The following is a 49,225-nucleotide window of genomic DNA, read 5'->3' as shown; positions in this document are numbered from 1 at the left end:
GTCGCGAGTTCGAGTCTCGTCATCCGCTCCAGCACATGTAGTGTGTGAGGCGGTATCGCCACGGTGGAATGGCCGAGTGGTGAGGCAACGGTCTGCAAAACCGTGCACACGGGTTCGATTCCCGTTTCCACCTCAAGAGCAGGCGCCCAACTCTGGGTGCCGTGAGCGCGTTTAGCTCAGCGGGAGAGCGCTTCCCTGACACGGAAGAGGTCACTGGTTCAATCCCAGTATCGCGCACAGGGTTTCCACTAGGAGCCCACGACGAGCGAGAGCTCGTCACGCGGATGTAGCGCAGTTGGTAGCGCATCACCTTGCCAAGGTGAGGGTCGCGAGTTCGAGTCTCGTCATCCGCTCCACATCGAGTGCCCCTCCAAATTGGAGGGGCACTTTTAGTTTTCTGTCTCCCGGATTTTAAGGGGGGTTGAGGATTAAGGGGGGTGAGGGGGCTCTTCCCCGTCAGCGAGAGAACTTCCAGTCAGCTGTTTATGATGTTTCTCACAGTCTTGTCGTCTCAAGGAAGTAGACATCATGAAAGCCTTTTCTCCACCTTCGTCTTCCCCGCAGGGCCTGTTACGCGGGGTCTTTGCTATTCTCGCAGCGCTACTCATCGCGTTTCTCACCGTCGTTGCGGTGCCAGCGTCTGCGCAGAATCCGACCGGGGTGTCGTCCAGCACAGCTCCGAGCTCCGAGGCCGCTACCACGAATAACCCGGAGTCCGGCCCCGATGGGGACGCCGCAGATCCCGAGAGCGGCGCGACGATGCTTGTTCTCGATTCTTCTGGCTCGATGAATGCGCAAGACGCTGGCGGGCAGACCCGCCTCGACGCCGCGAAGGACGCAACGAAGAAGTTCGTCTCTGAGCTTGGTGGGACTATCCCACTAGGTCTTGTTACTTACGGCGGCACGGTCGACGAAGCACCAGAGAATCAGGAAGCAGGGTGCCAAGACATCCACGTGGTCAGTGGCCCCAAAGAGGATGTAGGGGATTCTTTCACTGGCCCGATCGATGCGCTCCATGCAAAGGGCTACACCCCGATTGGTGATTCCCTGAAGAAGGCCGCCGAGGAATTGGGTGGCCAGCACGGCACCATTGTGCTTGTCTCTGATGGAATCGATACCTGTGCGCCGCCGCCAGTATGTGAGGTGGCCAAAGAGCTTCACGAGCAGGGCGTCGATCTGGTCATCAACACCATTGGTTTTAACGTCGATGAGGAGGCCCGAAAGGAGCTCTCCTGTATTGCAGATGCCGCTGGCGGCGAGTATCTCGACGCCGATGATGCAGACTCATTGGCAGCGATGATCAAGAAGGCAGCAGGGCGCGCCGCGGACATCTATCAATCCGATGTCGAACAGATTGAAGGCAGCGAAGACATCAGCCAACCAACGCAGCTTCCACGCTGGGAGTCTGGTGAGGACTTCATCTTCCGCGCGGAGTTGGATGCCCCACCGAACGGCGGCGAGGAATCTCGCTCCGATTTCCATGCTGAGTCATGGTCGATCCCCGTCAAGCCGGGTGAGCGCTATGTGGCGACGATGTACAAGACACTTGAAGGTGCAGTGGGAACACCGAACGACCTGTATTTGAAGACATTTTTCGGCGATGGTGCAGAACCGCCAACGGGTACGCATGGTGGCGACGAAGGCTCAGATGATTGCACAGCTGACTGGGAAAGTGCGAACACCGGCACTGTATCTGAGGCCTTGGCAAACGCTAGCGCTTATACCTACGAAATCGGTTCCAAGAATTGCCAGGGCGACTTGGTCTTGACGGCGATGCGCGCAGGCCAGTACAAGGCCGATGAACCTTTCGACGTGGAGATTCTGCTTCACCGTGTTGACCCAGTATCCAACATTGACGAGCTTGTTAGTGGTCTTAGCAGCGAGCTGGACGGCGAACTCCATGCCAACGCCAACGATGCTGAACAGATGGCTCCCGGAAACTGGTTTGACAATGCCACGGAGCTTTGCAGCGGTCAGGCCATCGAAACCGACATTGTTCAGGGCGAAGCGCACGTCTACAAGGTCCCCATGAAGGAAGGACAGCAGTTGGCTGCCGCAATTAGAGCTGGAGAGGCTTCGGATAAGAAGGCTCTCCAGTACTCAGGCCTCGATGTGTCTATCCTCAATCCAGTTCGTGAGAAAGCTGGAGAGCATGAGTCTTTGATCTGGCCCGATGAGGGGGACGAGGGATCGGTCTCGGCAGCAAACCCTATTGCTTTCACTAACCGCTTCAGCTCGGATTCTGCACCCTCTTATGGCAACGCGAACTGGTTGGAGGGTGACTACTACATCGTGGTGACACTGGATGCAGGTAAAGGGAATAATCTAGCGGATAGTGAAGGCAATTTCACTGACAAACGTGCCACCATGAAATATTACCTCACGTCCAAGGTGTTGGGGGAGCCAATCCAAGGGCCCATTTATGAGCCTGTCAAGGACAAGACTGAGGCACCGAAGAGTGATGGTGACGAAGGAAATGTGGACCAAGCAGCAAGGGCCGATGAGGATAAAGGCCTCGGCCTTGGCGCTCTCGGTTATTTCCTAGCTGCGGCCTTGGGCATCATCGCTGTTGCCGTAATCATCCTGGTAGTTATCCTTCTGCGCGGACGTAGCCACTAGAAGTCTTATAAGAAACACGACCTTGCTGCTGGAGAGGACTGGGAACTTTTCCGCCGCGTGCAACGACTACTTGGTAACCCCGCACAATCCGTGCGGGGTAAGGATTGGCTCGAGGATCCCTCCCGGCGATAGGATGAGGGAACCTTCAACCAAAAGTTTCATCAGACCATCAAGGAGTAATCCGGGAAATGCAGCTGCGTCAGGTCACTACGGGAATTGCCGCTGGGGCCGCGGGCCTTGCGATTGGGTTGTCCGCGCCGCTAGCGGTGGCACATGACTCAGTCATTGGCGGAAACGTGGTGGGTGACGCACCGCTGGAAGAGTTTCCGCGTGAAATCACACTAGAGTTCTCTGGTATTCCCCGGGATGACTTCAATACTTTTGCCGTGAGCGATAAGTCAAGCGGCGAGGTGCTCTTTGACGCCACCCCAACCATTGATGGCCGCAATCTCACCGTTGAGGTTCCTCAGGACATCGAACCTGGCGATGGTGAATACCAGGTAGGTTTCCGCATTACCTCCTCCGATGGCCACTCCACGCTCGGTTCCGTGCCGTTTAGCGTGGGTTCTGGGGCCGGCGGACATGAGGCTGCAGATGCTTCTGATGATGGTGCCAAGGAAGGCGAAGAGGCGCAGGAGTCTCAGGATCCGCTGAGCTCCTTGCCCACCGCGGCCACATGGATCATTGGCGTAGGAGCAGTTCTCGTCGTCGGCGCAGCGCTCTTTGCCTTCGGAGCAAAGACCCGCCGCGCTGGTGGAAAAGGCTCAGAAGGCTAAACACCACCAGCCGCTGATGAGACGAGAGTCAATCCGCACTTTCCTTAACTACTGTTACTGCAGAAAGGCATGTCCCATGCTGAATACCCGTTCTTTCCTCCGTGTCTCCGTGGCGGCTCTCGCAGCAGGCAGCCTGACCTTGGCGGCTTGCTCCCCGAGCGAAGAGGATTCCGCCGCGGCTCCGTCGAGCGCTGCAGCTAGTGCTGAGAATGGCGCCGAGAAGGACAAGGACGCAGAGACCAGTACTTCGGCTTCTTCCTCCGCTGAGTCTGGCGTAACGTTCGAGGATGCTGTTGTGCGCGCCATGGAGGAGGACTCCGATATGACCGCTATCTTCGGCACTCTCCACAACAACACGGACAAGGATATCAACGTGCTTGGCTTCAGCTCTTCGGTGAAGGCGAAGCACTATGAGATCCATGAGGTTGTCGATGGCGTCATGCAGGAGAAGGAGGGCGGCTTCGATATCCCTGCCGGCGAATCCATTGAGCTCGCGCCGGGCGGTTTCCACTTCATGTTGATGGGCGTGACCGAGCCTGTTATGGCCGGTGAGACTGCCACCCTCACGCTGGAGCTTGCCGACGGTTCCTCCGTCGAGCTCGGCGATATCCCGGTGCGCACCATTGGTGCCGGCGACGAAGACTACGGCGATATGGACCACGGATCCATGGACCATGCAGAGCACATGGACCACTCGGAGTCCGCAGACATGTCTGACATGAAGAAGGAAGAGCACGCGCACTAGAAACTAGCGTGCTCTGGGCCAAAGTAGGCAAGAAATCGGTTCTCACGAGATAGGGAGAAATCAAGGATGAACGGGTTCGCGGAACCTGTCAGCCGGCGTGGATTACTCGCCGGAAGTGCTGTGGCGGCAAGCGCGGTAGCGCTTGCAAGCTGTGCGAAAGGGGATGAACCTGGACAGGCATCTGCGGATGCCTCCCGCGCAGCGCAGGCTGGTGACGCTGGGAGCACTGGGCCGGAGCGCCGCGAGGAAACCATGGGCGGCGATATCGTCGCCTTCGACGGCAAGCACCAGGCGGGCATCCAAACCCCGGTCCAGGCGCATGTGGAGCTGGTGGGCTTCAATCTGAAAAAGGGGACTACTGCACGCGGGGCGACCGCGCTCATGCGCCTATGGACGGAAGACGCCCGCCGCCTGTGCACCGGTGAGAACCCGCTGGGTAGCCTCGAGCCCGAATTGTCTACCACCCCAGCAAACCTCACCGTCACGTGCGGTTGGGGAGAGGGATTCTTCGACACGGTGGACGTCGCCAAGCCCAGCTGGCTGCGCGATATCCAGGCTTTTGACCATGATGACCTCCGCCCGGAATGGGGCCAGACAGATATCGTCCTGCAGATCTGCAGCGATGACCCTTTCACTGCCGCCTTCGTATTGCGGCATATGACCCGCGCGGGCAAAGATTACGCCGATGTTGCGTGGATCCAACAGGGATTCAGCCATGCCTATGGCTCCGCACCGAAGGGTATGACTCCGCGCAACCTCTTTGGGCAAAAGGACGGAACGGTCAATCCCCGAAGCGATGAAGACTTCAACGAACAGGTGTGGATCGAAGACGGCCCCTTCGCCGGCGGCAGCGCCATGGTGGTACGCCGCATTCACATGAACCTGGACACATGGGAGCAGCTTGATCGCGCGGCACGTGAGAACTCGACTGGGCGCACGCTCGATACCGGAGCTCCTATAGGCGCTAAGGACGAGTTCGACCCGGTGGATCTGGATGCCCGCAACGAGTTTGGGCTCAAAGCCATTGATGAAAACTCGCATGTCGCCAGAGCGCATCCGCCGGCAGAGCATCCAGAACAAAAGCTTTTGCGTCGCCCGTATAACTACAACCTGCCGCCGACTCCGGAGACCACCCAGCGCGGTGAACTTAGCAACGCGGGATTGATCTTCATCTGCTACCAGAAGGACCCGACGACGCAGTTCGAGCCTATTCAAGCGCGCCTTGATGAAGCGGATCGCCTCAATGAGTGGATTCGCCACATTGGTTCGGCCGTGTATTACATGCCGGCCGGAACTGAAGGCGAAACCTTCTGGGGCGAATCGCTCATACGCAGTTAAGAGGGGTAGACTAAGCCGCTGTAACTTTCTCGTTGAGTGCTGCTCGGCCAGGTATGTCGAGCGGCGCGTGAGCGCAAAGGAGCGCACCAAGTCATGGCGGAAATGATTCCAGCAGTCCCGGTGAACTACGAACCAATCACGGTCCCCGCCGGTACTGCCGTGGGAGCAGCGATGCGCGAGCATGAGCTGCCCAACAAGGGCCCGGAAGCTGTCGTCGTCGTCCGCGGCGCCGATGGAACCCTCTACGACCTTTCCCACACCCCGGACACGGACGCCGAGTTCACCCCGGTTGCTGCCTGCGAGGAAGACGGCCGCGCCGTTATCCGCCACTCCTGCGGACACGTCATGGCCCAGGCAGTGCAGGCGGAATTCCCCGGCACCAAGCTGGGCATTGGCCCGGCCATCGAGAATGGCTTCTACTTCGACTTCCAGACCGCTGAGCCCTTCACCCCGGAGGACCTCAAGGCCATTGAGAAGCGTATGAAGAAGATCATCAAGGGCGGCCAGCGCTTCGAGCGCCACGTCTACGCCACCACCGAAGAAGCTGAAGCGGCATTGGCCAACGAGCCCTTCAAGCTGGAGCTGGTCCAGGACAAGGGCAACGTGGATCCAGATTCCGATGAGGCCGCCGAGGTGGGCGCCGGAGATCTGACCCACTATGACAACGTAAACCCCCGCACCGGCGAGGTGGAGTGGTTTGACCTTTGCCGCGGCCCGCACGTGCCGACCACCAAGTACATCCCGGCTTTCACCCTGACGCGATCCTCTGCTGCCTACTGGCGCGGCGACCAGTCCAAGGCTGGCCTGCAGCGCATTTATGGCACCGCCTTCGAATCCAAGGAGGCCCTGGAGTCCTACAAGACCATGGTCGAAGAGGCCGAAAAGCGTGATCACCGCCGCCTGGGTGCTGAGCTGGACCTGTTCTCCTTCCCGGATGAGATTGGTTCCGGCTTTCCCGTCTTCCACCCGAATGGCGCCACCGTGCGCATGGAGATGGAGGAGCACTCCCGCCGTCGCCACATCGCGGACGGCTACTCCTTCGTGTCCACCCCGCACCTGACCAAGGGAGACCTGTTCAAGAAGTCCGGCCACCTCGACTTCTACGCGGATGGCATGTTTCCGCCGATGCAGCTCGACGGTGAGTGGGATGAGGACGGCAACTGCACTAAGCAGCCTCAGGATTACTATGCCAAGCCGATGAACTGCCCGATGCACAACCTCATCTTCGCTTCTCGTGGTCGTTCCTACCGTGAGTTGCCGCTGCGCCTCTTCGAGTTCGGCACGGTCTACCGCTACGAGAAGTCGGGCGTTATCCACGGCCTGACCCGCGCCCGCGGCTTTACCCAGGATGATTCGCACATTTACTGCACCCCGGAGCAGCTCGAAGACGAGCTGACCAAGGTTCTGGAGTTCATCATTTCCTTGCTCAAGGACTACGGTCTGGATGACTTTTACCTGGAGCTATCCACCAAGGACCCCAACAAGTACGTTGGCTCGGATGAGATTTGGGAGCGCTCGACGGCTATCTTGCAGTCGGTGGCGGAGAAGTCCGGCCTCGAGCTGGTCCCGGACCCAGCAGGCGCGGCCTTCTACGGCCCGAAGATTTCCGTTCAGGCGCGCGATGCCATCGGCCGTACCTGGCAGATGTCCACTGTGCAGCTGGACTTCAACCTGCCGGAGCGCTTTGAACTGGAGTACACGGCGTCGGATGGTTCCAAGCAGCGCCCGATCATGATTCACCGCGCACTTTTCGGTTCCATCGAGCGTTTCTTCGGCGTGCTACTGGAGCACTACGCGGGTGCATTCCCGGCGTGGCTGGCACCTCACCAGGTGGTGGGCATCCCGGTCGCCGATACCTTCGCCCCGCACCTCGAGGAAGTCTGTGCACAGCTGCGCGCACGCGGCCTGCGCGCTGACGTGGATACCTCTGATGACCGCATGCAGAAGAAGATCCGCAACCACACCACGGGCAAGGTTCCATTCATGCTGTTGGCCGGTGAGCGTGACGTGGATGCCAACGCGGTGTCCTTCCGCTTCCTCGACGGCACCCAGGTCAACGGTGTGCCCGTAGAGACAGCAATCAACGTGATTGAAGCATGGGTTCGTGAGCGCAACAACGAACAACCGACTAAGGACACTATCGCTGAACGCGTCTAGGCGGATGCATCTAGGTAGAGGTTAGAAAAGGAGAACACACAGAGTGGGAGAGTACGTCGATACCGGCCTGGGAACCCCCGACCGCTTAGAGCGCCTGTGGGCGCCGTACCGCATGAGCTACATCAAGCGTGAGGGCGGCGCCGGCGACGTGCCCAAGGAAGCCCATAATCCGTTCGTGGAGATTCCACAGATGTCGGACGAGGACGGGCTCATCGTTGCGCGTGGCGAGTTTGTCTACTGTGTTCTCAACCTCTACCCCTATAACGCCGGGCACATGATGGTGATCCCATACCGTCAGGAATCAGAGCTGGAAAACCTCACCGAGGAAGAATCTCGCGAGCTTTTTCAGTTTGCCCAAGCCGCCATCCGCGTCCTAAAGAAGGTCTCCGGCCCCGATGCCGTCAACGCTGGCTTTAACTTGGGGCGCGCCTCGGGCGGCTCGGTGGGGCAGCACCTGCACATGCACATCGTTCCGCGCTGGAGCGGGGACTCAAATTTCATGACTATTGTGGACGGCGTCAAAGTGCTGCCGCAGCTCCTCAAAGACACCCGGTCCCTGTTGGCGCAGGGGTGGGCGGAGCTCGCCGCCGAGGGAATCATTTCAGGAGAAGCGCATGCTTAGTGTTCATGGGCGCAAACCCGCCGCCGTGGTTGTGGTCCCAGTGGCCAAACTCTTCCTGAAGATGGGGCTCACACCCAATGTCGTCACCGTCGTGGGCACAATCGTCACCATTGCTATTTCGGTTATCCTGATCCCGCTTGATCACCTCTTTGCGGCGGCGCTGCTGTCGGGACTCTTTGCTGCCTTCGACATGCTCGACGGCACCATGGCGCGCCTGACCACCGGCGGATCCAACTTCGGCGCGACTCTCGACGCCTCCTGCGATCGCATCACTGACGGTGCTTTGTTCGCAGCGATCGCCTATTGGATGGTGTACGTCGATAACGCCCACCCTCTCAACTTCGCCGCCTGCATGGTGGTGCTCGTGAGCTCCCAGGTCATTTCTTATGTCAAGGCGCGCGGCGAAGCCTCCGGTTTTAAGATGGTCGGCGGACTCGTCGAACGCCCCGAGCGCCTCATCTTGGGCCTCGGCGGCGTGGGGCTGGAAGGCTTGGGCGTGCCTTATGCACTCGAGGTTGCCCTGTGGCTGCTGGCCGTGGGCTCTGTCTTCACCATTTACCAGCGCATGCGCCAAGCAGCGCGTCAGGACACCAAGGCGCGTTTCAAGAAGGAACTGAAGCACATTTAGTCTGACACTCTCTTCTACCGGAAGGTACCGCGCCCTCAGCCCACACAGAAAGGCTCCCGAACCGTGGCTCTACTGGACCGTGACCGGCTGACCGCCGCCGCATACATCGCGTGCTGGAAGGTTGTGCGCTTCCTTCCCCAGCCGCTGGCAGCCTGGCTGTTCGAACGCGGCGCGGATCTGGCAAGTGACAACGGCCAAGGCATGGAACAGCTGCGCCAGAACCTGAGCCGGGTCGTGGGGGCGGAAAACGTCACGCGGGAGTTGGTGCGGGATTCGATGCGCTCCTATATGCGCTACTGGCTCGAGGCTTTCCGTCTGCCTGCTATCCATTCGGATCCGGATCTGCAGAGGCATCTATTGGCAGGTCTGCGAGGCAAGGAACATGCTGATGCCTCCGTGGCTTCCGGGCGCGGGGTGATTTTTGCGCTTCCGCACTCCGGTAATTGGGACATGGCGGGTGTCTTCTGCGTGGGGCACTATGGCGGCTTCACTACGGTGGCTGAGCGCTTGAAGCCAGAGGTGCTTTTTGACGCCTTCGTGGACTACCGCGAGAGCCTTGGCTTTACTGTCCTGCCACTGACCGGTGGCAGTTCTTCTCCTTACCCGCGTCTGAAGGACACTCTGGAACGCGGTGGGGTGGTGTGTTTGTTGTCTGAGCGGGACCTCACGCGCACCGGTGTGACGGTAGACTTCATGGGCGAAGAGGCTAACGTTGCCGCCGGCCCCGCCCAGCTGGCCATCGAGACAGGAGCTGCACTCCATGTCGTGCACTCGTGGTTTGACGGTAAGGATTGGGGGCTATCGGTCAGCCCCGAGGTGGAGGTCACTGACCTGCAGGAGACATGCCAGCGCCTTGCGGATGGCTTTGCGGAGAACATCAGGGCACATCCAGAAGACTGGCACATGTTGCAGCCGCATTGGAACGCCGATGTGGAGCGGCGGCGAGCCGCTCGCCAGAAGAAGTAGAAAGGCAGAACACAGATCATGCGCATAGGCATCATCTGCCCTTATTCCTTCGACGAACCCGGTGGAGTTCAGGCTCATATCCTTGACTTGGCGACTGTCTTCATTGAGCAAGGACACCACGTGGAAGTACTCGGGCCCGCAGCGGCGAGCACGCAGGTTCCCAGCTTTGTTCGCAAAGGTGGCTGGGCGGTGCCGATTACCTATAACGGATCCGTGGCTCGTCTCTCTATTGGCCCGCACGTGCGCCGCAATATTAAGCGTTTCATCCGCGAGGGAAATTTCGACATCCTCCATATCCATGAACCCAACTCCCCAAGTTATTCCATGGCTGCTCTGGCAGTGGTGCGCGGGCCCATCGTAGCGACGTACCATGCTTCGGCCTCGAGCTCTCTGGCATTGACCCTGGCTAAGCCTTTCCTCCGTCCGTATCTGGAAAAGGTTCGGGGAGGTATTGCGGTTTCAGAGATGGCTCGGCGCTGGCAGGTTGAGCAGTTGGGAGGGGACCCTGTGCTCATCCCTAATGGGGTCGACACCTCTGTCTATGCGCGCGAGCGTGCCCGCGCCGAGCATAAAGAGAATGATTCAGAGATTGAGATTGTGTTCTTGGGCCGGCTCGATGAGCCGCGAAAAGGCTTGGACATTCTTCTTGAGGCTCTCACGCTACTCCCGCAGCCGGTCCGGGTGACGGTTATGGGCGGGGGACACCCGCGACGCGTTCCGGGGGTTGACTTCGTGGGGCGTGTCAGTGATGCCGAGAAGGCGGCTATTTTGGGGCGCGCTGATATTTATGTGGCTCCCAATACAGGCGGCGAGAGCTTCGGCATTGTTCTTGTTGAGGCAATGGCCGCTGGATGCGCAGTGGTGGCTTCAGATCTGGAAGCCTTCGCCGCGGTGTGCAACGCAGACTCGGAGAAACCCGCAGGCGCCTTATTTAAGAACGGTGATGCGACGGACTTAGCGCGGGTGTTGCAGGATTTAGTGATCAATGCGGACAAGCGGCAGGCCTTGATTAGGGCGGGGGTAGAGCGTGCCCGCGAATACGACTGGGATCATGTGGCCGCAGCCGTCATGCAGGTATACGAGACCGTGGCGGATGGCACAAAGGTCCGGGTGTCATAAATGGCTATCGAGATAGTTATCATCCTCGCTGTGCTCCTCGTACTAGGTATGTGGGCGCTGTACACGGCGCAGCGGCTCAACTCGCTCCACATTCGCACGGACGCAGCCTTGGCGCAGCTCGAAGCCACTCTGGATCGCCGCGCAGCAGTGATAAGTGCCTTGGCTCCTGAGCTTGAGGCTATCGCGGCGCGCGCAGAGTCAACGGAGCTTGTGCAAGGGCATTTCGATGAACGAGCCGCCCGGGAACGGGAGCTTTCGGCGGCTATTGCGCAGCGCTTTGAGTCACGCCCGCCCGTGCTTGCCGACGCCGAAGGTCGCATCCACCTAGCGCATCGCTTCTACAACGAGGCAGTCAGCGATACCCGCGCGCTGCGCCTGCGGCCAGCCGTCAAGCTGCTGCGTCTGGGAGGAACCGCGAAATTGCCGGAGTACTTTGAGCTCAGTCAGATCGACGTGTGATTCACCCGCCCTGTCACGCCCGCGCCTGATTCGCTCTTGCCACACGGTACTCAAGCAGGTGCCAGTAGACGGCACATGCGGTCATTGCCAGGATGAGCAGATTGCGCAACAGGAGCGCGTAGACCGGGTTGGGGTTTTCGCCCACAAAGAACCAGATGTAGTTATACCCATAGGGGTAGATGACGGTTCCCAAGGCCGCCGTTCCTACAGCGAGCACCGCCATGATGGCGCGTACCCCTTTAATGTCAGCGGCCACCTTCCGTGGGGTGGTGGCCGCCGTGGAAGTAGGGGAGCGAAGTGCCACCGCTAGTATCGGCCCAAGCCACACGATGTATTGCGGGGAGAAGACCTTATTTGTCGCGATGAGAAGGAGGATCGCCGCGATGAAGAAGACGAGGGAGGAGTGCGGGCTCCAATTCCCGCGCAGAAAGTGCACGAGTGCCACTCCCACGATCCACAAGAGGGCCGCTCCCATGGCGATGCTGCTCAGCGCAATCGCTGTGTCGACGCCCGGGCCGGTGATCTCAAAGCTTTTCGAGGCCGCGTATCCCATCGTCCACACATCAGGCTGGTGATTAGCTTGGTAGACGAACCAGGTGGCGGCCAGAGATTCGATCTGGAGGCCGCGCTCTCCTTGATAAGTCAACGGGGATAGAACTCTGTCCACGCTGGTCATTGCTGCCACGCCGATGCACAGGGCAACGAGACTTCCAAAGAACGCGACTAGTCGCTGCCACGTAGCGCGGGAGGTTGCGCGCCCGACGAGTCCGGCAGCGAGGACACCGGGCCACAGCTTTGCTGCGGTGGCCCAAGCCAACAGAACTGAGGCAAGCCGCGGGCGGGTAGCCAGAAGTGCGCCCGCACCGGCAACTAGTAAGGCGGGGTAGAGATCGAGCCGCCAGGTAAATACATGTCCCGCCGCGGTGCCGAAGAATACCCAGAACCACCCAGCGCTATATGCCCCTGGGGTGGAACGGTGATGGTGCAGGAGGAGGGCGAGGAAAGTGGCGTCGGCAAGCAGCATCATTGCCGTAAAACCGATGGCGTAGCGCTCAAAGTCGTAGCCAGTAAGCCACGCAAGCAGAACGCTGGGCCAGGTGCCGACTTGGGGATATTCCGTCATGTCGCTGGGGTTAGTGCCGTAGACGCCCTCGAGGTAATACCGAACGTCCCCGAGCGGACCCTTCTCGTTGAGGAGTAGGTAGATAAGGAAAAGGCGTGCCAGCACCCACCCAAGCCAGATGCTTGGGGCCTTAGCGATTATTTTCAATGGCGGACTCGACGTCGACGGGTGGCCCCACCATGAGCAGAACGCTGAATACTACGGCAACGACGAGCAGCGCGATGAGCGCGGTGCGCACCGGGTGGCGAATGGCCTGTGCCAAGATCGTGTCGAAGACACCGTGCGGCTCTGAGTCATCGGCATTGCTAAACCGCCAGGGGCCGGCGACGAGTCCGCGCCGCGATACCCACACTGCAAAGGGCAAGGCCGCGAAGGGGATTACGGTTACGACTAACCCCAGAATTCCCACGCCGAGTGACCACCGGTTATTGATCCATACCAGCGCCGTCATGAGCAGGAAACAGAGGAAGCCAAAGCCGTGGATACCTCCCGCGATGGGGGTGAGTGCTTCGGTCGTGCCGGAGTACTTGAGGATCATGGAGAAGATCAGCAGGCCCCACGTGAACATTTCCAGGTACGCGGCCACACGGTGCACGCTGTGCGGGGTGGTTGAAGTCATGCGGAATATAGTACGCAACTTCCGAGAGTGGATCAGCACGTGAGTAGGATGGTCGGGGTTAGTGTGGCGAGCGCCATAACAGAAAGGAAAGAGGAGAGAACATGGCATCGGTGGCCCAGGCGGTCGATATCGAGCGGATCGGTGAAGACGAGTTCCGCGGCCCCGTGGTTCCCTCGCTCATTACGCGCACCTTCGGCGGACAAACCATGGCGCAGGCGCTGCGGGCAGCGCAGCTTACTGTCGATGAGAAGCTAGCGCACTCCATGCACTGCTACTTCGTGGGCCCGGGCGATTCCAGCGCTCCCACCACCATCCAGGTCGAGCGGATTAGGGACGGCCGTTCTTTTGCGCACCGTCACGTGCGAGTCTTTCAGGATGATCGCTTGATCTTCATGCTCAGTGCCGGTTTCCACGCGACCGGGGATATCGGTCCTGAGCATCAGGCCGACATGCCGCAGGTGCCGCCACCGGAGATCATTAAGGACTCGCCTTACTCCACCCGTATCATTTTGAAGGAGTGGGAAGACTGGGATGTGCGGCTCGTTCCGGACGCGGACCGCGATGCTGTCGCTGCCGAAACCACTGGGGCAGGGTTTAGAAATATTTGGTTCCGCAACACCGGTGACCTGCTTGGTGCTACCTCTGACCAATCCCTCCACCAGGTAGCGTTGTTGTATATGTCTGACATGACGTTGATCCGCACGGCGCTTCTTCCGCACCAAGGCGAAAGGATTCAGCTAGCCAGCTTGGATCATGCGCTGTGGTTCTTGCGGCCAGTGCGGGTGGATGAGTGGATGCTGTTTTCGCAGTCCAGCCCGTCAGCGCAATCCGGTACGGGACTTGCCCAGGGAAAGATTTTCAACCAGCGCGGCGAGCTACTGGCCGTGGCGATGCAGGAGGGGCTGACGCGCACCTTGCATCCGGATAGTGATGGCTCCAGCGCCAATGGCAATTGGCAAAACGTCTAGGATGCAGGCGGGGCACGGCCCCCTGTGCTGGTGGAGGCTCGGTGAGGCCGTATAATTACAACAGTTTCCACACAAGTCTTTTAAGCCACATCGAAAGGGATGACATGGCAGGCCACTCTAAATGGGCAACAACGAAGCACAAGAAGGCGGCGAACGATGCCAAGCGTGGCAAGGAATTTGCCAAGCTGATCAAGAATATCGAGGTGGCAGCACGCACCGGCGGCGGTGACCCCGCAGCCAACCCCACCCTTGATGACATGATCAAGAAGGCTAAGAAGGCCTCCGTTCCCAACGACAACATTGAGCGCGCCCGCAAGCGCGGTTCCGGCGAAGAGGCCGGTGGTGCCGATTGGGAAACCGTGATGTACGAGGGCTATGGCCCGAACGGCGTGGCCATGCTCATCGAGTGCCTGACGGATAACCGTAACCGTGCGGCGACGGACGTCCGTACTGCGATGTCTAAGAATGGCGGCAACCTCGGCGAGTCCGGTTCCGTGGCATATATGTTCTCCCGCACCGGTCTGGTTATGGTGGAGAAGGGCGAACTCAGTGAAGATGACATCCTTCTCGCCGTCCTCGAGGCCGGCGCCGAAGAGGTCAATGACAACGGCGAGAAGTTCGAGATCACCTGCGCACCGGGCGATGTTCCTGCCGTGCGCGAGGCGCTCGTTGCTGCCGATATCGAGGTCGATGACACCGATACCGACTTCCGTGCTTCCGTTGAGGTGCCGCTGCAGGCAGATGATGCCCGCAAGATCTTCCGCCTCATCGATGCTCTCGAGGATTCGGATGATGTCCAGAACGTTTATACCAACATGGACTTAAGCGAAGAGGTCCTCGCCGAGCTGGACGAGGACTAAGAAGGCTAGTCGAGCTCGAGGCCTTCCATGCCATGAGCAGTCACCGTCTCTGACAATGGTGCGCGGCCCGGGGCAGTCTTGAACACGGGGCTGGACTGGTCTGCTACGCCGAAAGTTAGGGCGGTGACGAGTTTGTAATCCTCGTCCACGCCCAGGAACTCACGGACGGTTGGGGCGAGCAGCGAAATCATGCCCTGCGGGACGCCGTGATAGCCGTGCGCCTGGAGCGAGAGCAAAAAATTCTCCGCATAGGTGCCTTGGTCAAAAGCGGCACGGATGCGGTCACCCATCGGGGGAATGAAAAGCAGCGCGGTGTGCGGGGCACCGAAGAAGCGAAGGTTTTCACGGATAAATTCCGTGCGGGCTTCTTTATCTTCACGCGCAATGCCGAGGAGCCCATACATTTTGGCTGCCAGTTGCTGAGAGCGCTGCGGGTGAACGCCTTGACCGTAATCAATCGTGAAGTCTGGGTTGATGCCGTTCTTATCGAATTCGGATATGAGAGCAGCGCTTAGTTCTTGCAGTGCCGTACCGCCGACGAGGTGCACATTCCATGGTTGGGTATTGGAATTGGAGGGGGCGGATCGGGCGTCGATAAGCACCTGCTTTATGACATCAGCGGGGAGCGGCTCCGGAAGGAATGCGCGCGGTGAATGGCGGGAACGGATAAACTCTGAATAGTCATTAGGATGTTGAGACATGCGCGCCACTCTACGCCGCGCAGTAGGAGAGGCGAGTAAGCGGCTTGGGGGACTGCCTAGACTAGAACACATGTGTGTACACTGTTCCTAGATAAACAAGCGCTTCACAAGGGCGCGTGCAACAAGGGCGAGGAGGCGGCCGTGAACTTGGAGGGGTTGCGCGTCATGGGTATTGATCCCGGTCTGACGCGTTGCGGTCTGTCAGTTGTCCAAGCCGGTCGTGGGCGTGGGGTCATTCCCATCGCCGTAGGGGTCGTCCGCACCCCCAGCGACAAGGACTTAGGGGAGCGCCTGAAGCGACTATCGGTGGCGGTCCGGGAATGGATGGATGACTATAAGCCGGATGTCGTGGCCCTCGAGCGCGTATTCGAACGCGGTCAAGTCTCAACCGTGATGCAGACCGCGCACGCGGTTGGGGTATTGGTCCTTGCCGCAGCAGAGCGGGATATTCCGGTGCACATGTACACCCCTTCCGAAGTCAAGAAGGCAATTTCAGGTAATGGACGCGCTGATAAGAAGCAGATGACCGCCATGATTACTCGAATCTTGGGGCTCAGTGAGGCGCCTAAGCCGGCCGACGCTGCGGATGCCCTAGCCCTAGCCGTGTGTCACTGCTGGCGTGCGCCAGCCCTGGCATGGATGACCGGCGGTGATGCGAGCGCTGGCGTCGGGGCCGGGGCACGAACGAGCGGAGTACGCGGCACCTCGCCGCGTACCGCATCCGTCTCCCGGGCGGCGAAGACGACCTCCTAAGCTAACTGGCACAACCACTCACACCAAGGAACCCTATTAATGATTGCATCTTTGCGCGGAACCGTCCTAGACATCCAGCTTGATCATGCCGTGCTGGAATGCGCTGGCGTGGGCTATAAGGTCCTGGCCACCCCGGCCATGCTGGGAACCCTACAGCGTGGCGAGGAAGCGCGGATCATGACCACGCTCGTGGTAAAGGAAGACTCGATGACGCTGTACGGCTTCACCAGTCAGGATGACCGCGATATGTTCCACGTCCTCCAAACGGTTTCTGGGCTGGGGCCAAAACTGGCTCTAGCTGCTCTGTCCGTGTTTAGCGCGGGCGATTTGGCACAGGCGATTGCGGGGGAGGAGGCCGCACGCTTGCAGAAAATCCCGGGAGTGGGCAAACGCGTCGCACAGCGGTTGATTCTGGAGCTCAAAGATAAGGTCAAGGCTTTCGCCCCGGCAGAAGGCGCGGATCTCTCGGCTGCTGCCCCGGCTGCCGCCGGGCCGGTGGTTGAGGATGTCGTTGAGGCTCTTATTGGGTTGGGCTTTACTGATAAAATGGCCCGCCCCGTGGTGGAATCCGTGGCGGCAGAGCAACCCGATGCGGCGACGCCGGTGGTGCTGCGCGCAGCGCTGAGCCAGCTTGGCGCCAAGAAGTAGGGGAGAGTGGGTGACATGTCAGACGTAGAACGCACTGAATTTAAGCTTCCGGAGGGGATGGATTTAAGCTTGCCCCCGCAGCGTAACCAGGATGTGGACGCCACAGAGCAACAGGGCGAGCACGATATTGAGCGCTCGCTGCGCCCGAAGTCCCTCGATGAATTCATTGGCCAACCCAAGGTGCGCGAGCAGCTATCGCTCGTGCTCAATGGCGCGAAAAACCGTGGTGTCACCCCGGACCACGTATTGCTCTCCGGCCCGCCTGGGCTGGGCAAGACCACCATGGCGATGATCATCGCCCAAGAGCTGGGAAGCTCCTTGCGTATGACCTCGGGCCCAGCGCTGGAGAGGGCCGGGGATCTAGCGGCGATGTTGTCGAATCTGATGGAGGGGGATGTGCTCTTCATCGATGAAATTCACCGCATCGCCCGCCCAGCTGAGGAAATGCTCTACATGGCAATGGAGGATTTCCGCATCGATGTCATCGTGGGCAAAGGCCCAGGAGCGACGTCCATCCCGCTGGAAATCCCGCCTTTTACACTGGTAGGAGCGACAACTCGTGCGGGCATGCTGACTGGTCCGTTGCGTGATCGCTTCGGTTTCACCGCGCAGATGGAGTATTACGGTACTGAGGATCTCACCCGGGTAATTAGCCGTGCAGCGCGGATTCTGGAGGTGGACATCGATCAGGATGCCGCGGTAGAGATTGGTTCCCGCTCGCGTGGCACTCCGCGTATTGCCAACCGGCTTTTGCGCCGAGTCCGAGACTATGCCGAAGTCAACGGGGATGGACATATTAATGTTGCAGCTGCCCAGGCAGCGCTGCGGGTCTTCGACGTCGATGAGCGCGGATTGGACCGTCTTGACCGCGCGGTGCTCGGGGCTTTGATCAAAGGCCACGGCGGTGGCCCCGTAGGAGTGAATACCCTAGCCATCGCGGTGGGCGAGGAACCATCGACGGTGGAGGAGGTCTGTGAGCCCTATCTCGTGCGTGCCGGCATGATCTCACGAACCGGCCGCGGCCGTGTGGCAACAGCCGCCGCATGGCAACACCTAGGACTGGAGGCGCCCGAGGGAGCGGTTGGCGGGACCCTTTTTTAATTGGCCCGGAGGTAGGGCGGTCTGGCACACTGGCCTTTTATGAACGGAACTCAACTTCTTCTTCTCCTTGTTCTCGCCATCCTCGTCATCTTGCCGAGCTTCATGTCGATGCGAGCGCAGCGCAAGCGCCAGGCGCAGATGCAAAAGCTCCAATCCTCGCTGAAGGCGGGACAGGAAGTGATTACTGCCGGCGGCCTCCACGGCACCGTCGTCGCAACCCGCGGCGAGCAGGTTGATCTGCAGGTGAAGGACGGCACGGTGATGACTTTCGACACGATGGCCATCGTTCGCTCCGCTGACGCAGCCGGCGCAAACACTGATGCGCCAGTGGAGACGGAGGACGAGAACGACGAGCGCTTCCCGAAACTCTAAGATTGCGTTGCGCTCGTCACAGTGCGGGCGCGTACCTTAAGTCTGTTAAGGAAAACAACAGTCCATGACGTACCATGGTGGACTGTGCTTTAGTCATGGAGGCACCGCGGCGCCCAGTGCGTGCGCGGCGGTTGCTGCCATGACCTATGATTTTTAGCCCTGTTCCTCACAACACAGGAGATCTTTGTGTCCGCTTCGAAACGTGGTGGCGTTAGCAGCCGTCAACGGCAATGGCCCAAGCGTGCGATGGCGTTTTTCGCGCTCATTGTCATCGTGGTTTATGCGCTGATATTTTTGACCGGTGATAAGTCACCAACACCCAAGCTCGGCATTGACCTGCAGGGCGGAACCCGCGTAACCCTGGTGCCGCAGGGCGAAGACCCCACCCAGGAACAGCTGCAGCAGGCGCGCACCATCCTCGAGCAGCGCGTGAATGGCATGGGCGTGTCCGGTTCTGAGGTCGTCATCAGTGGCTCCAGCTTGGTCATTACCGTCCCCGGTGAAGATGCCTCCCAGGCGCAGGCCGTGGGCCAAACCTCCCAGCTGTTGTTCCGCCCAGTGGGCGAGCAGCCGATGCCAGACATGGGCAAGCTTGAGAAGACCATGACGGATATGGCTAACCGGTGGGTTAAGTACGGGGTGGTAACTCCGGAGCATGCTGATCAGTCGCTGGCCTCCATCCATGAGGCACTCAACCAGAGTGCCGACGCCGCCCAGGGCGGCGATCAGAAGGACGAGGAGAAGGATGACAAGTCACCGGCTCCGACTGTGAGCGAAAAGCCGCTTCCGGACCCAGCGAACTCCCTTGAGGAAACTGAGCGCCGCGACAAGGTTACTGAGGTTCTGCTCAAGGACCGCCAGTCCGAAGACCCCACCGTGCAGACCGCAGCCTTGGGACTGATGACCTGTGATGCGGAATCCGATCCGCTGGCAGGTACCGACGACCCTGCAAAGCCCTTGGTGGCTTGTGATTACTCGAATCAGCAGCCCTATATTCTTAACCCGGCTCCGCTGCTGGACGGCATTGAAGATCCGAACGGAACTCGCCTGACCGGTAACGAGATTGATAACAACGCCCCGATTCAAGGCGGGCTCAATTCCCAGACTGGTCAGATGGAGATTAACTTCGCCTTCAAGACCGGCGATGGCCCCAATGGTTCGCAAACCTGGGCTACCCTGACCCAGGAGTACCTCCAGAAGCAGGTGGCTATCACCCTCGACTCCGCCGTTATTTCCGCGCCGGTAATCCAAGGCCCGACCCCGGTTGGTTCTGCCACTTCCATCACCGGTGACTTCACGCAGGAGGAGGCCCAGAACTTGGCCAATAACCTGCGTTATGGTGCGCTCCCACTGTCCTTTACCGGCGCTAACGGCGAGCCGGGGGGCACGGTAGAAACCGTTCCGCCATCGCTGGGCAAGGCAGCTCTTGAGGCAGCGCTCATCGCGGGCATCGTGGGCCTCATCCTGGTTTCGCTGTATTCCATCTACTACTTCCGTGCCCTGTCTTCGGTGGCTCTGTTGGTCCTCATCGCTACCTGCGTTCTGCTTTATGGCGCACTGGTTCTGCTGGGCCGGTGGATCGGTTACTCGCTTGATCTTTCCGGCATGGCGGGCTTGGTCATCGGTATTGGTGCCACCGCTGACTCCTTCGTCGTCTACTACGAGCGTATGAAGGATGAGCTCTTGAGCGGACGTACCTTCCGCTCCGCCACCCGCACTGGTTGGGAGCGTTCGCGAGCAACGATTGTCACAGGTAAGGCCGTGACTCTCATCGGCTCCGTCGTGGTCTACTTCTTGTCCATTGGCGCCGTCAAGGGCTTTGCCTTCACCATGGGCCTCACCACCATCTTCGACCTCGTCGTATCCTTCCTGATCATGGCACCGCTCATGCAGCTTCTTGGTAGCCGCCCAGCCTTTGCCAAGCCGTCGATGAACGGCCTGGGCGGTATTTACAACCTTGTGGAGGAGCGCCGTGAACGCGGCTTTTATGCCAAACCGGCCAAGAAACCCGTCGCTACTGCTACGGATGAGGAGAAGTAACCATGGCTGTCGAAACTACTAGCCGCAAGATTTCCCGTTTTGACCGTCTCTATGTGGACGGCAGTGGATTTGACTTCGTGGGCCGGGCTAAGACCTGGTACACCATCGCCGGCGTGCTGCTTATTGCCTCGATCCTGGCTATCGTACTTCGCGGCTTCAATCTGTCCCTTGATTTCGAGGGCGGCACGAAACTCAACATGCCTGCAGGCGATCTTTCTACTGAACAGGTAGAAGAAACCTTCACGGAAGCCACCGGTGTCACTCCGGAGCTGGTGCAGATTGTGGGCGCCGGTTCTTCGGAGACTCTGGAGATCACCTCCGAGCGCCTGTCGCAAGATGAGGTTAACCAAGCCCGCCAGGCTATCTTTGAGACCTACCAAGTCAAGGATGACAACGGCAAGCCGAGCCCGGATGCAATTGGCTCCTCGACGGTGTCGGAATCCTGGGGCTCGTCGATCACCCAACGCATGGTTATTGCCATGGCGGTCTTCCTCGTGCTGGCCACCATCTATGTGGCGGTCCGCCTGCAGCGCGATATGGCTTTTGCCGCTATCCTCGCGCTCATCTTTGACGGTGTCTTCATCGCGGGCATCTACGCGCTCTTCGGATTCGAGGTGTCCCCGGCAGTCATCATCGGTCTGCTGACAGTCCTGACCTTCTCCCTCTACGATTCCGTCATTGTCTTCGACAAGGTGGATGAGAATACAACGGGGCTGGAAGGCCAACGCAAGAAGACCTACGCCGAGCTCACTAACTTGGCTGTCAACCAGACCGTGATGCGTTCCATCTCCACCTCGGTGATTTCGGCCTTGCCTATCATCGCGCTGTTCATCGTCGCCGTGTGGTTAATGGGCATTGGTACTTTGCGCGATCTGGCATTGGTTCAGTTCATTGGCGTTATTGAAGGTGTCTTTTCCTCCATCTTCCTGGCCACCACGTTGCTGGTGACCTTGTCGAATCAGCGCAAGAGCGTTAAGAAGCACAATGAGGTGGTCGCTGCCTACCGCGCCGAGGGGTGGACTGCAGAAGCAGAGGATGAGGATGCGCCGAAGGCAACACGCACCGTGGCATCCCCGGCCGCAGCTTCTGCACCAGCCGCAACACAGACCGAATCCGGGCCGCGTAGCGACGAGTCCGGTGGGGCGTCCTGGCGCCCTGGGCGCTAAGCCGTGCGTAGTCCATCATTCGCGGCGCTGTGTGCCGCGGTAGCTCTTACTGTGACCGCATGCGGGGCACAGGAAGGCGGCCTTGGCAAAGACACCCCGCCATCGCGTTTTGCGGTGCTGGCCGACGCCCCCATTGCCACCAGCAATGCAGCCACGGCGTGGGGGGATGCGGTGGGGGCGGCCCAGCTGGCTAGCCGTGTTTTCCCGGCGCTCTACGTACCGGGCCCGGCGGGGCAGATGGTCCCTAATTCAGATCTCGCCGATGCCGAGTTCTTTGCTGCCGAGGGTGAGGACGCTGGGGCGCACGTGGACTTCACGCTCACTGAGCAAGCACGTTTTGCTGACGGTGAAGCCGTGACCTGTGATGATTACCTTTTGGCCTTCACCGCCGGGCAGTTGAGCGAGATTTTCGGTTCCCACCTTCCCCTGATGGAGGAAGTGACAGAAGTGGAATGCGCGCCCCACAGCAAGAAATTCACCGTATGGTTTACACCTGATGCCGGCTCGCGGTGGCGGTATTTGTTTGGGCCGGGTTCGGTTGTCCCAGCACACGTGTTAGCTAAGCGGGCTGATATGAACCTCGAAGAACTCAATGCAGCTCTACACTCTCAGGATGTAGCTACTTTGCAGCCGGTAGCAGAGGCGTGGCGCTATGGTTTCTCTACGGAGCCTGGGCGCTTTGACCCGGAGTTACAGGTTTCCTTCGGTCCTTATCAAATCGAGCGCGTTGAGGATGACGGTGCCATTGTGCTCACCGCCAACGATAACTATTACGGCGATAAGCCGACCCTGCGCGAGTTCCTCATGCTTCCGAGAAGCGCAGACGCTGCCGCGCTTGTCGCCTCAGATGAGCTCCGCGTTGCCGAGGCTGCCACCGCGTCACCGTCGTGGTTCGACCGGGATGTAGAAGGCAAGCCAGTAGAGGTGACGTCTTCGGCAGGAAGCCTGACAGACACCTTAGTATTCTCCGAGGCTGGGACCTTTTCTCAGCCGTGGGCACGCGCTGCCTTTGCGGCCTGTGTGGATGCACAGCACTTGGCGCAGGTTTCGTCGAAGGAATCTGGCGTGGACGTCCCCGCTGTCACCGTCCGTACCGTGCGCAATGATGATCCGGTCGCGGCGCAGATGTCTTCGCTGACAACCGTTCCTGTAGACAATGCAACGGCATCCGGTCTGTCCGGCTACACCATCGGAGTGGGTTACCTCGGGCCTAACCCGCGTTATAAGGCGATGGTGGAGGAGCTCCGCGCGGCGTGCGAACCTGCGGGGATCATGGTGGAGGACCGTTCCGGCGAGCGGGTTTCCCGTGCGCAATTGGCCGCGGATCCTGCAACTGGGCTGCCGGAGATAGATGTCTACCTCGGTGCCGTGGACCCGATGCGTGAGCATTCCGCGCCGTCCTCTAGCGTGAAGCACGCGGCGGCGCTGCGGAAGCTGGAGCAGGAATTGTGGGAGGAGCTGCCCTCTATTCCCATCGCCGCGCAGCCTCGCACATTCATTGTCGACCGCGCTGTCACCGGCGTGGTGCCCTACACTGGCCTTGCGGGTATCGGGTGGAACCTCGACCGTTGGAGCTATAACCCCACAACAGCAACTGAAACAAAGGAAGAGTCGTGAGCGAGATTTACGTCGCAGCAGCACAAGCCTTGAAGGATAAGGTGCGCCTTGTCCAGGATTTCCCAGAGGAGGGAATTCTTTTCGAGGATCTGACCCCGGTGTTGGCTGACGCAGATTCCTTCACCGCCGTTGTCGATGGCTTAGCAGAGGCCTGCAACGAGTTCGGCGCAGACATGATCGGCGGCCTCGATGCACGCGGTTTCCTGCTTGGTTCAGCCGTAGCCTACAAGCTGGGACTAGGAATCTTGGCTATCCGCAAGAAGGGCAAGCTCCCACCGCCCGTCTTGACCCAGGAGTACGAGCTGGAATACGGCACTGCAGCACTGGAAATCCCCAGTAGCGGCATTGATATTGAGGGCAAGCGCATCGTGCTTGTCGACGACGTCCTCGCCACCGGCGGCACACTCCACGGCGCCACCTTGCTCTTGGAATCCGCTGGAGCTGAAGTCGTGGGCAACGTCGTGGTCCTAGAGGTCCAAGGACTTGAGGGCCGCGAGCGCCTGCAAGGTTCTCCGCTGATTGTGCTCAACCAGATGGGGACAAAGGACTAAGGTTGTATGCCTAAGCTACTTCGCGGAGGCAGACATGACGACTGAAAAGCAGGACAAGACTGCATGGCGGCCAGGCAGTGTGCGCGGCATGTCCGCGCGATTGGCCCGCTCCCTGACAGGTGGTCGCGTAAAGATCAATCCGGCTCTGGACCCGTTGATGTCGATCCACCGGGAATTTCACCCGAAGGCGGATGCGGAGCTGCTCAACAATGCCTACACCACGGCACAGCGTCTGCACGAAGGCGTTTTCCGCAAATCCGGCGAACCTTATATCACGCACCCGTTGGCGGTAGCGACAATTGCCGCTGAGATTGGTATGGACACCACGACTGTCGCGGCGGCTTTGCTCCACGACACAGTGGAAGATACTGACTATTCGCTGGAGGACCTCACCCGTGACTTTGGTCCCGAAGTGGCCCGGTTGGTCGACGGCGTAACGAAGCTTGACAAGGTCGCCCTCGGTGCCGCCGCGGAGGCAGAGACAATCCGCAAGATGATCGTGGCCATGGCCACCGACCCGCGCGTGCTCGTTATCAAGGTGTGCGACCGCCTGCACAACATGCGGACCATGCGCTTCCTGCCGCCCGAAAAGCAGGCGAAGAAGGCACGCCAGACTCTCGATGTCATTGCGCCACTGGCTCACCGCCTAGGAATGGCCAGCGTCAAATGGGAGCTTGAGGATTTGGCCTTCGCCATCCTGTACCCAAAGAAGTACGACGAAATCGTGCGCATGGTGGCGGATCGTGCTCCCTCACGCGATCGAGCGCTGAAGGAAATCAAGGCCCAGGTAGGCCAGGCTCTCAAGGCTAATGGTATTGAGGCCGAGGTCATGGGGCGCCCGAAGCACTACTGGTCGATTTACCAGAAGATGATCGTGCGCGGCCGCGACTTCGCGGAGATTTTTGACCTCGTGGGAATCCGCATCCTCGTCGATGACATCAATTCCTGCTACGCGGCCATTGGCGTGGTGCACTCGCTGTATCAAGCTCTTCCAGGGCGCTTCAAGGATTATATTTCCTCTCCGCGATTCGGGGTATACCAGTCACTGCACACCACCGTGATTGGGGCCGGCGGTTCCACCCTTGAGGTGCAGGTGCGCACGCACGAGATGCACTATAACGCGGAGTTCGGCGTGGCCGCCCACTGGCGTTATAAGGAAACTAAGGGCAAGAACTCGGGCCACCAAGAAGAAGTGGACCAGATGGCGTGGATGCGTCAGCTGCTGGATTGGCAGAAGGAAGCTGCAGATCCCAACGAGTTCTTGGATTCGCTGCGCTATGACCTGACAGCCAAGCAGATTTTTGCCTTTACCCCCAAGGGTGACGTGGTCAATCTGCCCGCGGGGTCCACCCCTGTGGACTTCGCCTATGCGGTGCATACCGAGGTCGGCCACAGGTGCATCGGCGCAAAGGTCAACGGCAAGCTCGTGGCTCTAGAATCGGAGCTGAAGTCCGGCGATAAGGTCGAGATTTTTACCTCAAAGGATCCGAATGCTGGCCCCTCGCGGGATTGGCAGGAATTCCTCGTATCGCCTCGGGCGAAGACGAAGGTGCGGCAGTGGTTTGCCAAAGAACGCCGTGAAGAGCACCTCGAGGCCGGGCGCGATGCCTTGGCTGCTGAGGTGCAGCGCGGCGGCTTGCCCATGCACCGCCTGTTTACCGCCAGCTCCATGAAGCAGGTGGCTGAGCAGCTGCACTATCCCGATGTGGATGCACTCTATACCGCTATTGGCGCGGGCCACGTGTCGGCACAGCACGTTGCCAACCAGCTCATGGCCCTGTTCGGGGACCAAGACGATGCCGTCGATGCCTTGGCTTCGCGTACCCCACTGAGCGAATTGGAGAACTCCCGTGCTCAGCACACGAAGGATTCCGCAACTGGTACCGGCATCTTGGTGGAGGGCAGCCCAGACGTCATGGCCAAGTTGGCGAAGTGCTGCCAGCCGGTGCCTGGTGACGCCATCTTTGGTTTCGTCACCCGCGGCGGTGGCGTGTCTGTCCATCGAGCGGACTGCACCAATGCCGAAAAGTTGAAGTCCGAGCCGGAGCGCATGATGCAGGTGGAGTGGGCCGGCGGGCCGAAGTCCTCCGGTGCATTCGCCGCAACCTTGCAATTGGAGGCCATCGACCGCCAAGGCCTGCTTTTTGAGCTCACGCGAATTTTCAGCGAGCAGAGCCTCAATGTGCTGTCGATGACATCCAATCGCGGTGATGATCACATCGCGACCGTGCGCTTTTCCTTCTCGGTTTCCGATACCAAGCAACTGGGGCAGCTCATGACAACGTTGCGCAACACGGAGGGTGTCTTCGACGTTTATCGCGTCACCGCCTAACCCGCCACCCCTGATTCGGGGGTGCGTGGCTGAACTCAAGGTTGCGCCTGGGTGAAACCGTAGAAGATCCTACGTAAACCCGCTGGTGGTGGTCTCAGCATGCGCTGCGCCATTGTGATGTATGCGTTATAAACACGTGGACAAGATTCCTCTCATTCTCAGGAGAACCACGTGAACTTCCGTCGCTTTGGCCAGCTGTTGGCCGCCACCACCGTTACCGCCGTTGCTATCTCCGGCGCACCTGCCTTCGCCGCCGAGGCTGATCAAGTGACCTTCTCCGTCACTAACTTCACCGACTTCCACGGCCACCTTGAGCTGGCTGAGGAGTTCGACAAGGACACTAAGGAATTGAGCGGCTACACCGAGATGGGTGCTGCTCGCATGGCTGCGCTCATCAAGGCCGTCAACAAGGATCAGGAGTACGCCCTGACCTCCGCCGGTGATAACGTTGGCGGCTCCGCCTTCGTGTCTGCAATTTCTGAAGACAAGTACACCAACGAGGCCCTCAATACCATGAACCTCGATGTCACGGCTGTGGGCAACCACGAGTTCGACAAGGGCACCGATGACCTGATGGGCCGTATCAAGGACCAGTCCAACTTCCCGATCCTGGGCGCCAACGTCACCAAGGATGGCAAGCCCCTGCTCGATGCTTCCTTCGTCAAGGAGGTAGACGGTGTGAAGGTCGGCTTCGTTGGCACCGTTACCACCAACACCAAGTACAAGGTGTCCGCCGCCTCCATCCCAGGTGTCGAGTTCTCCGACCCCGTCGAGGCCACCAATAAGGAAGCCAGCCGCCTGAAGGAATCCGGCGAGGCCGAGGTTGTAGTGGCGCTCATGCACGAGGATGCTCAGCAGTTCGCGCAGGGCTTCAACAAGGATGTGGATATCCTCTTTGGCGGTGATACTCATGTCAAGACCCAGGGCGAGGTTGCTCGTGAGGACGCACTGCCGCTGTACTGGGCACAGGGCTACGAGTACGGCAAGGTGCTTAACGACGCCGACATCACCTACGACAAGGCCGAGAAGAAGATCACCAAGATTGATCTCAAGCAGTACGACGTGGCCGACGCAGATGTCTTCGCTCAGCTGCAGGGCCTCGAAGACGACCCCGAGGTAGCTAAGGTTGTCGAGGAAGCAAAGAAGGTAGCGGAGATTGAGGGTGCCAAGACTGCTGGTACCACCGAGAAGGCCATGTACCGCGGTTCTGATGAGGGCAAGGACACCGGTACCAACCGCGGTGTGGAGTCGACCCTCAACAACTTTATTGCCGATGGCCAGCGCTATGCTCTATCTAAGCAGACGGACAAGGACATCGAAATCGGTGTCATGAACGCAGGCGGTGTGCGCGCCGACCTCAAGCAAGGTGATGTTTCCTACCAGGACATCTTTGCCGTTCAGCCATTCGGTAATTACGTGATCACCGCGGAGGTTAGCGGCGCAGACTTCATTACCGCGTTGGAGAACCAGTGGAAGCCTGGCCAGTCCCGCCCGCGCCTGGCTCTGGGCCTGTCCAACAACGTCACCGTTGTCTACGACCAGAAGGCTGAGCAGGGCAAGCGCGTTAAGTCTGTCACCATTAACGGTGAACCGATTGACCCGGAGAAGAACTACAGCATTGCTCTGTCCTCCTTCCTTGCCTCCAGCGAGACGGAGGCCGGCGGCGATGGCTTCTTCGAGCCCGGTTCCATCAAGAACCGCAATGACGTTGGCTACATGGACACCCAGGCGATGATTGACTACATCGCTTCCGGCGAGTCCAAGGTTCGCACCGGCCAGGGCCAGATTGGTGCCCACGTGTCTGGTGACCTGAAGCCGGGGGAGGAGATCACAGTCGACCTTTCCTCCCTGAACTACTCCAACGCAGAAGAGCCACAGGCTAAGAAGGTCACCGTTGCACTGGGTGACGCTAAGGCCGAGGCAGACATTGACAACGCAGCACAGCCCGGTGACGAGCAGTTCGGTGAGCGCGGCCGCGCGACCGTCAAGCTCACACTCCCGGAGGAGCTGGCGGGTGATGAGAAGCTGCTCATCACTACCGATGCTGGTACTGAAGCAGTTCTGCCGCTGTTCCTAGACGGCAATGACGGCTCTCAGGACGGCGGTTCTGCCAAGGACGTAGGGTCCTCTATCGGCTTGGGCGTGGGAATCTTTGCCGCAATCGCGGCTGCTATCGCAGCCGTCATTGGTGCCATTAACATGCCGGTAGCAGCCCTCCCAGCTCCGGTACAGCAGTTAATTGAGCAGCTGCGCAAGCAGTTCAACATCTAGTCACTTCTGATGTACAGGCCCGCACTACGGTGCGGGCTTTAGCTTTTTCTTCCGGAAGGTAGGGTAGTAGGGTGTGGATACACTGAGGCTTTTTGGACGCGAGGCAATGTATCAGCTCGGCATTGAGCTTCACCGCATCCCCCTGGTGATGCTCGCAACGCTGGGTATCTATCTGGCCTTCATGGTCCTGGTCAAGCTTTTCGGCAGCCGTGTTCTGACGTCCATCACTGCCTCTGACGCCGTCATCATCATTATGTTTGGTGCGGTCTCTGGCCGCGTCATCGTGGGAAACCCGCCGACGCTCGCCGCCGGCATCATTGGACTTTTCACCCTGATGCTTTTGGAGGCCGCATTCGGTACCTTCCGCCAACTGGTGACGTGGTCACGGTTCATCGACCGCAAGCCAGTCTTGCTCGTGTACAAGGGGCAGCTGCAAGAAGACAATATGAGTTTCGCCCACATTACCGAGAGAGACGTCAATTCCGCAGTGCGCAAAGCTGGCCTGGGCCGGCGCAGCGATGTGCAGCTGATGATTTTGGAGCCAACCGGCCAAATTTCCGTCATCCGTCGAGGCCAGCTTGTTGATGCCTCCGTGTTCAAGGACGTCCTCGGCGCCGAGCGCATCGAGGAAGTGGATGAACCGGACTAGCCTGTATGTTCTGGCTTCTTGAGAAATTGAGTGCTTAAGAAGCCGCATCGACCCTATCGGGGGCGCCGTATCTGGTGGGACGGAAAACCAAAAACTCCTCCTGCGCGGAGTGCGCAAGAGGAGTGTACGGAGCCAGTGGCTTACTTGGTGCCGGCGAGCTTGTCGCCGAGACGCATAGCGTCATCCATGGCGCCGATGATGGAGGTGACGACCTTGATCCACTCGCGGATCTCCTTTGGGCTGATGTTGCCCTCATCGTCGGAGGAGAGAGCGAAGAAAGCCTTGGAGGAGCTGTCATCCTCAACCGGGGCTGCGGAAGCAACTGCGGTACCGGAGAAAGCGATGGTTGCAGCGGTGGCAGCAGCAACGATGGACTTATGGGAGAAGAACTTCATGGTGTGGTCCTAATCTGATTCGAATGTGAACGGAAAGTCTGAGCTATTCGGTCTGACTTACTTAGCGAAGTTCTTGTTGTAGAAAGCGAAGACGGTGCCCAGAGCGCCGATGATGGCGGTGAAGACAGCGATCCAGTCGCGGATCTCGCGCGGGCTCATGTCGGAGATGGAGGAACCCTCGGAGTCGTTGGAGGAAGAGGAAGAAGACTCCTCGTCCTTGTTCCCGTCCTTGCCGTTGTCGCCGGTGTTGGTGTTGTTCTTGCCCTCAGACTCAGGAGCGTCCTTGCCGGCGTCCTCGTTGGTGTTGGTGTCGTTGGTGGTGTCGTTTACCGCGGCGGTGTCATCGTTGGTGGTCTCAGCGGTAGCAACGGTCACGCCGGACAGGGAAACGGTAGCGGCGGTAGCGGCAGCAACAAGTGCCTTACGGGAGAAGAGCTTCATTCTCGTTCCTTAGGTATCTCGGGAATTTCAAAGACCTCACAGATGCTACTGAGGCACTACGCGTTTTGCAAGGGTTCTACCATTCGAATAGCGAGTCTGAAGGTCTGCTGACTGTCGCATGTGAGCTGGGTTTATCACGATATGACACCTTTGGGCGAAGAATGCTTTGCTAAATGAACAGCTCAAGGCTAAGAAATTCTTAGACCGTGATGGATGGTGAGGGACGGGAAAGGAAAAGCCCCGCTCACTGAACGTGTGCGAGGCTGATCACCGTAAAGGGGGTAAAACTTAGCTTTCGATGGTGGCCTTGGTGATGCGAACCTCTTCAGCAGGTTCACCATCGGATTGTCCATCCTTGACGCCCTTAGCGGCAATGGCGTCGATGGTCTTCTGGCCCTTCTCCGTCAGGTTGCCAAAGTAGGTATAGGCAGGCGGAAGCTGCGAGTCCTTGTAGTTAATGAAGAACTGGGAACCATTGGTGTCTTCACCGGCGTTAGCCATGGCGATGGAACCCTTCGGGTACAGAGCCGGCTGGGCCATTGCGGTGTCGTCAGCTTCATCGGTGGGGTATTCATTAGCAAACTGGAAGCCAGGTCCGCCGGAACCCTTGCCGGTGGGATCACCACACTGCAGGACGAAGATGCCGCCATCAGTCATGCGATGGCACACGGTGTCGTCGTAGTACTTTGCCGAAATCATGTCCGTAATCGCGTTGACGGTGCACGGAGCTAGGGAGCGATCAAGAGTCATTTCAATATCGCCTTGCTTGGTGGCGAAGTTGACGGTCACCTCTCCCTTGGCAGGAATGTCCTTGCCCTGCGGGGTGGGGACCTCACGGGAAGCGTCGCCAGTCTCGTTGTACTCGCAGGTGATGGTCTCACCAAGGGACTTAGCGCGCTTGCCGCTCAAAGCCTCGGCAGTGGGGGCTTCGGTGGTGGTGTTCGCAGCCGAGCTTTCCTCAGCTTGAATCTGCTCTTCCTCCGACGAGCGTGTGGACAGGAACCAAATACCGCCAACGAGGGCGATAATGACCACGGCCGCCATGAGAACAACGCCTAGCGGTCGGCTCTTTTGTTTGCGGTCACGGGACTTCAGCTCGCGATCGAGCTGATTGAGCGCATCATCCAAGCGCTGGCTGTTAGTAGACACCTATGTTTCCTTCACTGTGGTGGTTCACAAACTTTCGACCCACTCATCCTAACCGCACCGTTGTTCACCGTGGCGAGCCGCCCCGCGGGTCAGTACGCTTGGGTGCCATGGCTACAACGAATTTTCAGAATGAACCCGTCGAAACCAACGCAGAGCTTCCCAAGGTTGGTGACGCCCTGCCGGACTTCACCCTCGTGGGAACCGACTTGGCAGAGCTGACTAATGCTGACTTCGCAGGCAAGCGCCTGGTGGTGTCCTGCTTCCCATCCGTGGACACCGGCGTGTGTGCGGCACAGCTGCGCAAGTTCAACGAAGAGGCAGCTGGTCTAGAGAACACTGTTGTCCTGTCCATCTCCCGCGACCTGCCTTTCGCGCAGGAGCGTTTCTGCGCTGCAGAAGGCATCGAGAACGTCGTCAGCGCTTCTGATTTCCGCTCTGATTTTGCCGATAAGCTCGGTCTCGTCCTGGAAGGCTCCCCGCTCAAGGGCCTATTCGCCCGCGCGGTCATCGTCACCGACGCCGAGCACAAGGTGACCTACACCGAGCTGGTTCCGGAGGTCACGACCGAGCCGGACTACGACGCAGCTTTGGCAGCTCTCAAGTAATGAGCGCTCCCGAAATCTACGGTTTCGCCGCTGGGCCCTATAAAACCAACACCTATGTGGTGGCTAACGGTTCCCGGGCGTTCATCGTGGACCCAGGGATGCATACGCGCGAGAAGCTTGAGCAGCTCGCGCGTGAGAAGTCCTTGGAGTTTGAAGCCGTCGTGCTCACCCACGGCCACATTGATCACACGCGCGACGCTGCCGAGTTTGACCTACCGGTCTACATCCACCCGGACGACGCGTTCATGCTGGTGGATGGCTCCGGTGTGTCCCCCGAGTCGCAGATGCTCTTTGCTGCCGCCTCCATGAAGCAGGTAGCGGACCGCCGCGACTTGATCGATGGAGAAACGTTGAGTCTTGTCGGCCTTGAATTTGATGTGCTCCATGCACCGGGCCATTCCCCGGGATGCGTCATCCTCGTGGCTGAGGGGATTGCCCTGACGGGCGACGTGCTATTTAAAGGCTCCATTGGACGCACCGACTTGCCACACTCCGACCACGCCGCGATGCAGCGTTCACTGCGCGGTCCGGTGTGGGGTCTTGATGACTCCCTTGCTATCTTGCCGGGCCACGGCCCGACGACGACCATGCGTCGTGAACGCGCGACTAATCCGTTTCTACGCGCAGCAGGGGATGTACTCTAAAGGGCGTGAGTGATAAGAAGCAGTTCAAAGCCCTGTCCGCGCCTAAGGGTGTGCCGGACTACGTCCCGCCGCAATCGGCCATCTTTGCCAAGGTCCGTGAGGCCTTCGTACATCAGGCACACCTGTCCGGCTTCCAGCACATCGAACTCCCCGTCTTTGAGGACACATCGCTCTTCGCCCGCGGCGTAGGGGAGTCCACGGACGTGGTGTCGAAGGAGATGTATACCTTCGCCGATCGTGGTGATCGTTCCGTGACGCTGCGACCAGAGGGCACCGCGGGTGTCATGCGCGCGGTCATTGAACACAACCTTGACCGCGGTCAGCTTCCGGTGAAGCTCAACTATTTCGGCCCCTTCTTCCGCTACGAGCGCCCGCAGGCGGGCCGTTACCGTCAGCTGCAGCAGGTCGGTGTGGAGGCCATCGGCGTGGATGATCCGGCGCTGGATGCCGAGATTATTGCCTTGGCGGATCGCTCCTACCGCAGCCTAGGCCTGAGCCAATTCCGCCTTGAGTTGACCAGCTTGGGTGACCACGACTGCCGCCCGGCCTACCGCGAGAAGCTGCAGGAGTTCCTGTTCAAGCTGGATCTAGACGAGGACACTAAGGCCCGCGCGGAGCTCAATCCCCTGCGCGTGCTCGATGACAAGCGCCCAGAGGTCCAGGAGCAGCTTGTTGATGCTCCCTTGATGCTTGACCACCTCAATGCCGAGTGCCGCGAGCACTTTGAAACGGTCACCGGCCTGCTCGATGACATGGGCGTGCCCTACACCATCAACCCGCGCATGGTCCGCGGCCTCGACTATTACACAAAGACCTGTTTCGAATTCGTCCACGATGGCCTTGGCGCGCAGTCCGGCATCGGTGGCGGCGGCCGCTATGACGGCCTCATGGCCCAGCTTGGTGGGCAGGAACTGTCCGGAATCGGCTATGGCCTTGGCGTAGACCGCACCATTCTGGCCCTCGAGGCTGAGGGAGTCGAGCTCGAGGGTGTCGACGAGCGCGTGGCCGTCTACGGTGTGGCCTTGGGAGCTGCGGCGAAGCAGAAGATGGTCAGCATCATCAATGACCTGCGCAAGGCCGGCATTGCTGCCGATATGTCCTTCGGCGACCGTGGCCTTAAGGGAGCGATGAAGGGCGCTGATCGTGCCAACGCCCGCTTCGCACTCGTCCTCGGTGACCAAGAGCTAGAGGCCGGCTCCGTGGCGCTCAAGGACCTGCGCGCGCACGAGCAGCGCGACGTCCCTGTGAGGGACATCGTCAACCAGCTCCGTCAGCTGGTTTAGCACTCCACCTGGGAGACGGTAAAGCCCATCGTCTTCGCTAGGCCGCCGAGCGAGGTCTCCTTGTACTTGGAGAGCATGTCGCGTCCGGTTTCGGCCATGGTGCGGACCGCGTTGTCGAGGGTGACGTGGTGCGTTCCCTCACCCATGCGCGCTAGGCGAGCGGCGTTAATGGATTTGACGGCGCCAATAGCGTTGCGCTCGATACAGGGGATCTGCACCAGGCCGCCAACAGGGTCGCAGGTCAGGCCGAGGTTATGCTCAAGCGCGATCTCGGCGGCGTTTTCCACCTGCTCCGGGGTTGCACCGAGCAGCTCAGCCATACCGGCCGCCGCCATGGAGGAAGCGGAGCCCACCTCACCCTGGCAGCCCACCTCGGCGCCGGAGATGGAGGCATTGGACTTGATGATGATGCCAACGGCACCCGCAGTGAGCAGGTAGCGGCGGGCATCGGCGCGCGTGAAGTCCGCCATAAAGTCGCGGGCATAATGGAGCACGGCCGGGATGATCCCACAGGCGCCATTCGTCGGTGCAGTAATGACGCGGCCGCCGGCGGCATTCTGCTCGTTGACGGCGAGCGCGTAGAGGTTTACCCATTCCATTGCGGAAAAGCCACAAGACTCGTCGTCCTGCTTGGCCAACAACTGTTGGTACATCTGCGGCGCACGGCGGTTGACACGGAGGCCACCAGGCAAGATTCCCTTGGTGGAAATTCCCTCGGTCACGCATTCGCGCATGATGTCCCACACAAGGTCGAGGTGTTGGTAGACGTAGTCGAGCCCGCCTTCTTCGCGGTGCAGGACTGCCTCATTGGCGGCGACGATTTCCCAAATGGCCATGTCGTTGGCCGCGCACAGGTGAAGCAGGTGCTCACCCGATTGGAACTCATAAGGAACGGCGTCCTCGGCGGTCGCCGCAGCGACACCGGCCGGAACTCCAGTGTCGGTTTCGAGCTGGGCGTTGTACTCCTCGCGGGACAGAATGAAGCCGCCGCCGACGGAGAAGTACTCCGTGTTCTCGGCGAGGATGGAGCCGTCTTCGTCCCAGGCAGTGAAAATCAGGCAGTTCGGGTGTTCTGGCACCGGCTCGTTGTTGAACTCAATGCTGTACTGCACCTTACCTGCAGGGCCTGAGATGGAGCCCTCGCTGGGGATGAAGGCATCAGCGCGCGGCTCGGCGTCGAGCGGCACCGACAGCGGGTCCCAACCAGCAAGGCCCAAAATTACGGCGCGATCCGTAGCGTGGCCGCGGCCGGTAGCAGAGAGCGAGCCGCGCAGTACGACGTGGACCTTTGCAGGGTGTTCATCCAGTGTCTCGAGGAAAGCCTTGGCGGCGCGCATGGGGCCGACGGTATGAGAGGAGGAAGGGCCGATGCCGATGGAGAAGATATCGGTCACGCTAATTGTCATGTGGGGTCAAACCTCCTTAGAAGCGTTAAATAAGTTACGCCTTACGATAGTACCGAGAGGCCTCCATAGCTGCTTAGTCCGGTTGGCCGTCGTGGCGGGAGAGGAGTTCGCGGAAACCTGCAGGATCCGAATCCAGTATGTCTTCGGAACTGTCCTGGGGCGTTTCCTGCGTTTCGCTGAGGGTGCCCGTAAGCCCAGCGACCCGGTCGAGCGGGCGCACCATGAGATCCGCTAACTCCCTAGCGGCACGCTCGATGCGCCTTTCATTACGCGCGCCCTCCGCGGTGCCATAATCCTCCGTGGCTTGGAAGACGCCGGTGGGGACCACCGTGGCGTGCAGGTAATTGAGTAGAGGCCGCAGGGCATAGTCCAGGACCAGCGCATGCCGGCTGGAGCCGCCCGTGGCCGCGATAAGGGTAGGAAGCCCCTCCAAGGAATGCGGCTCCAAGGTGTCGAAGAACATCTTGAACAGGCCCGAGTAGCTTCCTTGGAACACGGGACTGACTGCGATGAGACCGTCGGCATTCAGCACGGCGGACTGTGCCGCCTTCAGACGAGGCGTGGGCGAGACCCAGTTGGTCATGGCCTCGGCCAGCTCGCCCGCGAGTTCGCGTAGCTCCACGACGGTGATGTCCACGCCTTCACCCCGGGCGGTGACATGGGCGGTGGTGGCGGATGAGAGGGCGTCACCAAGCGCGCGCGTCGACGACGGCAAGGACAGCCCAGCCGTAACAACCACCAGTGAGCGCATTTATTTCTCCTCTCCAGGGCTGACCAGCGCGTGTGGGGGATAGGAGCCAAGCGTGGCGTGCGTCGGTGGGTCAGAAGGTACATGATCTGGGCGGCGTTCCTCAAAGCGGCGGCGCAGTTCCGGCACGACCTGGGTGCCGAGGATTTCTATCTGCTCCAGCACCACCTCTTGCGGCAGTCCGGCGTGGTCGATGAGGAAAAGCTGGCGTTGATAGTCACCAACCCAATCAGCAAACTGCAGCGTGCGCTCCACCACTTGCTCCACGGTGCCTACCGTTAAGGGGGTTTGAGCCGTGAATTCTTCCAGGGAAGGACCGTGGCCGTAGACCGGAGCGTTATCGAAGTAGGGGCGGAAGAAATCCTTCGCCTCCTGCTCTGTAGACCCGATGAAAACGTGCCCACCGAGGCCCACGATGGCCTGATCGGCACGGCCGTGCCCATAGGATTCATAGCGGTTGCGGTAGAGGTTCACCATCTTCGCGGTGTGTTCCTTGTTCCAGAAGATGTTGTTATGGAAGAAGCCATCGCCATAATAGGCAGCCTGTTCGGCAATCTGCGGGGAGCGGATGGAGCCGTGCCAGACAAAGGGCGGGATACTGTCGAGCGGCGCCGGTGTGGCGGTGAATCCCTGGAGAGGGGTACGGAACTTTCCTTGCCAGGACACGACGGGCTCACGCCAGAGGCGGCGCAGCAAGTGATAGTTTTCCACCGCGAGGGGGATGCCCTCGCGGATGTCCTTGCCAAACCACGGGTAGACCGGGCCAGTGTTACCGCGGCCCAGCATTAGGTCGATGCGCCCGTCGGCGAGGTGCTGGAGAAAGGCGTAGTCCTCCGCGAGGCGGACGGGGTCGTTGGTAGTGATCAGCGTGGTGGCAGTGGAGAGTTGAAGGTTCTTTGTCTGTGCCGCGATATAGGCCAGGTGAGTGGTGGGTGCCGATGGGACGAAAGGTGGGTTGTGGTGCTCGCCGGTGGCGAAAATATCGAGCCCTACCTCCTCCGCCTTGAGCGCGATTTCCGTTATCGCGCGGATGCGCTCGGCCTCGGTGGGGGTGCGGCCGGTGGTGGGGTCTTGCGTGACGTCACCAATGCTGAAAACTCCGAATTGCATGCCAATCTCCCGTCTGTGACGTGTCAGCAATAATGTACCAGGAGATTATTCCCATTCGAGGGCGTCGACCAACACTGCGAGATCCCCCGGTGTCGCGATAGCCAGCGGACGCTGCGAAGCCTTTCCATGCTCGGTGAGGAGGACTGCGCTGGCACGGACGCCATCTACGGTGGCCTCTGTGAGAGCATCGATAACCTCTTGCGCGCTGGCTGTGCGGGGCAGAAACTCGGCGCGGTCCTTCTTCTCGGCGAATTCCAGAACGGCGCTAATCGACGCCGCATTGACCACGCCATCGTCTCCCAAATCAGCCGCAATCCACCGGGCGATGACGTTGGTCGTCAGCAGCGCCTGGTAAGTCCCCGAATCATAGATAGGGATCTGCGAATAGCCGGTCTGGTTAATGAGCCGTAAGGCCTCCATGATTGGGGTTTCGGGGGCAAGAATGGTTACGTCACGGTCAGAAAGAAGGGACTGCGCTGTAGGCGGATCCGTGAGAAGGCGCTGCAGGTTTTCCAGCTGCGTGACGACCTGTGGGTGTGGGGTAGCGATGGGTGCGCCGTCGAAGTAGCGGCCATGGGCAATGGCATTGCGCAGGTTACCAAAGTCCTTCAGCTGTTCCGCTTGGCGCTTGCCCAACAGATGTTTGTCGTGTGCGCGATCAACAATCCACCAGAAAGAATCTGAATTCTTCGCCCCAATTGCCTGGCGGAGAAATTGTTCAATGTCGTTGAAGGCGGAAAAGAATCTGGCCAGGGAGTTATCGCTCATGAAGCCCCAGTGTACGGATTTGGCAGTGCGTGCTGTGTCCGGTCGCTAAAACACAATCACCGCGAGGACCCCGGTTGTTGGGGCACTCGCGGCGATAGGGCACTATGTGCTGTGCGCGTGTGATGCGCTGAAGCTTTAGAAGGCGACGCGCAGGATAGAAACCGTCACGGCTGCGATGGCTGCCGCTGCCGGGAGGGTGATAACCCACGCGAGGGCGATCGGCTTCATCAGCTTCCAGTTGGCGGCGCGGTTTACGATGCCGACACCCAGGACAGCGCCGATGAGGATGTGGGTCGAGGAGACCGGCAGGCCCAAGAGGGACGCTGCCATGACGACGGCAGCGGCGGCCAGTTCAGCGGCGAAACCGGAGGAGGGGTGCATCTGAGTCAGGCCCGAACCGACCGTCTGGATAACGAAGCGGCCGATGAACCAGAGGCCAGAAATCAGGGCGATACCCATGGCCACCATGACCGGGAGAGGGACAGTGACTTCATCGGAAATCTGGTTCGTCCGCAGGACGTCGAAGACGGCGGCGAAGGGGCCAATAGCGTTAGCGATATCGTTCGAGCCATGCGAGAACGCGAAGGCCGAAGCAGTAAAGACCTGCATCCACGAGAAGAGAAGGAAGGTCGAGCGTGACAGGGACTTCTTCTTCAGGGAGCGGGCGAAGATAAACACAGCCATCCAGACCACGGCGCCTACCATGCCCATAACCAGGAAGTTCTCCAGGGTGGAGAAGTCAACGCCGGTGTTCTTCAACCCCTTGAAAAGCATCATCGCGGAAATAATGATGGCGCCCAAAGCAGCCAGCAGTGGGACCCAGTTCTCCAGGGCGCGGTGCGCATTGATGTCCTCAAGATCCTTGTTGAGGTTATGCAAGTCCCGGTAGTAGTCGGACTCGAGAGCCTCTGGGTCATAATCATCTTCCGCTGTGAGAGCAGCATCACGAGCCATGGCGTTGGTGTAGGAAATCTGCTGCAGCTCATTCATGCGCTCGAAGCGGGTCTTGTGCTCCTTGCGTAGTGCCGAGCGACGAACCTTGATCTCACGCAGGCGTTCGTCCGCAGCGTCGTTGTACACCAAGATGGAGGACTTGATCCACTTGAAGAGAAGGAAGGCGGCAATGCCACCAAGAACTGGGGAAAGGACCCAGGAGAAGGCAATGGTGCCGATTCCGCCCCACTGCACCATGTCCATGCCACCCTTGCCGGTGATGAAGCCGACGGTCAGTGCAGCGCCGACGATACCGCCGACGATGGAGTGGGTCGTAGAAACCGGCCAGCCCATCCGGGTGGCGACGAGTAGCCAGATGGCGGCACCTAGGAGCGATGCCATCATGATGTAGACGAACTCCATCGGGTCTAGACCGTCAATTGCATCAAGGTCCACGATGCCGGAACGGACGGTATCCGTCACCTCACCGCCAGCGAGGATGGCACCGGATACCTCGAAGACTGCAGCGACCGCGAGGGCCTGCTTCATCGACAAGGTTCCTGCACCCACGGAGGTACCGAAGGAGTTGGCGACGTCATTGCCGCCAATGTTGAAGGCCATGAATAGGGCGAAGATGATCGCTGTAATCAGGACTACGCGATTAGCCCCCTCAGCAACTTCTCCGTTGCTCCAAATGATGAAGAAGATCAGCGTGACAGCGGTGATGGCGCCGAAGAACAAGTGCCAAATCCAGTCCTTGTTCTTGCCATTCATCGATTCGAGGTCAGGCATCGTCGGCGTGGCGGTGCTCAAAACGTCGTTCCTTTCATGAAGAGAACGCTGCGTGATGAGGAAGCGCGGGCTGCCGCAGGCAGGGCGAATGCGCCGTGAAAGCAGGGGATAATGTGCCTGTCGCGGTGCAGGGTGATGGCATCACGCACGGTTCTTTTATGCTTTTAAAGACAGAGCGGATCCCACCACAATCCGGCGGGAACTTGATCAGGGTAAAGCATCAAGATTGCCGGCAGGTAAACACTTCATGTATTTGAATTTAATCTGCACTTTTCTGGCACATTTGGGGGTGGTGCGACCTTTCATCGGCCGCACTAGCACCTTTTAAGCGCAGTATTAAGACTTATAGACGCCTCGGCCCAAGGTATCGCACTGTTCCATCTTGCCGGTGTTATATCCAGCGAGGAAGGCCTGAGCGCGGTCCTCGGAGGAGCCGTGCGTCCACATGTCCGGGCGTACTTCGCCGCCCGAGCGGCGCTGGATGTTGTCATCGCCTACAGCACGAGCGGTGTTCACGGCATCGGTTACTTGTTGTTCAGTAATCGTTTCGAGCAAAGCGTCTTCGCCCTCATCGGCGTAGTGCGCCCAGAGGCCGGCATAGCAATCAGCTTGCAGCTCAATCTTCACAGCGTTGGAATCCTCGCCAGGCTCGTTGTAATTGGACAAGCTGAGCGTGCCTTCCAGTTTTTGAATGTGGTGGCCAAATTCGTGGGCCACGATGTACATCTGGGCCAGAGGAGCATTCTCGCCGCCGAAATTGCGGAGCTGATCAAAGAAGGCGGTGTCGAAGTAGGCCGACTCATCCGCAGGGCAGTAGAACGGGCCCGTAGCGCCTGAAGCCTGGCCGCAGCCCGACATGGTGGTGTTGTTGAAGATGACGCGGCCCGGCTCGACGTACTCGATGCCTGCCTGATCCGGCAACTGCTGGGCCCAGACCTTGTCGACGGACTGGGCGGCGAACATGACGCGGCAATCGTCGTGCTTATTGCCGTCCTCAGCAGTTTGGCAGTGCGCAAATGCGTCTTCGCCGCTTTCCTCTGGTCCCACCTGGGTCTGGTCGGTCTGGGGATCGCTTTCGGTGATGGCGCCGGGATCGCCGCCGAGGAGTAGATAGAGACCAATGAGAAGGAGAGAGCCAATGCCGCCGCCGGTAGCGATCATGCCGCCGCGGCCTCCACCGCCGGAGCTAGCTCGCTTACCATCAAAATTGGCGCCAGATTTAAAAGTCATGCCAGAGATTTTGCCACAAGCCGTAGGTGCTGTCTGCTCGATAGGTGGACTGCTGTTAAGCACACGGTGCTCACCCTAGCGCTGTGCAAGTCCGGTGTGGGCGGTAGACTTGGGCCGTTCAAGTACTTGCATCCCTCGGCGCGTGCTGTCTACGCGTGGCGTGTGTGGGTGCGAGCGTCAACAATGAGAAGGGATTGAACGAGAGTGCTGCGTACACATTTGGCAGGCGAACTGCGCAAGGAGATGGCAGGGGAGACCGTCACCCTGACGGGTTGGGTCGCTCGCCGTCGCGACCATGGCGGTGTTATCTTCATTGATCTGCGTGACCGCTCTGGCGTTGCCCAGGTGGTTTTCCGCGAATCTGAGGTAGCTGAGCGCGCCCACGATCTGCGTTCTGAATACTGCGTCAAGGTTACCGGCGTAGTGGAGCCGCGCCCGGAAGGTTCGGCTAACGCAAACCTGGCATCTGGTGAGATTGAGGTTAACGTCTCGGACCTGGAGGTGCTCAACAAGTCCGCAGCGCTGCCGTTCCAGATTGATGATCCGTCTTCTTCCGGTGAAGTCGGTGAAGAGACCCGTCTGAAGTACCGTTACTTGGACCTGCGCCGCGAGCGTCAGCACGAGGCTCTGCGCCTGCGCTCCGCCGCTAACCGCGCCGCCCGCGAAGTTCTGGACAACCACGACTTTACTGAGATTGAAACCCCGACCCTGACCCGTTCCACCCCGGAGGGCGCTCGTGACTTCCTCGTGCCCGCCCGCCTCAAGCCGGGCAGCTGGTACGCACTCCCGCAGTCTCCGCAGCTTTTTAAGCAGCTGCTCATGGTGGCCGGCATGGAGCGCTACTACCAGATTGCTCGCTGCTACCGCGATGAGGACTTCCGCGCGGACCGCCAGCCTGAATTTACGCAGCTCGACGTCGAAATGTCCTTCGTAGACCAGGACGATGTTATTGCACTAGCGGAAGAGATTGTATCCGCTCTCTGGAAGCTGATCGGCTACGAGATTAAGACGCCCATCCCGCGCATGACCTACGCCGATGCCATGAAGTACTACGGATCTGACAAGCCGGATCTGCGCTTCGACATCAAGATCGTGGAGTGCACCGACTTCTTCAAGGACACCACCTTCCGTGTCTTCCAGAACGAATACGTCGGTGCTGTCGTCATGGAAGGCGGAGCCTCCCAGCCGCGCCGCCAGTTCGATGCGTGGCAGGAATGGGCAAAGCAGCGCGGTGCGAAGGGCCTGGCTTATATCACCATCGCCGAGGACGGCACCCTGGGCGGCCCAGTGGCCAAAAACATTACTGACGCCGAGCGCGAGGGCATTGCCGAGCACGTCGGTGCTAAGCCGGGCGACGCCATCTTCTTTGCCGCCGGTGACGTAAAGTCTTCCCGTGCTTTGCTGGGCGCTGCGCGCGGTGAGATCGCAAAGAAGCTGGACCTTATCAAGGACGGCGACTGGGCCTTCACCTGGGTCGTGGACGCACCGCTCTTCGAGCCGGCCGCCGATGCCACCGCTTCGGGTGATGTGGCTCTGGGTCACTCCAAGTGGACGGCTGTCCACCACGCCTTTACCTCGCCGAAGCCGGAGTACCTGGATAACTTTGATGAGAATCCGGGAGAGGCCTTGGCCTACGCCTATGACATCGTCTGCAACGGCAACGAGATTGGCGGCGGCTCCATCCGTATCCACGACCAGGATGTGCAGAAGCGCGTCTTCGATGTCATGGGCATTGGTGAAGAGGAAGCGCAGGAGAAGTTCGGCTTCCTGCTCGACGCTTTCCAGTTCGGTGCCCCGCCGCATGGCGGCATTGCTTTCGGTTGGGACCGCATTGTCTCCCTGCTGGGCGGATTCGATTCCATCCGCGACGTCATTGCCTTCCCGAAGTCGGGCGGCGGCGTTGATCCTCTGACCGATGCTCCGGGCACCATCCCCGCTGAGCAGCGCAAGGAGACCGGCGTGGACTTCAAGCCGGAAAAGGCGGCTAAGGCTGCACAGGGTGAAAAGGCTGGGAAGGAGTCTTAAGACCGCGCAGCGCCGGTAAGGTAGTTGGGCCTACGACAAGTGGAGGCAGGCAAGCAAGTGAATTCGATGGGACACGAGTCCATGGACAGTTCTGCGGCTGATGCCGTGGTGGCGGAAGCATCGCTGATGATTTCCCGCCGCTATGGCGGCGAGCCTGAGCTGAGTGACATTCAACAGCTCACCGGCTCGGGCAATGCTGTGGTGCTTCGTGCCCGCACGACACCAAGTGCCTTCTTTCCACATCGGTCGGTCGTCATCAAGTACAACCCGGTCACCGGACACACTATTGATGACGCCGCACTCCTGCGTGAAGTGGTGGCCTATCAATTCACCACAGCGCTGTCTGAAGAGGTCCGCCCAGGCCCAGTCCTTCTTGCGCACGATGTGGAAAAGCGCATCCTCGTGCTCACCGACGCGGGCGATGGCGACACCTTGGCGGATGCCCTCGCCCACAGCAGCGATGAAGACCGCGTCGAGCTGCTCCGATCCCTGGGCAGCGCGCTGGGCAAGATGCACGCAGGAACCGCAGGGCGCGAGGAGGATTACGAGGCCCTGCTGAACCGTCAGCTGCGCCGGCATCCCGAATACGCTGAGCACCAGGCGCTGCGTGATGATTCGCTGAAGAGCTCCATCATGATCGGCGCTGACATTCTCAATGAGGCCGGACTGGAACCGCCGAAACACGTTCGCGAATTGGCTCGCACCGCCATGCAGAGCTTTAGTTCTGGCCGCAACCGCGCCTTTACCCCCTTCGATCTGTCCCCAGACAACATCATCGTGGGGACAGCGTTAACCTTCCTGGATTATGAATGGGCTGGTTTCCGTAACGTTGGCTTTGACGTGGCCTGCGTTGTTGCAGGCTTCCCACAATTCCTGTTCTCACGGCCGATTACTGATAGCGAAGCGGAAATCTTCATCCAAGCCTGGCAGCGCCGCATCGTCGATGTGTGGCCCCAGTTTGCTGATGAGAAGACGCTGCATGAATTGCTGGTGGCCTGCCTCATAGGCTGGGCCCTGTCGAGCGTGACCACCATGTATGCCGGCGGGATCGAAGGCGTTGTAGCTCTGGCGGAGGGCAACGCCGAGATTTATCGTGACCCGCATCGCTCGTTGCTTCGCCGTTCCGACCAGGGGCCGTTCACCGAGGATGAGGCTCTCATCCGCCGTGATCTTTATGAAACTTTCGAGGCGCTGTCGCGGTTTGCCGCGCAGTGCAAGAATGATGGATGCTCCGTGGTGGCCGCATTTGGCCGCGCAGTTGCTTCCCGTCTCCGGGAGTCCTGATGGGGCAGGAGTCACTCTTCGGCGATGACCAGTCAGCGCCCAGCCTGCCGGGTGGCCCCGATATGTTTGCAACTCATTCAGGCTCACCCCTTGCCGCGCGCATGCGGCCGCAGAGCCTCGATGAAGTGGTGGGGCAGAAGCACCTACTGGAGCCGGGGACCCCGTTGCGCCGGCTGGTGGAGGGCTCGGGGGAAGCCTCGGTCATCCTGTACGGCCCGCCGGGAACCGGAAAGACAACGCTCGCCTCCCTGATCGCTTCCTCCTTGGGGGATAACTTCATTGGGCTTTCTGCCCTGGACTCTGGTGTTAAGCAAGTCCGCGAAGTGATCACTCATGCGCGTCGCGAACTCATCGAAGGTCGCCGCACGGTGCTCTTCATCGATGAGGTACACCGCTTCTCCAAAACCCAGCAGGATGCGTTGCTGGCGGCCGTGGAGAACCGCACTGTCCTTCTCGTGGCCGCGACCACCGAGAATCCTTCGTTTTCTGTGGTAGCGCCGCTGCTTTCGCGTTCGCTGTTGCTGCACTTGGAGCCGCTTGACGATGTCTCCCTCCGCAGCCTCGCGGAGCGGGCGCTGAGGAGTGAGCGCGGTTTGGCGGGGCGAATCACTGCCACGGAAGACGCTTTGGATCAGCTGGTGCTGCTCGCCGGCGGTGATGCTCGACGGACGCTGACCTATCTCGAGGCGGCCGCCGAAGCGGTGCCGGATGGCGGCGAGCTCACCGTCGACATTCTCAAAGACAACGTCAACCGCGCGGTCGTGCGCTATGACCGTGACGGGGACCAGCACTATGATGTTGTCTCCGCCTTTATTAAGTCCATCCGCGGCTCCGACGTGGACGCCGCGTTGCACTACCTTGCCCGCATGATTGAGGCCGGCGAAGACCCGCGCTTCATAGCGCGCCGGCTCATCGTGCATGCCTCCGAGGACGTTGGGATGGCGGATCCCACCGCTTTGCCCACCGCCGTGGCCGCGGCGGAGGCTGCGGCCCTGATTGGCCTGCCCGAGGCGCGCATCCCGCTGGCGCAGGCCACGATCCACCTGGCCACGGCGCCGAAGTCGAATTCCGTTATTAATGCCATCAACGCTGCCCAAGCCGATGTCCAGGCCGGTAAGAGCGGGCACGTCCCGCCGCACCTGCGCGACGGCCACTACGAGGGTGCCAAGCGCTTGGGAAACGCTGTCGGCTACCGGTACCCGCATGATGATCCACGCGGTGTGCTAGCCCAGCAGTATTTACCGGAGACGCTCACCGATGCCGAGTATTATCAGCCCACCGACCACGGCGCGGAAAAACGGGTGCGCGAGTACCTGGGGAGGTTGCGGGACATCATCCGGGGGCGGCGTCGCTAAGCAGAGCACCGGACGGGTAAAGTTGAGCGCTGACTAGAAACCATTCAACAGTGAAGGACTTTTGCTCGTGAAGACTCATGAGATCCGGGAACGTTTTACCCAGCACTTCGTCAAGGCCGGCCACGAGGCCGTGCCCAGCGCATCGCTGATCCTGGATGACCCGAACCTGCTCTTCGTCAACGCCGGCATGGTTCCCTTCAAGCCCTACTTCTTGGGCCAGCAGAACCCGCCTTTTGCTAACGGTACGGCGACCTCTATCCAGAAGTGCGTGCGCACCCTGGATATCGAGGAAGTAGGCATTACCACCCGCCACAACACCTTCTTCCAGATGGCAGGCAACTTCTCCTTTGGCCAGTACTTCAAGGAGGGGGCCATTACCCACGCCTGGAACCTATTGACGAACTCGGTAGAGGATGGTGGCTTGGGGCTTGACCCCGAGCGTTTGTGGGTCACGGTCTACCTCGATGACGATGAAGCAGCCGATATCTGGCACAACAAAATCGGTGTTCCCCGCGAGCGCATTCAGCGCCTCGGCATGGAGGATAATTACTGGTCCATGGGCATTCCTGGCCCGTGCGGACCGTGCTCCGAGATCTACTATGACCGTGGCCCGGAATATGGCCAGGACGGTGGTCCCGTCGCGGACGATAATCGCTACATGGAGATCTGGAACCTGGTCTTCATGCAGAACGAGCGCGGCGAAGGCATTGGCAAGGGCAACTTTGAGATCGTGGGCGAGCTGCCCAAGAAGAACATCGATACCGGCATGGGCATCGAGCGCGTCGCCTGCATCTTGCAGGACGTGGACAATGTGTACGAAACGGACCTGCTGCGCCCAGTCATCGACGTAGCCGAAGAGCTCACCGGTGCGAAGTACGTTCCGGATGCGCCGAAAGAAGACCTGATCCGTTTCCGCGTGGTGGCGGACCACTCGCGTACCGGCATGATGCTCATCTTGGATGGCGTTACCCCCGGTAACGAGGGCCGCGGCTACATCCTGCGTCGCCTGCTTCGTCGCATCATTCGCTCCGCCAAGTTGTTGGGCGCGAAAGGCGAGACCATGGAGCGCTTCATGAACACCATCATGGACACCATGACGCCGTCCTACCCGGAGATCGCAGAAAACCGCGAGCGTATTCTGCGCGTTGCCGTGGCAGAGGAGAAGGCCTTCCTCAAGACCTTGGAGTCGGGTACCAAGCTTTTCGACGAAGCAGTGATCGAGCTGAAGAGCACCTCCCGCGCAGCTACCCCGAAAGTCCTGTCCGGTGAAAAGGCCTTCGAGCTGCACGATACCTATGGTTTCCCCATCGACTTGACCCTGGAAATGGCGCAGGAAGCCGGTTTGACCGTAGACATGGAAGGCTTCGACGCCGCCATGGGCGAGCAGCGCCGCCGCGCCAAGGCTGATAACCAAGCCAAGAAGCATGGTCATGCTGATCTGTCTCTGTACCGTGACTGGGTGGATAACCACCCGACGCTGTTCACGGGCTACGAGACCTTGGAGTCGGACGCCAAGGTCATCGGTCTTGTGCGCGATGGCGAGAAGGTCTCCGAGGTCCAGGCAGGGGACACGGTCGAGGTTATCTTGGACCAGTCGCCGCTCTACGCCGAAGCCGGTGGCCAGACCGCCGACCGCGGCCGCATTATCGCGGGCGAGACCCTGCTGGAGGTCAAGGATGTTCAGAAGATTGGCAAGAAGTTGTGGGTTCACAAGGCCACGGTGACCGCCGGTGGCCTTGAGCTGGGCAATGGCGTGACCGCCGCAGTTGACCAGCAGTGGCGCCACGGCGCCGTGCAGGCGCACTCCGCAACGCACCTTATCCACGCCGCGCTGCGCCAGGTGCTGGGCCCGACCGCAGTCCAGGCTGGTTCCTTGAACCGTCCGGGCTACCTGCGCTTTGATTTCAACTACACCGACCAGCTCACGCAGGAGCAGCTCGATGAGATCGCTTTGGTGACCAACCAGGCGGTGGACCAGCACTTCCCGGTCAATACCATCGAGACCTCCTTGGAGAAGGCCAAGGAGATGGGGGCGATGGCCCTCTTTGGTGAGAACTACGGTTCTGAGGTCCGCGTCGTGGAGATGGGCGGCCCCTTCTCCATCGAGCTCTGCGGTGGTACGCACGTGAAGAACACTGCAGAGATCGGCCCGGTATCTGTCCTCGGCGAATCCTCCGTGGGTTCGGGCGCGCGCCGCATCGAGGCTTATTCGGGCCTGGATGCATTCCGCTACTACTCGAAGGAGACCGCCCTCGTCGAGGGGGTCTCTCGTGAGCTCAAGGTCCAGACTGAGGACCTGCCGGAGCGCATCGCGCAGCTGACGGAGAAGCTCAAGGCCGCAGAGAAGCAAATCGCCGAGCTTCACAAGGCCCAGCTCATGTCCCAGACCGCGGAGATGATCTCTACTGCGAAGACCGTCAACGATTTCACCCTCGTGGCTGTCAAGCTGCCTAAGGGGGTCAACGGTGGAGACTTGCGCACACTGGCTTCTGATATCAAGAACCGTCTCGGTGATGCCGCCGGTGTGGTTGTCCTGGCATCGGAGAACGAGGGCGGCAAGCTCCCGTTCATCGTTGGCGTCACTAAGCCTGCAGTCGAGCGCGGTGTCAGGGCTGGTGACTTGGTCAAGGTTATTTCTGGCTATGTCGACGGCAAGGGCGGCGGAAAGCCGGACATGGCCCAGGGCTCGGGCGCGAACGCGGGCGGCCTGCAGGCGGCCTTCAATGCTGTACGCGACGAGCTCGGTCAGCACTAGTAAGGTGCATGCAAATAGCTGAGTCGCAGAATCAGGAGGAGCACGATGGCCGTAGAGCCTGACAAACCAGGCGTCGACGATCCCGGCCCGGGGCGCCGTTTGGGCCTCGACGTCGGTACCGTCCGCATCGGCGTGGCGGTATCTGACCGAGACGCGCGCTTGGCCATGCCGGTCGAAACCGTCCGGCGTGAGACCGGGTTTAAGGACCGCGACAAGGGCGATATTGACCGTTTGCTCGAGCTGATCCATGAGTATGACGCCGTCGAGGTGGCCGTTGGCCTGCCGCGTGATCTCAAAGGCAACGGCTCATCAAGTGTTAAACATGCCAAGGAAATCGCGTTTCGTATCCGCCGCCGCTTGGCAAAAGATGACAGGATGAAGGAACCTCCGCCCGTACGCATGGTGGATGAGCGCCTCACTACGGTGGTGGCAACCTCTGCTTTGCGGGCCTCTGGCGTGTCAGAGAAGCGTGGTCGCTCGGTCATTGACCAAGCTGCCGCGGTGGAAATTTTGCAGTCCTGGCTGGATGCGCGCCATTTCGCGTTGCACGGCCACAGCCCTTCAAACGTAGGAGACGAAGTACGTGAGCCGTAAACCTTCACGCATCGGACGCTCGATGGAACCTCAATATGTCAAGCGCCGTCAGCGCGGCATGGCCGTGCTCATCGCAAGCTTGGTCCTTATCATTGGCGGACTCGGCTACATCGGCTTCCGCCTTCTGGGAGGGGGCAGTACCTTGGACTACGAGGGGCAAGGCAACGGTGTCACACAGCTTGTTCAGGTCCCAGAAGGCTCGTCCATGGGTGAATTAGCACCCGAGCTGGCAGAAAAGAACGTGGTGAAGACATCCGAAGCTTTCTCCTCAGCAGCCAACTCCAACCCACGCGCAAGCCAAATCAAACCCGGCTTTTACCGTCTCCAGGAGGAGATGAGCGCGAAGGCCGCTGTCGAAGCGCTGCTCGATGAAGCCAATATGGTGGACCTCCTCGACGTCCAAGGCGGTGCCACGCTGCTCGACGTCAACGTGCTTGGCGGTGATGTTCGCTACGGCATTTACTCCTTGATTTCCCAGGTCTCGTGCAAGGAAGGCGGCTGCGTCTCC

Annotated in this window: 44 protein-coding genes and 3 tRNA genes (1 of these 47 running past the window's edge); 35 read left to right on the top strand and 12 right to left on the bottom strand. The window is 59.9% G+C overall.

The genetic code is table 11. The features are described from left to right. Window positions 1-62: 62 nt before the first annotated feature. The 13 genes from HMPREF2996_RS09945 (at window position 63) to HMPREF2996_RS09885 (ending at window position 11,429) form a co-directional block, all read left to right on the top strand. Window positions 63-133, top strand: a tRNA-Cys gene (locus tag HMPREF2996_RS09945). Between the two features lie 32 nt (window positions 134-165). Further along, window positions 166-237: transfer RNA gene (locus HMPREF2996_RS09940), tRNA-Val, on the top strand. A gap of 43 nt (window positions 238-280) precedes the next feature. Then, window positions 281-356, top strand: a tRNA-Gly gene (locus HMPREF2996_RS09935). Between the two features lie 172 nt (window positions 357-528). Next, window positions 529-2,619 carry a vWA domain-containing protein gene (locus HMPREF2996_RS09930; protein ID WP_070731237.1) on the top strand — a complete coding sequence of 697 codons (2,091 nt, stop codon included), beginning with the start codon at window positions 529-531 and terminating at the stop codon, window positions 2,617-2,619. 188 nt (window positions 2,620-2,807) lie between these two features. Continuing rightward, window positions 2,808-3,395: a copper resistance CopC family protein gene (locus HMPREF2996_RS09925; protein ID WP_070731235.1), complete on the top strand. Its 588-nt coding sequence runs from the start codon at window positions 2,808-2,810 to the stop codon at window positions 3,393-3,395. Window positions 3,396-3,471: 76 nt separating this feature from the next. Continuing rightward, window positions 3,472-4,140: a copper chaperone PCu(A)C gene (locus HMPREF2996_RS09920; RefSeq protein WP_083313807.1), complete on the top strand. Its 669-nt coding sequence runs from the start codon at window positions 3,472-3,474 to the stop codon at window positions 4,138-4,140. Between the two features lie 66 nt (window positions 4,141-4,206). Continuing rightward, window positions 4,207-5,478 (top strand): Dyp-type peroxidase, encoded by a 1,272-nt coding sequence (locus HMPREF2996_RS09915; protein WP_070731234.1) that lies wholly within the window; start codon window positions 4,207-4,209, stop codon window positions 5,476-5,478. Window positions 5,479-5,571: 93 nt separating this feature from the next. Continuing rightward, complete coding sequence (gene thrS / locus HMPREF2996_RS09910; RefSeq protein WP_070711294.1) at window positions 5,572-7,635, top strand: threonine--tRNA ligase; 2,064 nt, start codon at window positions 5,572-5,574, stop codon at window positions 7,633-7,635. A 43-nt stretch (window positions 7,636-7,678) separates the two neighbouring features. After that, window positions 7,679-8,257 carry an ATP adenylyltransferase gene (locus HMPREF2996_RS09905; protein WP_070446786.1) on the top strand — a complete coding sequence of 193 codons (579 nt, stop codon included), beginning with the start codon at window positions 7,679-7,681 and terminating at the stop codon, window positions 8,255-8,257. Further along, window positions 8,250-8,885, top strand: coding sequence for a phosphatidylinositol phosphate synthase (gene pgsA, locus HMPREF2996_RS09900; protein ID WP_070731232.1), 636 nt, complete (start codon window positions 8,250-8,252; stop codon window positions 8,883-8,885). Before HMPREF2996_RS09905 ends, pgsA begins: the two co-directional genes overlap by 8 nt. Window positions 8,886-8,948: 63 nt before the next feature. Next, on the top strand, window positions 8,949-9,851 hold the full coding sequence (locus HMPREF2996_RS09895; RefSeq protein WP_070446788.1) for a phosphatidylinositol mannoside acyltransferase: 903 nt from the start codon (window positions 8,949-8,951) through the stop codon (window positions 9,849-9,851). An 18-nt stretch (window positions 9,852-9,869) separates the two neighbouring features. Beyond that, complete coding sequence (locus HMPREF2996_RS09890; RefSeq protein WP_070731231.1) at window positions 9,870-10,970, top strand: glycosyltransferase family 4 protein; 1,101 nt, start codon at window positions 9,870-9,872, stop codon at window positions 10,968-10,970. Further along, window positions 10,971-11,429, top strand: coding sequence for a hypothetical protein (locus HMPREF2996_RS09885; RefSeq protein ID WP_070644906.1), 459 nt, complete (start codon window positions 10,971-10,973; stop codon window positions 11,427-11,429). Window positions 11,430-11,442: 13 nt separating this feature from the next. On the opposite strand, the gene HMPREF2996_RS09880 is transcribed toward HMPREF2996_RS09885, so the two are convergent. Further along, window positions 11,443-12,657: a DUF2029 domain-containing protein gene (locus tag HMPREF2996_RS09880; protein ID WP_070731230.1), complete on the bottom strand. Its 1,215-nt coding sequence runs from the start codon at window positions 12,655-12,657 to the stop codon at window positions 11,443-11,445. Window positions 12,658-12,682: 25 nt separating this feature from the next. Next, complete coding sequence (locus tag HMPREF2996_RS09875) at window positions 12,683-13,171, bottom strand: DUF3817 domain-containing protein (RefSeq protein ID WP_070446792.1); 489 nt, start codon at window positions 13,169-13,171, stop codon at window positions 12,683-12,685. Window positions 13,172-13,272: 101 nt separating this feature from the next. Between HMPREF2996_RS09875 and HMPREF2996_RS09870 the strand changes: the two genes are divergently transcribed. After that, entirely contained in the window at window positions 13,273-14,139 is an 867-nt protein-coding gene (locus HMPREF2996_RS09870; protein WP_070731229.1) for an acyl-CoA thioesterase, read from the top strand. A gap of 104 nt (window positions 14,140-14,243) precedes the next feature. After that, window positions 14,244-14,999, top strand: coding sequence for a YebC/PmpR family DNA-binding transcriptional regulator (locus tag HMPREF2996_RS09865; RefSeq protein WP_070446794.1), 756 nt, complete (start codon window positions 14,244-14,246; stop codon window positions 14,997-14,999). Between the two features lie 5 nt (window positions 15,000-15,004). Here HMPREF2996_RS09865 and HMPREF2996_RS09860 read toward each other — a convergent pair whose 3' ends face one another. Next, on the bottom strand, window positions 15,005-15,700 hold the full coding sequence (locus tag HMPREF2996_RS09860) for a nitroreductase (RefSeq protein WP_083276479.1): 696 nt from the start codon (window positions 15,698-15,700) through the stop codon (window positions 15,005-15,007). A gap of 141 nt (window positions 15,701-15,841) precedes the next feature. Here HMPREF2996_RS09860 and ruvC point away from each other — a divergent pair, with 141 nt between their 5' ends. The 11 genes from ruvC (at window position 15,842) to HMPREF2996_RS09805 (ending at window position 29,200) form a co-directional block, all read left to right on the top strand. Continuing rightward, on the top strand, window positions 15,842-16,453 hold the full coding sequence (gene ruvC, locus HMPREF2996_RS09855) for a crossover junction endodeoxyribonuclease RuvC (RefSeq protein ID WP_070446956.1): 612 nt from the start codon (window positions 15,842-15,844) through the stop codon (window positions 16,451-16,453). Window positions 16,454-16,492: 39 nt separating this feature from the next. Continuing rightward, window positions 16,493-17,101, top strand: coding sequence for a Holliday junction branch migration protein RuvA (gene ruvA, locus HMPREF2996_RS09850; RefSeq protein WP_070731228.1), 609 nt, complete (start codon window positions 16,493-16,495; stop codon window positions 17,099-17,101). A 15-nt stretch (window positions 17,102-17,116) separates the two neighbouring features. Next, window positions 17,117-18,202 carry a Holliday junction branch migration DNA helicase RuvB gene (ruvB, locus tag HMPREF2996_RS09845; RefSeq protein WP_070731276.1) on the top strand — a complete coding sequence of 362 codons (1,086 nt, stop codon included), beginning with the start codon at window positions 17,117-17,119 and terminating at the stop codon, window positions 18,200-18,202. Window positions 18,203-18,241: 39 nt separating this feature from the next. Continuing rightward, complete coding sequence (yajC, locus tag HMPREF2996_RS09840; protein ID WP_070719211.1) at window positions 18,242-18,574, top strand: preprotein translocase subunit YajC; 333 nt, start codon at window positions 18,242-18,244, stop codon at window positions 18,572-18,574. Window positions 18,575-18,820: 246 nt separating this feature from the next. After that, window positions 18,821-20,614 carry a protein translocase subunit SecD gene (gene secD / locus HMPREF2996_RS09835; RefSeq protein ID WP_210388765.1) on the top strand — a complete coding sequence of 598 codons (1,794 nt, stop codon included), beginning with the start codon at window positions 18,821-18,823 and terminating at the stop codon, window positions 20,612-20,614. A 2-nt stretch (window positions 20,615-20,616) separates the two neighbouring features. Beyond that, window positions 20,617-21,780 (top strand): protein translocase subunit SecF, encoded by a 1,164-nt coding sequence (gene secF, locus HMPREF2996_RS09830; protein ID WP_070446804.1) that lies wholly within the window; start codon window positions 20,617-20,619, stop codon window positions 21,778-21,780. Between the two features lie 3 nt (window positions 21,781-21,783). Continuing rightward, window positions 21,784-23,397 carry an ABC transporter substrate-binding protein gene (locus tag HMPREF2996_RS09825; protein WP_168166685.1) on the top strand — a complete coding sequence of 538 codons (1,614 nt, stop codon included), beginning with the start codon at window positions 21,784-21,786 and terminating at the stop codon, window positions 23,395-23,397. Continuing rightward, a complete protein-coding gene (locus HMPREF2996_RS09820) occupies window positions 23,394-23,948 on the top strand; it encodes an adenine phosphoribosyltransferase (protein WP_070731227.1) in 555 nt (184 codons plus the stop codon). The genes HMPREF2996_RS09825 and HMPREF2996_RS09820 overlap by 4 nt, the downstream gene beginning before the upstream one ends. Before the next feature lie 34 nt (window positions 23,949-23,982). Further along, on the top strand, window positions 23,983-26,280 hold the full coding sequence (locus tag HMPREF2996_RS09815; protein WP_070446810.1) for a RelA/SpoT family protein: 2,298 nt from the start codon (window positions 23,983-23,985) through the stop codon (window positions 26,278-26,280). 171 nt (window positions 26,281-26,451) lie between these two features. Then, a complete protein-coding gene (locus HMPREF2996_RS09810; protein ID WP_070731226.1) occupies window positions 26,452-28,551 on the top strand; it encodes a bifunctional metallophosphatase/5'-nucleotidase in 2,100 nt (699 codons plus the stop codon). A 106-nt stretch (window positions 28,552-28,657) separates the two neighbouring features. Next, entirely contained in the window at window positions 28,658-29,200 is a 543-nt protein-coding gene (locus tag HMPREF2996_RS09805) for a DUF421 domain-containing protein (RefSeq protein WP_210386015.1), read from the top strand. A gap of 140 nt (window positions 29,201-29,340) precedes the next feature. Here the strand turns inward: HMPREF2996_RS09805 and HMPREF2996_RS09800 are convergent, their stop codons facing one another. The 3 genes from HMPREF2996_RS09800 to HMPREF2996_RS09790 all read right to left on the bottom strand — a co-directional run bounded on the left by HMPREF2996_RS09800 (window position 29,341) and on the right by HMPREF2996_RS09790 (window position 31,185). Then, window positions 29,341-29,595, bottom strand: coding sequence for a hypothetical protein (locus tag HMPREF2996_RS09800; protein WP_070731225.1), 255 nt, complete (start codon window positions 29,593-29,595; stop codon window positions 29,341-29,343). 57 nt (window positions 29,596-29,652) lie between these two features. Continuing rightward, a complete protein-coding gene (locus HMPREF2996_RS09795; protein ID WP_070731224.1) occupies window positions 29,653-30,036 on the bottom strand; it encodes a hypothetical protein in 384 nt (127 codons plus the stop codon). A gap of 288 nt (window positions 30,037-30,324) precedes the next feature. Then, window positions 30,325-31,185: a peptidylprolyl isomerase gene (locus HMPREF2996_RS09790; protein WP_070731223.1), complete on the bottom strand. Its 861-nt coding sequence runs from the start codon at window positions 31,183-31,185 to the stop codon at window positions 30,325-30,327. A gap of 107 nt (window positions 31,186-31,292) precedes the next feature. Here HMPREF2996_RS09790 and tpx point away from each other — a divergent pair, with 107 nt between their 5' ends. Genes tpx through hisS form a run of 3 tightly spaced genes read left to right on the top strand, consistent with a single transcriptional unit; the run spans window position 31,293 to window position 33,717 of the window. Beyond that, window positions 31,293-31,790: a thiol peroxidase gene (gene tpx, locus HMPREF2996_RS09785; RefSeq protein WP_070731222.1), complete on the top strand. Its 498-nt coding sequence runs from the start codon at window positions 31,293-31,295 to the stop codon at window positions 31,788-31,790. After that, complete coding sequence (locus HMPREF2996_RS09780) at window positions 31,790-32,434, top strand: MBL fold metallo-hydrolase (RefSeq protein ID WP_070711281.1); 645 nt, start codon at window positions 31,790-31,792, stop codon at window positions 32,432-32,434. The genes tpx and HMPREF2996_RS09780 overlap by 1 nt, the downstream gene beginning before the upstream one ends. 5 nt (window positions 32,435-32,439) lie before the next feature. Continuing rightward, entirely contained in the window at window positions 32,440-33,717 is a 1,278-nt protein-coding gene (gene hisS / locus HMPREF2996_RS09775; protein WP_070731221.1) for a histidine--tRNA ligase, read from the top strand. Here hisS and HMPREF2996_RS09770 read toward each other — a convergent pair. The 6 genes from HMPREF2996_RS09770 to HMPREF2996_RS09745 all read right to left on the bottom strand — a co-directional run bounded on the left by HMPREF2996_RS09770 (window position 33,714) and on the right by HMPREF2996_RS09745 (window position 40,704). Next, window positions 33,714-35,123: an L-serine ammonia-lyase gene (locus HMPREF2996_RS09770; protein ID WP_070446826.1), complete on the bottom strand. Its 1,410-nt coding sequence runs from the start codon at window positions 35,121-35,123 to the stop codon at window positions 33,714-33,716. The two genes, hisS and HMPREF2996_RS09770, sit on opposite strands and share 4 nt — an antisense overlap. A 73-nt stretch (window positions 35,124-35,196) precedes the next feature. After that, window positions 35,197-35,874 (bottom strand): FMN reductase, encoded by a 678-nt coding sequence (locus HMPREF2996_RS09765; RefSeq protein WP_070719219.1) that lies wholly within the window; start codon window positions 35,872-35,874, stop codon window positions 35,197-35,199. Beyond that, window positions 35,875-36,981, bottom strand: coding sequence for an LLM class flavin-dependent oxidoreductase (locus HMPREF2996_RS09760; protein ID WP_070446830.1), 1,107 nt, complete (start codon window positions 36,979-36,981; stop codon window positions 35,875-35,877). A 45-nt stretch (window positions 36,982-37,026) separates the two neighbouring features. Further along, a complete protein-coding gene (locus HMPREF2996_RS09755) occupies window positions 37,027-37,749 on the bottom strand; it encodes a CBS domain-containing protein (protein WP_070711279.1) in 723 nt (240 codons plus the stop codon). Window positions 37,750-37,884: 135 nt separating this feature from the next. Next, the gene (locus HMPREF2996_RS09750) at window positions 37,885-39,495 is read right to left on the bottom strand and encodes an inorganic phosphate transporter (RefSeq protein WP_070446835.1); all 1,611 of its coding nucleotides are present in this window, start codon (window positions 39,493-39,495) and stop codon (window positions 37,885-37,887) included. A 315-nt stretch (window positions 39,496-39,810) separates the two neighbouring features. Next, a complete protein-coding gene (locus HMPREF2996_RS09745) occupies window positions 39,811-40,704 on the bottom strand; it encodes a KPN_02809 family neutral zinc metallopeptidase (protein WP_070731220.1) in 894 nt (297 codons plus the stop codon). A 204-nt stretch (window positions 40,705-40,908) separates the two neighbouring features. On the opposite strand from HMPREF2996_RS09745, the gene aspS reads away from it, so the two are divergent. From aspS to mltG, 6 genes are all read left to right on the top strand, one after another. Then, window positions 40,909-42,729: an aspartate--tRNA ligase gene (gene aspS / locus HMPREF2996_RS09740; RefSeq protein ID WP_070446838.1), complete on the top strand. Its 1,821-nt coding sequence runs from the start codon at window positions 40,909-40,911 to the stop codon at window positions 42,727-42,729. An 81-nt stretch (window positions 42,730-42,810) separates the two neighbouring features. Continuing rightward, on the top strand, window positions 42,811-44,013 hold the full coding sequence (locus tag HMPREF2996_RS09735) for a phosphotransferase (RefSeq protein ID WP_070644991.1): 1,203 nt from the start codon (window positions 42,811-42,813) through the stop codon (window positions 44,011-44,013). Continuing rightward, on the top strand, window positions 44,013-45,368 hold the full coding sequence (locus tag HMPREF2996_RS09730) for a replication-associated recombination protein A (RefSeq protein WP_070731219.1): 1,356 nt from the start codon (window positions 44,013-44,015) through the stop codon (window positions 45,366-45,368). The genes HMPREF2996_RS09735 and HMPREF2996_RS09730 overlap by 1 nt, the downstream gene beginning before the upstream one ends. Window positions 45,369-45,435: 67 nt before the next feature. Then, a complete protein-coding gene (gene alaS, locus HMPREF2996_RS09725) occupies window positions 45,436-48,123 on the top strand; it encodes an alanine--tRNA ligase (protein ID WP_070731217.1) in 2,688 nt (895 codons plus the stop codon). A 45-nt stretch (window positions 48,124-48,168) separates the two neighbouring features. Continuing rightward, a complete protein-coding gene (gene ruvX, locus HMPREF2996_RS09720; RefSeq protein WP_070446844.1) occupies window positions 48,169-48,717 on the top strand; it encodes a Holliday junction resolvase RuvX in 549 nt (182 codons plus the stop codon). Window positions 48,718-48,739: 22 nt separating this feature from the next. Then, window positions 48,740-49,225, top strand: partial view of an endolytic transglycosylase MltG gene (gene mltG, locus HMPREF2996_RS09715; RefSeq protein WP_070644989.1) — the start only. Its footprint extends 690 nt past the window's final position; 486 of the gene's 1,176 nt are visible here — the first part of the coding sequence; its start codon is at window positions 48,740-48,742; the stop codon falls past the right edge of the window.

Origin of the sequence: Corynebacterium sp. HMSC066C02 (genome assembly GCF_001814945.1) — a bacterium.
Classification (GTDB): Bacteria; Actinomycetota; Actinomycetes; order Mycobacteriales; family Mycobacteriaceae; genus Corynebacterium; species Corynebacterium aurimucosum.
This window is presented reverse-complemented; position numbering and strand designations above follow the sequence as displayed.

What these genes read in the sequence shown, in the direction of transcription:
- HMPREF2996_RS09875 (WP_070446792.1), bottom strand. Translation starts at nt 13,171, where the DNA reads ATGACTTCAACCACCCCGCACAGCGTGCACCGTGTGGCCGCGTACCTG.
- HMPREF2996_RS09920 (WP_083313807.1), top strand. Translation starts at nt 3,472, where the DNA reads ATGCTGAATACCCGTTCTTTCCTCCGTGTCTCCGTGGCGGCTCTCGCA.
- tpx (WP_070731222.1), top strand. Translation starts at nt 31,293, where the DNA reads ATGGCTACAACGAATTTTCAGAATGAACCCGTCGAAACCAACGCAGAG.
- yajC (WP_070719211.1), top strand. Translation starts at nt 18,242, where the DNA reads ATGAACGGAACTCAACTTCTTCTTCTCCTTGTTCTCGCCATCCTCGTC.
- HMPREF2996_RS09765 (WP_070719219.1), bottom strand. Translation starts at nt 35,874, where the DNA reads ATGCGCTCACTGGTGGTTGTTACGGCTGGGCTGTCCTTGCCGTCGTCG.
- thrS (WP_070711294.1), top strand. Translation starts at nt 5,572, where the DNA reads ATGGCGGAAATGATTCCAGCAGTCCCGGTGAACTACGAACCAATCACG.
- secF (WP_070446804.1), top strand. Translation starts at nt 20,617, where the DNA reads ATGGCTGTCGAAACTACTAGCCGCAAGATTTCCCGTTTTGACCGTCTC.
- HMPREF2996_RS09805 (WP_210386015.1), top strand. Translation starts at nt 28,658, where the DNA reads ATGTATCAGCTCGGCATTGAGCTTCACCGCATCCCCCTGGTGATGCTC.
- HMPREF2996_RS09870 (WP_070731229.1), top strand. Translation starts at nt 13,273, where the DNA reads ATGGCATCGGTGGCCCAGGCGGTCGATATCGAGCGGATCGGTGAAGAC.
- HMPREF2996_RS09890 (WP_070731231.1), top strand. Translation starts at nt 9,870, where the DNA reads ATGCGCATAGGCATCATCTGCCCTTATTCCTTCGACGAACCCGGTGGA.
- HMPREF2996_RS09925 (WP_070731235.1), top strand. Translation starts at nt 2,808, where the DNA reads ATGCAGCTGCGTCAGGTCACTACGGGAATTGCCGCTGGGGCCGCGGGC.
- HMPREF2996_RS09780 (WP_070711281.1), top strand. Translation starts at nt 31,790, where the DNA reads ATGAGCGCTCCCGAAATCTACGGTTTCGCCGCTGGGCCCTATAAAACC.
- pgsA (WP_070731232.1), top strand. Translation starts at nt 8,250, where the DNA reads ATGCTTAGTGTTCATGGGCGCAAACCCGCCGCCGTGGTTGTGGTCCCA.
- HMPREF2996_RS09770 (WP_070446826.1), bottom strand. Translation starts at nt 35,123, where the DNA reads ATGACAATTAGCGTGACCGATATCTTCTCCATCGGCATCGGCCCTTCC.
- secD (WP_210388765.1), top strand. Translation starts at nt 18,821, where the DNA reads ATGGCGTTTTTCGCGCTCATTGTCATCGTGGTTTATGCGCTGATATTT.
- ruvA (WP_070731228.1), top strand. Translation starts at nt 16,493, where the DNA reads ATGATTGCATCTTTGCGCGGAACCGTCCTAGACATCCAGCTTGATCAT.
- HMPREF2996_RS09930 (WP_070731237.1), top strand. Translation starts at nt 529, where the DNA reads ATGAAAGCCTTTTCTCCACCTTCGTCTTCCCCGCAGGGCCTGTTACGC.
- HMPREF2996_RS09730 (WP_070731219.1), top strand. Translation starts at nt 44,013, where the DNA reads ATGGGGCAGGAGTCACTCTTCGGCGATGACCAGTCAGCGCCCAGCCTG.
- HMPREF2996_RS09755 (WP_070711279.1), bottom strand. Translation starts at nt 37,749, where the DNA reads ATGAGCGATAACTCCCTGGCCAGATTCTTTTCCGCCTTCAACGACATT.
- HMPREF2996_RS09745 (WP_070731220.1), bottom strand. Translation starts at nt 40,704, where the DNA reads ATGACTTTTAAATCTGGCGCCAATTTTGATGGTAAGCGAGCTAGCTCC.
- HMPREF2996_RS09865 (WP_070446794.1), top strand. Translation starts at nt 14,244, where the DNA reads ATGGCAGGCCACTCTAAATGGGCAACAACGAAGCACAAGAAGGCGGCG.
- HMPREF2996_RS09795 (WP_070731224.1), bottom strand. Translation starts at nt 30,036, where the DNA reads ATGAAGCTCTTCTCCCGTAAGGCACTTGTTGCTGCCGCTACCGCCGCT.
- HMPREF2996_RS09815 (WP_070446810.1), top strand. Translation starts at nt 23,983, where the DNA reads ATGACGACTGAAAAGCAGGACAAGACTGCATGGCGGCCAGGCAGTGTG.
- HMPREF2996_RS09800 (WP_070731225.1), bottom strand. Translation starts at nt 29,595, where the DNA reads ATGAAGTTCTTCTCCCATAAGTCCATCGTTGCTGCTGCCACCGCTGCA.
- HMPREF2996_RS09735 (WP_070644991.1), top strand. Translation starts at nt 42,811, where the DNA reads ATGGACAGTTCTGCGGCTGATGCCGTGGTGGCGGAAGCATCGCTGATG.
- HMPREF2996_RS09915 (WP_070731234.1), top strand. Translation starts at nt 4,207, where the DNA reads ATGAACGGGTTCGCGGAACCTGTCAGCCGGCGTGGATTACTCGCCGGA.
- ruvB (WP_070731276.1), top strand. Translation starts at nt 17,117, where the DNA reads ATGTCAGACGTAGAACGCACTGAATTTAAGCTTCCGGAGGGGATGGAT.
- ruvX (WP_070446844.1), top strand. Translation starts at nt 48,169, where the DNA reads ATGGCCGTAGAGCCTGACAAACCAGGCGTCGACGATCCCGGCCCGGGG.
- HMPREF2996_RS09885 (WP_070644906.1), top strand. Translation starts at nt 10,971, where the DNA reads ATGGCTATCGAGATAGTTATCATCCTCGCTGTGCTCCTCGTACTAGGT.
- HMPREF2996_RS09760 (WP_070446830.1), bottom strand. Translation starts at nt 36,981, where the DNA reads ATGCAATTCGGAGTTTTCAGCATTGGTGACGTCACGCAAGACCCCACC.
- HMPREF2996_RS09860 (WP_083276479.1), bottom strand. Translation starts at nt 15,700, where the DNA reads ATGTCTCAACATCCTAATGACTATTCAGAGTTTATCCGTTCCCGCCAT.